At 67.1% G+C, this 56,136-nt stretch carries 52 protein-coding genes and 1 riboswitch (1 of these 53 only partly in view); of the genes, 28 read left to right on the top strand and 24 right to left on the bottom strand.

Annotated features, from left to right (window positions below; translation table 11 throughout):
• The 4 genes from RBT54_RS08690 to RBT54_RS08675 form a co-directional block, all read left to right on the top strand.
• A protein-coding gene (locus RBT54_RS08690; RefSeq protein ID WP_320366202.1) for an ABC transporter ATP-binding protein crosses the window boundary here: on the top strand, window positions 1-367 show its 3' portion. Its footprint begins 356 nt before the window's first position; the window shows 367 of its 723 coding nt (coding positions 357-723); the start codon falls outside the window, past its left edge; its stop codon occupies window positions 365-367.
• Window positions 368-424: 57 nt separating this feature from the next.
• Window positions 425-1,639: an ABC transporter substrate-binding protein gene (locus RBT54_RS08685; protein ID WP_320366200.1), complete on the top strand. Its 1,215-nt coding sequence runs from the start codon at window positions 425-427 to the stop codon at window positions 1,637-1,639.
• 71 nt (window positions 1,640-1,710) lie between these two features.
• The gene (locus tag RBT54_RS08680; RefSeq protein WP_320366198.1) at window positions 1,711-2,592 is read left to right on the top strand and encodes a branched-chain amino acid ABC transporter permease; all 882 of its coding nucleotides are present in this window, start codon (window positions 1,711-1,713) and stop codon (window positions 2,590-2,592) included.
• Between the two features lie 23 nt (window positions 2,593-2,615).
• Entirely contained in the window at window positions 2,616-3,569 is a 954-nt protein-coding gene (locus RBT54_RS08675; RefSeq protein ID WP_320366195.1) for a branched-chain amino acid ABC transporter permease, read from the top strand.
• Here RBT54_RS08675 and RBT54_RS08670 read toward each other — a convergent pair.
• Window positions 3,534-5,036, bottom strand: a complete 1,503-nt coding sequence (locus tag RBT54_RS08670; protein ID WP_320366193.1) for a chloride channel protein — start codon at window positions 5,034-5,036, stop codon at window positions 3,534-3,536. The genes RBT54_RS08675 and RBT54_RS08670 overlap by 36 nt on opposite strands.
• Before the next feature lie 184 nt (window positions 5,037-5,220).
• On the opposite strand from RBT54_RS08670, the gene RBT54_RS08665 reads away from it, so the two are divergent.
• Complete coding sequence (locus RBT54_RS08665; RefSeq protein WP_320366191.1) at window positions 5,221-5,724, top strand: MarR family winged helix-turn-helix transcriptional regulator; 504 nt, start codon at window positions 5,221-5,223, stop codon at window positions 5,722-5,724.
• A 151-nt stretch (window positions 5,725-5,875) separates the two neighbouring features.
• On the opposite strand, the gene RBT54_RS08660 is transcribed toward RBT54_RS08665, so the two are convergent.
• Genes RBT54_RS08660 through RBT54_RS08650 form a run of 3 tightly spaced genes read right to left on the bottom strand, consistent with a single transcriptional unit; the run spans window position 5,876 to window position 9,324 of the window.
• A complete protein-coding gene (locus RBT54_RS08660; RefSeq protein WP_320366189.1) occupies window positions 5,876-7,054 on the bottom strand; it encodes a vWA domain-containing protein in 1,179 nt (392 codons plus the stop codon).
• A 16-nt stretch (window positions 7,055-7,070) separates the two neighbouring features.
• Window positions 7,071-8,459, bottom strand: coding sequence for an EAL and HDOD domain-containing protein (locus tag RBT54_RS08655; RefSeq protein ID WP_320366187.1), 1,389 nt, complete (start codon window positions 8,457-8,459; stop codon window positions 7,071-7,073).
• Between the two features lie 13 nt (window positions 8,460-8,472).
• Window positions 8,473-9,324, bottom strand: coding sequence for a MoxR family ATPase (locus tag RBT54_RS08650; protein WP_320366185.1), 852 nt, complete (start codon window positions 9,322-9,324; stop codon window positions 8,473-8,475).
• A gap of 89 nt (window positions 9,325-9,413) precedes the next feature.
• Here RBT54_RS08650 and RBT54_RS08645 point away from each other — a divergent pair, with 89 nt between their 5' ends.
• Complete coding sequence (locus RBT54_RS08645; RefSeq protein WP_320366183.1) at window positions 9,414-10,475, top strand: RNA methyltransferase; 1,062 nt, start codon at window positions 9,414-9,416, stop codon at window positions 10,473-10,475.
• A gap of 85 nt (window positions 10,476-10,560) precedes the next feature.
• On the opposite strand, the gene RBT54_RS08640 is transcribed toward RBT54_RS08645, so the two are convergent.
• A complete protein-coding gene (locus RBT54_RS08640) occupies window positions 10,561-11,037 on the bottom strand; it encodes a DUF411 domain-containing protein (RefSeq protein WP_320366181.1) in 477 nt (158 codons plus the stop codon).
• A 206-nt stretch (window positions 11,038-11,243) separates the two neighbouring features.
• On the opposite strand from RBT54_RS08640, the gene RBT54_RS08635 reads away from it, so the two are divergent.
• The 3 genes from RBT54_RS08635 to hflX all read left to right on the top strand — a co-directional run bounded on the left by RBT54_RS08635 (window position 11,244) and on the right by hflX (window position 15,642).
• The gene (locus RBT54_RS08635; RefSeq protein WP_320366179.1) at window positions 11,244-13,766 is read left to right on the top strand and encodes a heavy metal translocating P-type ATPase; all 2,523 of its coding nucleotides are present in this window, start codon (window positions 11,244-11,246) and stop codon (window positions 13,764-13,766) included.
• A gap of 17 nt (window positions 13,767-13,783) precedes the next feature.
• Complete coding sequence (gene cueR, locus RBT54_RS08630) at window positions 13,784-14,182, top strand: Cu(I)-responsive transcriptional regulator (protein WP_320366321.1); 399 nt, start codon at window positions 13,784-13,786, stop codon at window positions 14,180-14,182.
• Between the two features lie 116 nt (window positions 14,183-14,298).
• A complete protein-coding gene (gene hflX, locus RBT54_RS08625; RefSeq protein WP_320366177.1) occupies window positions 14,299-15,642 on the top strand; it encodes a GTPase HflX in 1,344 nt (447 codons plus the stop codon).
• Window positions 15,643-15,718: 76 nt separating this feature from the next.
• Here hflX and RBT54_RS08620 read toward each other — a convergent pair whose 3' ends face one another.
• The 10 genes from RBT54_RS08620 to RBT54_RS08575 form a co-directional block, all read right to left on the bottom strand.
• Window positions 15,719-16,846: an aminotransferase class V-fold PLP-dependent enzyme gene (locus tag RBT54_RS08620; protein WP_320366175.1), complete on the bottom strand. Its 1,128-nt coding sequence runs from the start codon at window positions 16,844-16,846 to the stop codon at window positions 15,719-15,721.
• 139 nt (window positions 16,847-16,985) lie between these two features.
• Window positions 16,986-17,420, bottom strand: coding sequence for a DUF1841 family protein (locus tag RBT54_RS08615; RefSeq protein ID WP_320366173.1), 435 nt, complete (start codon window positions 17,418-17,420; stop codon window positions 16,986-16,988).
• A gap of 54 nt (window positions 17,421-17,474) precedes the next feature.
• Window positions 17,475-18,107 (bottom strand): endonuclease III, encoded by a 633-nt coding sequence (nth, locus tag RBT54_RS08610; protein ID WP_320366319.1) that lies wholly within the window; start codon window positions 18,105-18,107, stop codon window positions 17,475-17,477.
• A 15-nt stretch (window positions 18,108-18,122) separates the two neighbouring features.
• Window positions 18,123-18,842 carry an electron transport complex subunit E gene (locus RBT54_RS08605; protein WP_320366171.1) on the bottom strand — a complete coding sequence of 240 codons (720 nt, stop codon included), beginning with the start codon at window positions 18,840-18,842 and terminating at the stop codon, window positions 18,123-18,125.
• Complete coding sequence (gene rsxG / locus RBT54_RS08600; RefSeq protein WP_320366169.1) at window positions 18,839-19,513, bottom strand: electron transport complex subunit RsxG; 675 nt, start codon at window positions 19,511-19,513, stop codon at window positions 18,839-18,841. The genes RBT54_RS08605 and rsxG overlap by 4 nt, the downstream gene beginning before the upstream one ends.
• Window positions 19,510-20,520 (bottom strand): RnfABCDGE type electron transport complex subunit D, encoded by a 1,011-nt coding sequence (locus RBT54_RS08595; RefSeq protein WP_320366167.1) that lies wholly within the window; start codon window positions 20,518-20,520, stop codon window positions 19,510-19,512. Before RBT54_RS08595 ends, rsxG begins: the two co-directional genes overlap by 4 nt.
• Before the next feature lie 7 nt (window positions 20,521-20,527).
• On the bottom strand, window positions 20,528-22,261 hold the full coding sequence (gene rsxC / locus RBT54_RS08590) for an electron transport complex subunit RsxC (RefSeq protein WP_320366165.1): 1,734 nt from the start codon (window positions 22,259-22,261) through the stop codon (window positions 20,528-20,530).
• The gene (gene rsxB / locus RBT54_RS08585; RefSeq protein WP_320366163.1) at window positions 22,258-22,809 is read right to left on the bottom strand and encodes an electron transport complex subunit RsxB; all 552 of its coding nucleotides are present in this window, start codon (window positions 22,807-22,809) and stop codon (window positions 22,258-22,260) included. The genes rsxC and rsxB overlap by 4 nt, the downstream gene beginning before the upstream one ends.
• Window positions 22,810-22,822: 13 nt before the next feature.
• A complete protein-coding gene (rsxA, locus tag RBT54_RS08580; RefSeq protein WP_320366161.1) occupies window positions 22,823-23,407 on the bottom strand; it encodes an electron transport complex subunit RsxA in 585 nt (194 codons plus the stop codon).
• 135 nt (window positions 23,408-23,542) lie between these two features.
• Window positions 23,543-24,091 carry an NUDIX hydrolase gene (locus RBT54_RS08575; RefSeq protein ID WP_320366159.1) on the bottom strand — a complete coding sequence of 183 codons (549 nt, stop codon included), beginning with the start codon at window positions 24,089-24,091 and terminating at the stop codon, window positions 23,543-23,545.
• A 143-nt stretch (window positions 24,092-24,234) separates the two neighbouring features.
• Between RBT54_RS08575 and RBT54_RS08570 the strand changes: the two genes are divergently transcribed.
• From RBT54_RS08570 to RBT54_RS08525, 10 genes are all read left to right on the top strand, one after another.
• On the top strand, window positions 24,235-26,175 hold the full coding sequence (locus RBT54_RS08570) for a diguanylate cyclase (RefSeq protein ID WP_320366156.1): 1,941 nt from the start codon (window positions 24,235-24,237) through the stop codon (window positions 26,173-26,175).
• Between the two features lie 138 nt (window positions 26,176-26,313).
• Window positions 26,314-26,631: a flagellar transcriptional regulator FlhD gene (gene flhD / locus RBT54_RS08565; RefSeq protein WP_320366154.1), complete on the top strand. Its 318-nt coding sequence runs from the start codon at window positions 26,314-26,316 to the stop codon at window positions 26,629-26,631.
• 10 nt (window positions 26,632-26,641) lie between these two features.
• Window positions 26,642-27,208, top strand: coding sequence for a flagellar transcriptional regulator FlhC (gene flhC, locus RBT54_RS08560; RefSeq protein ID WP_320366151.1), 567 nt, complete (start codon window positions 26,642-26,644; stop codon window positions 27,206-27,208).
• 234 nt (window positions 27,209-27,442) lie between these two features.
• The gene (gene motA / locus RBT54_RS08555) at window positions 27,443-28,297 is read left to right on the top strand and encodes a flagellar motor stator protein MotA (RefSeq protein ID WP_320366149.1); all 855 of its coding nucleotides are present in this window, start codon (window positions 27,443-27,445) and stop codon (window positions 28,295-28,297) included.
• A gap of 76 nt (window positions 28,298-28,373) precedes the next feature.
• Window positions 28,374-29,393 carry a flagellar motor protein MotB gene (gene motB, locus RBT54_RS08550; protein ID WP_320366146.1) on the top strand — a complete coding sequence of 340 codons (1,020 nt, stop codon included), beginning with the start codon at window positions 28,374-28,376 and terminating at the stop codon, window positions 29,391-29,393.
• Window positions 29,394-29,487: 94 nt separating this feature from the next.
• Window positions 29,488-30,456 carry a chemotaxis protein gene (locus RBT54_RS08545; RefSeq protein ID WP_320366144.1) on the top strand — a complete coding sequence of 323 codons (969 nt, stop codon included), beginning with the start codon at window positions 29,488-29,490 and terminating at the stop codon, window positions 30,454-30,456.
• 9 nt (window positions 30,457-30,465) lie between these two features.
• Window positions 30,466-31,425, top strand: coding sequence for a chemotaxis protein (locus RBT54_RS08540; RefSeq protein ID WP_320366142.1), 960 nt, complete (start codon window positions 30,466-30,468; stop codon window positions 31,423-31,425).
• Window positions 31,426-31,457: 32 nt separating this feature from the next.
• Window positions 31,458-31,856, top strand: coding sequence for a chemotaxis response regulator CheY (gene cheY, locus RBT54_RS08535; RefSeq protein WP_320366141.1), 399 nt, complete (start codon window positions 31,458-31,460; stop codon window positions 31,854-31,856).
• A gap of 25 nt (window positions 31,857-31,881) precedes the next feature.
• A complete protein-coding gene (cheZ, locus tag RBT54_RS08530) occupies window positions 31,882-32,742 on the top strand; it encodes a protein phosphatase CheZ (protein WP_320366139.1) in 861 nt (286 codons plus the stop codon).
• A 48-nt stretch (window positions 32,743-32,790) separates the two neighbouring features.
• The gene (locus tag RBT54_RS08525) at window positions 32,791-34,731 is read left to right on the top strand and encodes a chemotaxis protein CheA (protein ID WP_320366137.1); all 1,941 of its coding nucleotides are present in this window, start codon (window positions 32,791-32,793) and stop codon (window positions 34,729-34,731) included.
• Window positions 34,732-34,782: 51 nt separating this feature from the next.
• On the opposite strand, the gene tal is transcribed toward RBT54_RS08525, so the two are convergent.
• The 4 genes from tal to xseA all read right to left on the bottom strand — a co-directional run bounded on the left by tal (window position 34,783) and on the right by xseA (window position 38,931).
• Window positions 34,783-35,859 carry a transaldolase gene (gene tal, locus RBT54_RS08520; protein WP_320366135.1) on the bottom strand — a complete coding sequence of 359 codons (1,077 nt, stop codon included), beginning with the start codon at window positions 35,857-35,859 and terminating at the stop codon, window positions 34,783-34,785.
• A 4-nt stretch (window positions 35,860-35,863) separates the two neighbouring features.
• On the bottom strand, window positions 35,864-36,760 hold the full coding sequence (locus RBT54_RS08515) for a pseudouridine synthase (RefSeq protein ID WP_320366133.1): 897 nt from the start codon (window positions 36,758-36,760) through the stop codon (window positions 35,864-35,866).
• 116 nt (window positions 36,761-36,876) lie between these two features.
• Window positions 36,877-37,461 (bottom strand): superoxide dismutase, encoded by a 585-nt coding sequence (locus tag RBT54_RS08510; RefSeq protein WP_320366131.1) that lies wholly within the window; start codon window positions 37,459-37,461, stop codon window positions 36,877-36,879.
• A 165-nt stretch (window positions 37,462-37,626) separates the two neighbouring features.
• Window positions 37,627-38,931: an exodeoxyribonuclease VII large subunit gene (gene xseA / locus RBT54_RS08505; protein ID WP_320366318.1), complete on the bottom strand. Its 1,305-nt coding sequence runs from the start codon at window positions 38,929-38,931 to the stop codon at window positions 37,627-37,629.
• A 427-nt stretch (window positions 38,932-39,358) separates the two neighbouring features.
• Between xseA and RBT54_RS08500 the strand changes: the two genes are divergently transcribed.
• The 8 genes from RBT54_RS08500 to RBT54_RS08465 all read left to right on the top strand — a co-directional run bounded on the left by RBT54_RS08500 (window position 39,359) and on the right by RBT54_RS08465 (window position 45,959).
• Complete coding sequence (locus tag RBT54_RS08500; RefSeq protein WP_320366129.1) at window positions 39,359-39,967, top strand: MotA/TolQ/ExbB proton channel family protein; 609 nt, start codon at window positions 39,359-39,361, stop codon at window positions 39,965-39,967.
• 12 nt (window positions 39,968-39,979) lie between these two features.
• Complete coding sequence (locus tag RBT54_RS08495) at window positions 39,980-40,405, top strand: biopolymer transporter ExbD (protein ID WP_320366127.1); 426 nt, start codon at window positions 39,980-39,982, stop codon at window positions 40,403-40,405.
• A 31-nt stretch (window positions 40,406-40,436) separates the two neighbouring features.
• Entirely contained in the window at window positions 40,437-41,444 is a 1,008-nt protein-coding gene (gene lpxK / locus RBT54_RS08490; RefSeq protein ID WP_320366125.1) for a tetraacyldisaccharide 4'-kinase, read from the top strand.
• Complete coding sequence (locus RBT54_RS08485) at window positions 41,425-41,616, top strand: Trm112 family protein (protein ID WP_320366123.1); 192 nt, start codon at window positions 41,425-41,427, stop codon at window positions 41,614-41,616. Before lpxK ends, RBT54_RS08485 begins: the two co-directional genes overlap by 20 nt.
• 8 nt (window positions 41,617-41,624) lie before the next feature.
• Window positions 41,625-42,404 carry a 3-deoxy-manno-octulosonate cytidylyltransferase gene (kdsB, locus tag RBT54_RS08480; protein WP_320366316.1) on the top strand — a complete coding sequence of 260 codons (780 nt, stop codon included), beginning with the start codon at window positions 41,625-41,627 and terminating at the stop codon, window positions 42,402-42,404.
• Window positions 42,405-42,491: 87 nt separating this feature from the next.
• Window positions 42,492-43,145 (top strand): adenylate kinase, encoded by a 654-nt coding sequence (adk, locus tag RBT54_RS08475; RefSeq protein WP_320366121.1) that lies wholly within the window; start codon window positions 42,492-42,494, stop codon window positions 43,143-43,145.
• Window positions 43,146-43,290: 145 nt separating this feature from the next.
• Complete coding sequence (locus RBT54_RS08470; protein ID WP_320366119.1) at window positions 43,291-44,547, top strand: 6-phosphofructokinase; 1,257 nt, start codon at window positions 43,291-43,293, stop codon at window positions 44,545-44,547.
• A gap of 74 nt (window positions 44,548-44,621) precedes the next feature.
• Window positions 44,622-45,959 carry a DASS family sodium-coupled anion symporter gene (locus tag RBT54_RS08465; RefSeq protein ID WP_320366117.1) on the top strand — a complete coding sequence of 446 codons (1,338 nt, stop codon included), beginning with the start codon at window positions 44,622-44,624 and terminating at the stop codon, window positions 45,957-45,959.
• A 76-nt stretch (window positions 45,960-46,035) separates the two neighbouring features.
• On the opposite strand, the gene RBT54_RS08460 is transcribed toward RBT54_RS08465, so the two are convergent.
• Window positions 46,036-48,648, bottom strand: coding sequence for a glycosyltransferase family 2 protein (locus tag RBT54_RS08460; protein ID WP_320366115.1), 2,613 nt, complete (start codon window positions 48,646-48,648; stop codon window positions 46,036-46,038).
• Between the two features lie 304 nt (window positions 48,649-48,952).
• Here RBT54_RS08460 and RBT54_RS08455 point away from each other — a divergent pair, with 304 nt between their 5' ends.
• Window positions 48,953-49,387 (top strand): hypothetical protein, encoded by a 435-nt coding sequence (locus tag RBT54_RS08455; RefSeq protein WP_320366113.1) that lies wholly within the window; start codon window positions 48,953-48,955, stop codon window positions 49,385-49,387.
• Here RBT54_RS08455 and RBT54_RS08450 read toward each other — a convergent pair.
• The 4 genes from RBT54_RS08450 to gcvT form a co-directional block, all read right to left on the bottom strand.
• Entirely contained in the window at window positions 49,283-50,902 is a 1,620-nt protein-coding gene (locus RBT54_RS08450; protein ID WP_320366111.1) for a beta-1,6-glucan synthase, read from the bottom strand. The two genes, RBT54_RS08455 and RBT54_RS08450, sit on opposite strands and share 105 nt — an antisense overlap.
• Window positions 50,903-51,068: 166 nt before the next feature.
• Window positions 51,069-53,963, bottom strand: a complete 2,895-nt coding sequence (gene gcvP, locus RBT54_RS08445; protein ID WP_320366109.1) for an aminomethyl-transferring glycine dehydrogenase — start codon at window positions 53,961-53,963, stop codon at window positions 51,069-51,071.
• A 2-nt stretch (window positions 53,964-53,965) separates the two neighbouring features.
• Entirely contained in the window at window positions 53,966-54,352 is a 387-nt protein-coding gene (gene gcvH / locus RBT54_RS08440) for a glycine cleavage system protein GcvH (protein ID WP_320366107.1), read from the bottom strand.
• Between the two features lie 106 nt (window positions 54,353-54,458).
• Window positions 54,459-55,550: a glycine cleavage system aminomethyltransferase GcvT gene (gene gcvT / locus RBT54_RS08435; RefSeq protein ID WP_320366106.1), complete on the bottom strand. Its 1,092-nt coding sequence runs from the start codon at window positions 55,548-55,550 to the stop codon at window positions 54,459-54,461.
• A gap of 193 nt (window positions 55,551-55,743) precedes the next feature.
• Window positions 55,744-55,838, bottom strand: a riboswitch (glycine riboswitch).
• Window positions 55,839-56,136: the final 298 nt, after the last annotated feature.

Genomic DNA, 56,136 nt, shown 5'->3' with positions numbered 1-56,136 from the left:
GGTGGGTGAGATCTACGGCATGTTCCCCAACCTCTACGAGCGCCGCAGCAGTCCGGGCTCCAAGCTGTCGGGTGGCGAGCAGCAGATGCTGGCGATGGCGCGCGTGCTGCGCACCGGGGCCAAGTTGCTGCTGCTCGATGAGATCACCGAGGGCCTGGCGCCGGTGATCGTCAAGAAGCTCGGCGAGATCATCGTCGAACTGAAGTCGCGCGGTTTCACCATCGTGCTGGTGGAGCAGAACTTCCGTTTTGCCGCGCCGCTGGCCGACCGCCACTACGTGCTCGAGCACGGCGAGATCATCGCCACCATCAACGCCGACGAGTTGGCGGGGAAGATGGACTGGCTGCACCAGACGCTGGGGGTCTGAGCGGTACTGCCGCGCAGTTCCTGCGTAACAACCATACGAACGAGACGGAGACACACGATGCAGACGAAGAAACTTACCACCCTGGCCTGCGCGGCCGCTTTTGCCATGCTGTCGGGCGCGGCGAGCGCGCAGATCTCGGGCGACACGGTCAAGGTCGGTGTGCTCACCGACATGTCGGGTACCTACTCCGACCTCGCCGGCGCCGGCGCAGTGCTCGCCACCCAGATGGCGATCGAGGACTTCATCGCCGAAGCCAAGCCCGCGTTCAAGGTCGAGATGGTCTCCGCCGACCACCAGAACAAGGCCGACATTGCATCGAACAAGGCGCGCGAATGGTTCGAGCGCGAGGGCGTCGACACCGCCACCGAGCTCGTCACCACCTCGACCGCGCTCGCGGTGATGAAGGTCGCCAAGGAGATGAACCGCGTCGCGCTGATGAGCGGCCCGGCCTCGACCCCGATCACCAACGAGCAGTGCAACGACGTCACCGTGCACTACACCTACGACACCTATGCGCTCGCCAACGGCACCGCCAAGGCGGTGACCCAGCAGGGCGGCGACACCTGGTTCTTCCTGACCGCCGACTACGCCTTTGGTCAGTCGCTCGAGCGGGACTCCTCCGCAGTCGTCACGGCCAACGGCGGCAAGGTGCTGGGCTCGGTGCGCCACCCCTTCCCGGCCTCGGACTTCTCGTCCTTCCTGCTCCAGGCCCAGGCCTCGGGCGCCAAGATCATCGGCCTGGCCAACGCCGGCGCCGACACCACCAACGCGATCAAGCAGGCGGCCGAGTTCGGCATCACGCCCAAGCAGGCGCTCGCCGGTCTGCTGATGTTCATCTCTGACGTCCATTCGCTCGGGCTGCAGGCCACCCAGGGCATGTACCTGACCACCGGCTTCTACTGGGATCTCGACGACGAGACCCGTGCCTGGTCCAAGCGCTTCTTCGACAAGCACAAGCGCATGCCGACCATGGTGCAGGCTGGCCAGTATTCCTCGGTGCTGCATTACCTGCGTGCAGTGCAGGCGACCGGCACCGACGAGGCGGGCAAGGTCATGGCGCAGATGAAGGCCACGCCGATCAAGGACTTCTTCGGCAAGAACGGCCGCATCCGCGAGGACGGGCGCATGGTGCACGACATGTACCTGGCACAGGTGAAGACGCCCGCCGAGTCCAAGTACCCGTGGGACTACTACGACATCCGCCAGACGATTCCCGCGGAAGAGGCCTTCCAGCCGCTGGCGCAGTCGAAGTGCCCGCTGGTCAAGAAGTAAGCTGATCGCGGGGTCTCCCGCACTTCACGACGCACCGGGGCGGCGCGCCCGCTCCGGTGCGGGAGTCGCACATGGAAATTTTCGGCGTTCCGAGCGCACTGCTCGGCAGCCAGTTGCTGGTCGGCCTGATCAACGGTTCGTTCTACGCGATCCTGAGCCTGGGCCTGGCCATCATCTTCGGCCTGCTCAACATCATCAACTTCACCCACGGCGCCCAGTACATGATGGGCGCCTTCGTGGCGTGGATCGCGCTCAACAAGCTCGGCATCAACTACTGGGTCGCGTTGCTGTTCGCGCCGATCGTCGTCGGCGCGCTCGGTGTGCTGATCGAGCGCACGATGCTGCGCAAGCTCTACAAGCTCGACCATCTTTACGGACTCTTGCTCACCTTCGGTCTCGCGCTGATCTTCGAGGGCATCTTCCGCGACCAGTACGGCATCTCCGGTCAGTCCTACCCGGTGCCCGAACTGCTGCAGGGCGGGGTGAACCTCGGTTTCATGTTCCTGCCGATCTATCGCGGCTGGGTGGTGGTGGCCGCGCTGACGGTGTGCTTCGCGACCTGGTTCATCATCGAGAAGACCAAGCTTGGCGCATACCTGCGCGCCGGCACCGAGAACCCGCAGATGGTGCAGGCGCTCGGCATCAACGTGCCGCTGCTGATCACCTTCACCTACGGCTTCGGTGTGGCGCTGGCGGCCTTCGCCGGGGTGCTCGCCGCGCCGATCTACCAGGTCAGCCCGCTGATGGGCTCGAACCTGATCATCGTCGTGTTCGCGGTGGTGGTGATCGGCGGCATGGGCTCGATCATGGGCTCCATCATCACCGGCCTCGGTCTCGGGCTCGTCGAGGGCCTGACCCGGGTGTTCTATCCCGAGGCTTCGGCCGTGGTGGTGTTCGTGATCATGGTGATCGTGCTGCTGGTGCGACCGGCCGGCCTGTTCGGCAAGGCTTGAGCGCGGCGAAAGGAATCAGACTGATGAACAACCCGAATTCGATGTTTGCGCGCGCCATCCCGATCCTGTTCGGCGCGCTGTTCCTGATCGGGCTGGTGGCGCCGTTCGCGGTGTACCCCACCTTCCTGATGAAGATCCTGTGCTTCGGGCTGTTCGCGTGCGCGTTCAACCTGCTGCTCGGTTTCGCCGGGCTGTTGTCCTTCGGGCACGCTGCCTTTCTCGGTAGCGCCGGCTACGTGTGCGGCATGCTGGTGCGCGACGTGGGCGTGACGCCCGAAGTCGGCATCATCGGCGGCACGCTCGCCGCCGGCGCGCTCGGCTGGCTGTTCGGCGTGCTGGCGATCCGCCGCACCGGGATCTACTTCGCGATGATCACGCTGGCGCTGTCGCAGATGGTGTATTTCGTCGTGCTGCAGTGGAAGGCGACCGGCGGCGAAGATGGCCTGCAGGGTGTGCCGCGCGGACACCTGTTCGGGGTGATCGACCTGTCGAACAACATCGCGATGTACTACCTGGTGTTCGCGGTGTTCTGCATCGGCTTCTTCATCATCTACCGCGCAATCAACTCTCCCTTCGGCCAGATCCTCAAGGCGATCCGCGAGAACGAGCCGCGTGCGATGTCCCTAGGCTACGACGTCGCCAAGTTCAAGCTCCTCGCCTTCGTACTCTCGGCCGCGCTCGCCGGCATGGCGGGGGCGACCAAGACCCTGGTGTTCCAGCTCGCCTCGCTCACCGATGTGCACTGGCACATGTCGGGCGAGGTGGTGCTCATGACCCTGCTGGGTGGCCTGGGCACCGTGCTGGGACCGCTGGTCGGTGCCGCCACCATCGTCTCGCTGCAGACCGAGCTCGCCGATAGTGTCGGCTCCTGGGTCACGGTGATCATGGGGGTGATCTTCGTGGTCTGCGTGTTGTTGTTCCGCCGCGGTATCGTCGGCGAGCTACTGGCGCTGATCCAGCGCGCCGGCATCCGCTGAGGGGGCGGCTGCGGGGGCGCCCTCGGCTGCCCCCGCAGTCGTCGCCGCCGCCGCCGTTGGCTTGTCCGTAAGAGGATGCGCCGGCGGCGGATGTTTCTCGTGCGTCCGCTTTTCCGCGCGCCTCAGCCACCCGTACGCGAGTGCGTGGTACAGCGGCACGGGTGCCACCGAGCGCGACACGCCGTGCGCCACCACCGCGGTGGCCATCAGCGGCAACAGCATCTGGTGGTTGGCGGTCATCTCCATGACGATCACGAACGAGGTGATCGGCGTCTGCGTCATTGCCGCGAGGAAGGCCACCATGCCCAGCACCAGGATGGCCGGGTCCGGCTCGCCCGGCAGCAGGAGCGCGATGTCCGAGCCGAGGCCTGCGCCCACGGCCAGCGCCGGGGCGAAGATGCCGCCGGGAATCCGCGATACGAAGACGAGCCAGATCACCGCCAGCTTCATCAGCGTGAAGGCCACCGGCAGCGTGGCGCTGCCCTCGAGTGCGGCCTTGGATTCCGCATAGCCAGTGCCGTAGGTGAGTCCGCCGCTGGCAAGCCCGATGAGGGCGGTCAGCAGTCCGCACATTCCGGCGAAGGCAACCGGCTGGGTGCTTGCAATCACCCCGAGCCGGCCCGGCAGCCCACGCGACGAGGCCACCAGCACGCGGGTGAAGATCCCGCCCAGCAGCCCCCCGGCCACCCCGCACGCCAGCACCGGCCACACGCCGTCCGGCCAGCCGATGCTCGCCAGCGTGCGTCCGAAGTAGGTGTAGTTGCCGAGCACGGCGAGCGACATCAAGCCGGCGAAGATCACGGCGGTGAGCGTGGTGCTGTTGGCCTGGAAGGCGCGGTAGCGGCACATCTCCTCGATTGCGAACATGATGCCGCCGAGCGGGGTGTTGAAGGCCGCCGCAATGCCGGCGCCGCTGCCCGCGACGATCAGGTCCCGGCTCGAGGCGATGCGACGGTGGCGCTTGCGGCTGGAGAACATGTGCATCACCGAGGCGCCGATCTGCACTGAGGGACCTTCGCGGCCGACCGAGGCACCGCTCAGCAGGCCGCCCAGGGTGAGGAAGACCTTTGCCAGCGCGATGCGCAGCGACAGCAACTGCCGGCGCACGCGGCCGTCATCCGACATGGAGGCAGCAATCGCCTGCGGAATGCCGCTGCCTTCGGTGCCGGGGAAGAAGCGGCGCGAGATCCAGGCGAGCGCTGCGAAGCCGGTCGGCGCGATCAACAGGCTCAGCCAGGGATGTTCGCCAACCAGGCCCGCGTGGGTGGCAATCGCCAGCTCAGCGCCGATCGCAAATGCGATCGCGATCAGTCCCGCGAGCAATGCCGCGCCGACCAGTAACAGGCGCACGCGCCAGCGCCTCAGCGACAGCCAGGGCAGGGCGTAGCGTCGGCCTCCACGTATCAGGCGGGCGAGGTCCCAGCGTGGAGATCGGGCGTGCTTGTCTTCGGCGTTTGGTGCGCTCATCGCGGTCTCTGCTGCTGTGCGGCATGGGGCCATTCGCCTGCCGGCGACGGGCTCGGCGAGATTGGTTTTTTTGCCATGCTGCACATGCGAAAGGTAAACGATACAGCTACCATACGCTCCACAGCAGGTGTGATGTTTTTTTGACAATGATGCTTTGAGCAAATATAGTCCGAGCGAGATTCAGATGGCGGAAACGCAACAAAAAGTGAAGAAGCCGGCACTGCCGGCGAACCCCTTGTCGGTCCTGCAGCGGTTTCGAATCCTGATCCGGACGGCACAGCGCCACTCGCAGTGGATCGAACGTCAGAGCGGAGTGACCGGCGCCCAGTTGTGGGCTTTGCAGGAGTTGCGTGAAGCAGACGGCCTGCGTGTCGGCGAGTTGGCGAACCGGATGGCGCTCCACCAGTCGACGACGTCGAACATGGTCGACCGCCTGGAAAGCTCGGGTCTGGTACGCAAGGAGCGGACGAGCGCCGACCAGCGCGTCGTGCGGCTCTATCTGACGGACGACGGGTCTGCCCTGCTGGCTCGAGCGCCCTCTCCGGCGCGCGGCGTGCTGCCCGAGGCGCTGCGGATGATGGATGACGAGGGCCTGGCGAGCCTGCAGAGCGAACTCGACAAGCTGCTCCGCCAGATCAAGCATCTCGACGAAGGCTTCGGCATGCAGCCGCTGCCCTTCACTGAATGAAACACGGCCGGCCCCGGAGGCGGGCCGGTTCGATCGTGTTTCACACAGCGTTTCGACGCTTGTGCGGACAGCAGCTTGAGCGGCCGATGGGCCGCTCTTTTTTGTCCGAACTCCGGACCCCGAGCCCCGCCTGGGCCGCAGTCCCGTGGTCTCAGTGTCTGCGCGACAGCGTCTGCATGGCACGCGCAAGGCCGTCCAGTGTCAGGGGGTACATGCGCTCGCCAACAATCTGCTGGATGAGCTCGATGGATTTTCGGTAGGGCCACAGGCGCTCGGGTTCCGGATTGAGCCACGCCGCAGCCGGGTACGCATCGAGCAGGCGGCGCAGCCAGGTGGCGCCGGCCTCGGCGTTCATGTGCTCGACCGAGCCGTGCGGATGCAGGATCTCGTAGGGGCTCATGGTCGCATCGCCGACGAAGATCAGCTTGTAATCCGGCCCATACTTGTGGATGACGTCGAGCAGCGCCGTGCGCTCGCTGTGGCGACGGCGGTTGTCGCGCCACACGCCCTCATATACGCAGTTGTGGAAATAGAAGTATTCGAGGTGCTTGAACTCCAGCCGGCAGGCGGAGAACAGCTCCTCGCACACCTTGATGTGGTCGTCCATCGAGCCGCCGACATCCAGGAACAGCAGCACCTTGACCGCGTTGTGGCGTTCCGGCCGCATCAGCAGGTCGAGCCAGCCGGCGTTGCGCGCGGTGGCGGCAATGGTGCCGTCGAGGTCGAGCTCTTCGGCGGCGCCCTGGCGCGCGAAGCGGCGCAGGCGGCGCAGGGCCACCTTGATGTTGCGCGTCCCGAGCTCGACCGAGTCGTCGAGGTTGCGGAACTCGCGCTTGTCCCAAACCTTCACCGCCGTGCGGTTGCCGGCCGAGTCGCCACCGACGCGGATGCCCTCCGGGTGGGTGCCGTTGTTGCCGAAGGGCGAGCTGCCGCCGGTGCCGATCCATTTGTTGCCGCCCTGGTGGCGGCCCTTCTGCTCCTCGAGGCGCTTGCGGAAAGTCTCCATCAGCTTGTCCCACCCGAGCTTCTCGAGCTTGGCGCGCTCCTCGGGCGACAGATGCTTCTTCGCCATCGCCCGCAGCCAGTCCTCAGGCAGGTCGACGTCCAGCCCGGGGAGCGTGGTGACGCCCTTGAAGTATTCGCCGAAGGCCTGGTCGAAACGATCGTAGAGCGACTCGTCCTTGATCAGGCAGGTGCGCGCGAAGAAATAGAACTCGTCGATCGAAGGCCCGCACACATGGTCGCGCAGGCCCTCGAGCACGGTCAGGAATTCGCGCGTCGACACGGGCAGCTTGCGCGCCCTCAGGTGCAGAAAGAAATCGATCAACATCGCGTCACGTGTCCGCCTAGTCCTGAATCTGGATCGCCCACGACAGTGCCTGCATGTGGCACTGCGAAGCCTGTTCCGGGGTGATGCCGCAGCGCTCGGCGGCGTCGCGCAGGTGTTCGCTGTCGCTGCGCTCGCAGGCAACCGCAAGTGCAAGCAGCGGTTGCAGCGGGCCGCTGTTGCCACGCAGGGCCGCGTCGATGTCTGCGCCCAGGGCCAGTGGCGCAAGCGCCTTCTCCATCGGCACTTGCAGGATCACGTCCACCAGCGACAGCAGGCCGACCAGGAACAGGGCTTCGCGCTCGGCCACCGGGTGCGTCCCGCCCAGCAGTTCCATCATGCGCCCGCGCACGAGCGCGGTTTCGAGCGCCGCGCCGCCGCGTTCGCCATTGGAGCCGGCGCTGCACACGAGCAGGATCAGCCAGCGCTGTAGTTTCTCCCGCCCAAGCAGGGTGAGTGCGTGTTCGATTGACGAAACAGATTGCGGCAATGCGTTGGCCGCCGAGTTGATGTAACGCAGCAGGCGCAGCGACAAGGCGGCGTCCTGCTTGAGCAGATCGGCCAGTTCGTGGGTGCTTGCATCCGCACGCAGGCGGGCGAGCAGGGTGCCGATACGGGCGGTGTTGGGCGGGAGTTCGCGCTCTTGCCAGTTCTCGCGGCTGGTGGCGAAAGGCCCCTGGAAAAGCGTGGCCCCGAGCTTGCAGCAGAAGCGGAATTCCTCGATCGACGGTAACCCGCGAACGACCAGGCGCGCATTGCGGGCAATCTCGAGCGCGATGTTGCTCAGTTGCAGGCCGCGCCGGGCGTCCAGCCCCTGGGCGTGGACGACGATGAAATCGGCCTGCGGCAGCAGGTGAGCAAATTCGGTCATCACCGTTGGATCGGGCAGGCCGATGCGCAAACCCCGCTGACGGAGTTGTTCCACGGTGCGGCGCAGCGCATCCGGTTCGGGTGCGCCGGGGTCGGCGTGAAGCGTCGGTATCAGGACCACGCTTTGTGCAGGCAGGTTCGCAAGGCTGGGGTCGGCGAAGAACGAGTCCGGCACGTCGATGAACGCAATCCGATGGCCGAGCAACTCGCCGATGTCCGCCTGGGCCAGGCTGCGTATCAGGACCTCGGCGTACAGGTGATGGACCCGCCGCGTGCTGTGCCGGATCCGTGCGCGAGCGCCTTCCTGGAGCATGAACTGGTAGCCCGCGATGCGCTGGTTGCGGCCCAGGACCGCTTCCCGGCACAGGAAGGTGGCCTGCTCGCCCGTGGGCGATGCAGCGCGCTGCTCCGCCCGCAGTGGCGCGTCGCGGTTGAGCTTGCGAATGCCCGGATCGTCCCGCCTCGGCCTTGCCGGCGACGTCGGTGTCGCGGGCGCGGGGCGCCGGCCGAACAGCCAGCCCAGGAGTGCCTTCAGCATGCGGGGCGGCCCCTCAGCGGTTGTTCCGCGCCATGAATACCAGACGCTCGAACAGATGGACGTCCTGCTCGTTCTTCAACAGGGCGCCGTGCAGCGGTGGAATCACTGCCTTGCCATCCTTGCCTTGCAGCGCCTCGGGCGGGATGTCCTCGGCGACCAGCAGCTTGAGCCAGTCGATGAGCTCGGACGTGGAGGGCTTCTTCTTCAGCCCGGGAATGTCGCGCAGGCCGAAGAAGACCTCGAGCGCCTGGGTCAGCAGCTCCTTCTTCAGCCCGGGGAAGTGCACATCCACGATGCGCTGCATGGTGTCGCGATCGGGGAAGCGGATGTAATGGAAGAAGCAGCGGCGCAGGAAGGCGTCGGGCAGCTCCTTCTCGTTGTTCGACGTGATGAACACGATCGGGCGGTGGCGGGCCTGGATGGTCTGCCGCGTCTCATAGACATGGAACTCCATGCGGTCGAGCTCGCGCAGCAGGTCGTTGGGGAATTCGATGTCGGCCTTGTCCACCTCGTCGATCAGCACCACGGTCGGTTGCTCGGCCTCGAAGGCCTGCCACAGCACCCCCTTGACGATGTAGTTGCCGATGTCCTTGACGCGATCGTCGCCGAGCTGCGAGTCGCGCAGGCGGGACACCGCGTCGTACTCGTACAGACCCTGCTGCGCCTTGGTGGTGGACTTGATGTGCCACTGCAGTAGCGGCAGCCCGAGCGCAGCGGCGACTTCCTCGGCGAGCATGGTCTTGCCGGTGCCGGGTTCGCCCTTGATCAGCAGTGGGCGCTGCAGGCGAATCGCGGCGTTGACCGCGAGCATCAGGTCAGGGGTGGTGACATAGTCTTGCGAACCTTCGAAGCGCAATGCGGACATGCGGTCTTCCTCGTATCGGACGGCATCGAGTATAAGGCCGTGGCCGTGCGCCGTGATTCGCGGCGGACGAGGTGCTAGCATCGCGCGCCATGAACATCGACGCCATCCGCCAGCGCCTGCGCGCGCTCGGCGCCCGCCCCAGCCACGAGGCCCGGCTGCTGCGCGCGTGGCTGCAGGGCCTGGCGCTGGACGCCGGTCCGCGTACCGAATCGAACCGCCTGCCCAAGGCCCTGCAGGCCGCGCTGCCCGAACTCGAGTCCGAGCTGCGTGCGCTGGCGCGCGTGCGCTCCGAACACCCGGGCGAGGACGGCATCCGCCTGCTGGTGGAACTCGTGGACGAACAGACGGTGGAGAGCGTGCTGCTGCCGCGCGACGGGTTGTGCGTGTCCACCCAGCTCGGCTGCGCGGTGGGCTGCGTGTTCTGCATGACCGGCAAGGACGGCCTGCTGCGCCAGCTCGGCAGCGCCGAGATCGTCGCCCAGGTGGCGCTCGCGCGCAGGCTGCGCCGGGTGCACAAGGTGGTGTTCATGGGCATGGGTGAGCCGGCGCACAACCTCGACGCAGTGATCGAGGCGATCGAGCTGCTCGGCACCGAAGGCGCCATCCCGCACAAGAACCTGGTGTTTTCCACCGTGGGCGATGCGCGCGTGTTCGAGCGTCTGCCGCAGATGCAGGTGAAGCCGGCGCTCGCGCTGTCGCTGCACACGACCCGCGCCGAACTGCGCGCGCAACTGCTGCCGCGCGCGCCGCGCATCGACCCGGCCGAACTGGTCGAGCTGGGTGAAACCTATGCGCGCGCCACCGGCTACCCGATCCAGTACCAGTGGACGCTGATCGAGGGCGTGAACGACGGCGCGGAGGAGCTCGAAGGCATCGTGCGCCTGCTCGCCGGCAAGTACGCGGTGATGAACATGATCCCCTTCAACACCGTGGATGGCCTCGATTTCCGCCGTCCGAGCGCCGAGCGCGCCGCGGAGATCGCGCGCACGCTGCATCGGCGCGGCATCCTGACCAAGCTGCGCCAGTCGGCCGGGCAGGACGTGGATGCCGGCTGCGGCCAGTTGCGTGCGCGCGAGAGCAAGGTGGTCTTCGTGCGTCGGGAAGAGAAGCGCGCGGCGCGCTCAGCCGGCATGCCCGCAATCGAGCGCTGAGCGTCGCGCTGCCCGCGCTCACCGGCTCGGGGCGGGATTCGTCAGCCGCGAGCCGGGTCAGTGACTTTGGGTCAGTGACTTTGGGTCAGTGACTGGCGAAGACGGCCGTCCTGCCTTGCGCGTCGAAGCTGACGACGTCGTAGCGGTCGGCCGGGTAGGGGCCTTCCATGCCGGGCGAGCCCATCGGCATGCCGGGGGCCGAGATGCCGGCGATGGCGGGCTTTTCGGTGAGCATGCGGCGCACGTCGGTCGCCGGTACGTGGCCCTCGACGACGTAGCCGCCGACCCTGGCGGTGTGGCAGGAGCCGAGCGCCTGCGGCACGCCGGCCTCGCCCTTGACCTGCCCCATCTCTGCGGTGGCGACTTCCTTGACCTTGAAGCCATGCTCGCGCATGTGCTCCGCCCATTTGCCGCAGCAGCCGCAGTTCGGGTCCTTGTACATGACGACCTCGTCGTCGGCGGCGACGGCGGTGGGGACGCCACCAAGGGTGGCCAGGCCGAGCAGCGCGCCGGCGACCAGCGTGCGCAGGGATTGGCGCTTCGATTGGGTGAGGATGTGCATGATGCCGACTCCGATGCGAATCTCAATGGCGGGAATTGTGCCTTGCCGCGCCGGGCTTGGCCGAAGCTGACAGGAATGTAATCGGCGTGTCAGCGTGGTGACGGGTTGGGCCTTGCTGTGCACCGGATGAAGTCCGAATTGCTTGACCTTCCCATGTTAGTAAGGTCTACAGTCGGATCATCACGACTCTCCCAGCAGGACACATCATGAACACGATCACTGCAAGCCCAGATGTGCGCACGCTCAACATCGCCGGCATGACCTGCGCCTCGTGCGTGGCCCACGTCGAGCGCGCCCTGATGAAGGTCGAGGGCGTACAGGCGGCGAGCGTCAACCTCGCCACCGCGACCGCGAGCGTGACCGCGCCCGCCGCGGTACCCCTGTCGGCGCTGATCGACGCGGTCGCCAAGGCGGGCTACGAGGTACGCCGCGACAGCCTCGAGCTCGACATCGAGGGCATGAGCTGCGCCGCCTGTGTGGGGCGCGTCGAGAAGGTGCTGCAGCGCGTGCCGGGCGTGGTGAGCGCGAACGTGAACCTCGCCGCGCGCCGCGCCCATGTGGAGCTCGCCGGCAGCGTGCCGACTGCGGCGCTGGTCGCGGCGGTGAAGAAGGCCGGCTTCGGCGCGACACCGGCGTCGGAGGTGAGCGAGGGCGCGCGCGAGGCCGATGCCGCGGCCGAGGAGACCGCGCTGCGGCGGGCGGTGTGGATCGCGGTGGCGCTGACGCTGCCGGTGTTCGTGCTCGAGATGGGTTCGCACCTGATCCCGGGCATGCACGACTGGGTGATGGCAACGATCGGCCATCGGACGAGCTGGCTGCTGCAGTTCGCGCTCACCAGCACGGTGATGTTCGGCCCCGGGCTGCGCTTCTTCCGCAAGGGCGTGCCTGCGCTGCTGCGCGGCGCGCCGGACATGAACGCGCTGGTCGCGATGGGCACTTCGGCGGCCTGGGGGTACTCGGTGGTGGCCTTGTTCGCGCCCGGACTGCTGCCGGCGGGCACGGTCAATGTGTATTTCGAGGCTGCGGCGGTGATCATCACCCTGATCCTGATCGGGCGCCTGCTCGAAGCGCGTGCGCGCGGCAAGACCAGCGACGCGATCCGCCGCCTGATGCGCATCCAGCCGCGCGTCGCGCGCGTGCGCCGCGGCGCCGAGGGGGACGCGGGGCTTGAGGGAGTCGAGATCCCGATCGGCGAGGTGGTGGCGGGCGACGTGGTCGAGGTGCGCCCGGGCGAGAAGGTGGCGGTCGATGGCGAGGTGGTCGAAGGTTCTTCGTTTGTCGATGAGTCGATGATCACCGGCGAGCCGGTGCCGGTGGAGAAGGGCGTCGGCGCCACCGTGGTCGGCGGCACGCTCAACACCCGCGGCGCCTTCGCCTTCCGCGCCACCCGCGTCGGCGCCGACACCGTGCTCGCGCAGATCGTGCGCATGGTCGAGACGGCGCAGGGCGCCAAGCTGCCGATCCAGGCGCTGGTCGACAAGGTGACGATGGTGTTCGTGCCGGTGGTGATGGGGGTGGCGGCGCTCACCTTCCTCGCCTGGCTGGTGTTCGGCGCGGCCTGGCTGGCGGAGGACGTGCCGGCGCTGAGCTTTGCGTTGGTCAATGCGGTGGCGGTGCTGATCGTCGCCTGCCCGTGCGCGATGGGGCTGGCGACGCCGACCTCGATCATGGTCGCCACCGGGCGCGCGGCGCAGATGGGGGTGCTGTTCCGCAAGGGCGACGCGCTGCAACTGCTGCGCGACGCCGAGGTGGTGGCGGTGGACAAGACCGGCACGCTCACCGTGGGCAAGCCGCAGCTCACCGACCTGGTGGTGGCGGAGGGCTTCGCGCGCGCCGAGGTGCTGGCGCTGGTGGCCGCGGTCGAGCGCCGCTCCGAGCATCCGATCGCCGAGGCGATCGCCGCCGCCGCGCGCGCCGAGGGGCTGGCGGTGGACGAGGCGGAAGGTTTCGAGGCCGACGCCGGCCATGGTGTGAGCGCGACGGTGGCGGGCCGGCGCGTGGAGGTCGGTGCCGACCGCCTGATGCGCCGGCTCGGCCTGGACGTGGGTGAGTTTGCCGCCACTGCCGCGCGCCTGGGTGACGAGGGCAAGTCGCCGCTCTACGCCGCGATCGACGGCCGCCTGGCGGCGATCATCGCCGTGGCCGATCCGCTCAAGCCGAGCTCGGCGGCGACGGTGAAGGCGCTGCACGCCCTGGGGCTGAAGGTGGCGATGATCACCGGTGACAACGAACGTACCGCGCGCGCGATCGCGCGCCAGGCGGGCATCGACGAGGTGATCGCGGAGGTGCTGCCCGATGGCAAGGTGGCGGCGCTGCGCCGGCTGGCGGAGGGCGCCGCAGGCAAGCGCCGCGTCGCCTTCGTCGGCGACGGCATCAACGATGCACCGGCGCTGGCCGAGGCCGACGTGGGCATCGCCATCGGCACCGGCACCGACGTGGCGATCGAGAGCGCCGACGTGGTGCTGATGTCGGGCGACCTGATGGGCGTGCCGCGCGCGATCGCGCTGTCGCGGGCGACGATGCGCAACATCCGCCAGAACCTGTTCTGGGCCTTCGCCTACAACAGCGCGCTGATCCCGCTCGCCGCGGGGGTGTTCTACCCGGCCTTCGGCGCGCTGCTGTCGCCGGTGTTCGCGGCCGCGGCGATGTCGATGTCGAGCGTGTTCGTGCTCGGCAATGCGCTGCGCCTGCGCCGCTTCGCCGCCGACGCGGTGCCGGCAACGGCCTGAAGGAGGCCGCGATCATGATGAACATCGGCAAGGCGGCCGCCGCCTCCGGCGTGTCGGCGAAGATGATCCGCTACTACGAGTCGATCAACCTGCTGGCGGCGGCGCGCCGCACCGACGCGGGCTACCGCGCCTACACCGACGAGGACGTGCATGTGCTGCGCTTCATCCGCCGCGCACGCGACCTTGGCTTTGCGCTGGCGGACATCGGCGAGCTGCTCGCGCTGTGGCATGACCAGGGCCGCGCGAGCGCGGATGTGAAGGGGATCGCGCTCGCGCATGTCGCGGCGCTCGAGCGCAAGATCGCGCAACTGCAGGGCATGGCGGATACGCTGCGCACGCTCGCCGCGCATTGCCACGGTGACGCGCGCCCGGATTGCCCCATCCTCACCGACCTCGATGCGGGTGGCGGGCGCTGACCGGCGGCGGGGAGGGCGAGGGGGCGAACGGGCGAAGGGACGAGGGGGCAATCGTCGCAGGGCAGGGGCGCGGCGAGGTACCATTCCACTTCCATCCCTTGATAGAAGCGCCCTGAATGCAAACAGACCTCGCCGACGAACCCCGCAAGGCCATCGTCGCCTCGGTGCAACGCCCCAACGTCAGCGATGCCGAGTTCGAAGCCTCGCTCGCCGAGCTGCGCGAGCTGGCGAAAACCCTCGGCTACCGGGTGGTTCACACCTTTACCCAGAAGCGCGCAGGTTTCGATACCACCGGCTATCTGGGGGTCGGCAAGCGCCAGGAGGTGCGTGAGTTCGTGGCCGCCCAGGCCGGCTTCGAGTCCGCGCCAACGGACACCGTGCCGCGCACCGGCGCGATCGAGGCGCTGCTGGTCGACCACGAGATCTCGCCCTCGCAGGCGCGCAATCTGGAGTTGGAGACCGGCTGCGAGGTGATGGACCGCACCATGGTCATCCTCGAGATCTTCCACCGCAACGCACGCTCGCGCGCGGCCAAGGCGCAGGTGGAAATCGCCCGCCTGGGTTACATGGCGCCGCGCCTGCGCGAAGCCGCCAAGCTCGCCGGACCGCAGGGGCGCCAGCGCAGTGGCGTGGGCGGTCGCGGTGCCGGCGAGTCGCACACCGAACTCGATCGCCGCAAGATCCGTGACCGCATCGCCGAGCTGCAACTGGAGATCGTCGCGATGGAGGCCGAACGCAAGACCCAGCGGGCGCGCCGCCAGGGTCGCCAGGCCCCGGCCAGCGTGGCCCTGGTCGGATACACCAATGCCGGCAAATCCACCTTGATGCGTGCGCTCACGGGCAGCGAGGTGCTGGTCGCCAACAAGCTCTTCGCCACGCTCGACACCACCGTGCGCACGCTTTACCCCGACAGCGTGCCGCGCGTGCTCGTCAGCGACACCGTCGGCTTCATCAAGAACCTGCCGCATGGTCTGGTGGCCTCGTTCAAATCCACCCTGGACGAAGCCCTGGACGCCGGCCTGCTGCTGCACGTCATCGACGCCAGCGATCCCGGTTTCGAGCGCCAGATCGAAGTCACCGACACGGTCCTGGCAGAAATCAGCGCCGACGAGGTGCCGCGCATCCGCGTCTTCAACAAGATCGACCACGTCGGCGACGCCGCGGCGCAGGCCGAGTGCGAGGCCGCGCTGCACGCCAAGTACCCCGGCTGCATCGTCATGAGCGCGCGTCGGCCGGACGAGGTGGCCAGCCTGCGGCAGACGATCGTCGCGTTCTTCCAGCAGGATCTGATCGAGGCGGAGCTGTTGCTGCCGTGGTCGGCGCAGCAGTTGCGCAAGGAGATCTACGCCAATTGCGAGGTGCTGGAGGAGAGGGCGGAGGATGAGGGGGCGGTTTTCAGGTTGCGCGGCGAGCCCGACACCGTCGAGCGACTGCGCGCGCAAATTGCCCTGGCGCGCTGAAAAGCAAACGCCACCGAAAGGGTGGCGTTTGCGTGTGGGGTGATGGGGCGCGTGAGCGCCGGTGGGACGAGTTGGATCAGCCGACCTGGTCGAGCGCCTTTTCCAGTGTGGCGACGGTGCGCGCGACGTTGTGCAGCTTGTCCAGGCCGAACAGACCGACGCGGAAAGCCTTGTAGTCGGGGCGCTCGTCGCAGGCCAGCGGCACGCCGGCGGCGACCTGCAGGCCGGCAGCGGAGAACTTGGCGCCGGTCTTGATGCCGTCGTCGGTGGTGAAGCTCACCACCACGCCCGGGGCCTGGAAGCCCGCCGCGGCCACGCTCGGGAAGCCGCGCGCCTCGAGCAGCGCACGCACGCCAGCGCCGAGTTCCACCTGCTCCGCCTTCACTTTCTCGAAGCCGTATGCCTCGGTCTCGCGCATCACGTTGCGCAGCGTGACCAGGCCGTCGGTGGGCATGGTGGCGTGGTAGGCGTGGGCGCCGCCCTCGTAGGTCTCCATGATCTGCAGCCACTTCTTGAGGTCGCAGGCGAAGCTGGTGCTGGTGGTGCCCTCGATGCGATCGCGCGCGGCCGCGCTCATCATCACCATTGCGCAGCACGGCGAGGCGCTCCAGCCTTTCTGCGGTGCGCTCACCAGCACGTCGACGCCGGTGGCGTCCATGTCCACCCAGATCGTGCCCGAGGCAATGCAGTCGAGCACGAACAGGCCGCCGACCGCGTGGGTGGCATCGGCCACCGCGCGCAGGTAGTCGTCGGGCAGCATCATGCCGGCCGAGGTCTCGACGTGGGGCGCGAACACCACGTCGGGGCGGTGCTGGTGGATCGCGGCGACGACCTCGTCGATCGGCGCCGGGATGAAGGGCGCCTGCGCTTCGGCGCGCACCTGGCGGGCCTTGAGCACCACGGATTCGGCGGGGATGTTGCCCATCTCGAAGATCTGCGTCCACCGGTAGCTGAACCAGCCGTTGCGGATCACCAGGGTCTTCTTGCCGGTGGCGAACTGGCGGGCGACCGCCTCCATGCCGAAGGTGCCGCTGCCGGGGACGATGGCGACCGCGTGGGCGTGATAGACCTTCTTCAGCGTGGCGGACAGTTCGCGCATGACGCCCTGGAAGGCTTGCGACATGTGGTTGAGCGAGCGGTCGGTATAGACCACGGAGTACTCGAGCAGGCCATCGGGGTCGACGTTGGGGAGCAGGCCGGGCATGGAAACCTCCAGAGAAAAAACGGGCGTCAGCGACGCGGAATCGGGGAAGGCGGGCGGGTGCGGTGGGCGAACGCCGGACCATTTGCCCGAAAACGTTCATTCTAACGGCTCGCCGCAGCACGGGCGAGCCGCGCGCCGCTCACACCGCCAGCCCGCCGCGCTTGCGCAGGGCGCCGACATAGGCGGCGCCGTCGGGCGGGGTGCCGTTGCGCTGGGCGTTGAAGAGCATCTCGCCGAGGCATTCGAGCGCATCGTGCATCGCGTCGTGACGGTCGCCGCGACGGGCGCAGGCGGCCTCGAAGGCGGCGCGCACGCCCGGCGGCTGGTCGATCGAGAGCTGCTCCTCGATCGCCAGGTGCAGTGACAGGTGCAGGAAGGGGTTGATCTGGCCGGACTCGGGCGGGAAGTCGCGGTCGATCGCCTCCGGGTCCTCGACAATCGCGTGGTATTCGGGGTGCTGGGTGATGATGTCGGCGGCGATGGTCTCCATCGGCGTCAGCACTTCCTTTGCGGTGTACTTGCGCCAGGTGTCGATGAAGAAGCTGCGCACCTGGTCGCGGCTGGGGTTGAACATGGGGTTCCTCTCGGTTGGGCGCGTGCAGCGGGTGGCTTGCCGCGAGCGCCGGGTTCAGTCCGTCTTGTCGCGGAACAGGCACAGGTCGCGCACGCTGCACTGGCCGCACTTGGGGCTGCGCGCGGTGCAGATGTAGCGGCCGTGCAGGATCAGCCAGTGGTGTGCGTCGAGCAGGTAGTCCTTCGGTACGCGGCGCGTCAGTGCCTTCTCGACCGCGATCACGTCCTTGCCGGGCGCGAGTCCGGTGCGGTTGGCGAGGCGGAAGATGTGGGTGTCCACCGCCATCACCGGCTGGCGGAAGACCGTATTGAGTACTACGTTGGCCGTTTTGCGGCCCACGCCGGGCAGGGCCTCCAGGGCCTCGCGCTGCGCCGGTACTTCGCCGCCGTGGCGTTCGAGCAGCAGGCGCGACAAGGCCAGCGTGTTCTTCGCCTTGTTGCGGAACAGGCCGATGGTCTTGATATGTTCGGCGATCCCCGCTTCGCCGAGCGCCACCATGGCCTCGGGAGTGGGTGCGTCGGCGAACAGCTTGCGCGTGGCGATGTTGACACTGCGGTCGGTGGCCTGCGCCGACAGCACCACTGCGACCAGCAACTGGTAGGGCGAGGCGTATTCGAGCTCGGTCTGCGGGTTCGGGTTGGCGTCGTGCAGGCGGCGGAAGAACTCGCGGATCGCCTCGCGCTTCATCGATGCCATCGGCACTCAGCTCGCTGCGGCAGGTTCGGTGCCGCCTTGCTCTCCGGCCCCTCTCGCGGCCATGGCCGGCGGCAGCTGGCGACGCGCGCGTGCCGCAAGGCGTACGTTGATGGCGTTGAAGGCCGCGATCAGCATGCCGAGCGCGAAGAAGGCGCCGGGCGGCAGGATCGCGACCAGAAAGCCGGCGTAGTCGTCACCAAACACGGTGATTGCCGATGCGCCCGGAATGATCATCTCGATACCGGCAAACAGCGTGCCGGCGCCGATCAGCTCACGCATCGCGCCGAGCAGGCCGAGCACCCACACCAGGCCGAGGCCCATCATGATGCCGTCGATGGTGGATGTCAGCGGATCGTTCTTCGCCGCGTAGGCTTCCACGCGCGCCAGCACGATGCAGTTGGTGACGATCAGCGGGATGAAGATGCCGAGTACAAGGTAGAGATCATGGAAGAAGGCGTTGAAGGTCAGGTCGACCACCGTCACCAGCGCGGCGATGATCAGGATGAAGACCGGGATGCGGATCTCGTAGGGGATGAAGTTGCGCAGGGCCGATACCGCGAGGTTGGCCACCGCCATCACCACGATGGTGGCCAGGCCGAGGCTCACGGCATTTACCATGCTGGTGCTGATGGCGAGGATGGGACACAGGCCCAGCAACTGCGCCAGGCCCGGGTTCTGCTTCCACAGGCCGTTCCAGGAAATGTCGCGGAATTGTTGTGGGCTCATGATTCGTCTCCCAGCAGGGCGCCCGCAGGTGCGGTGAAGAGCGCGTCGAGGCGGCCGGTGGCAAAGGCGGTGATGCGGCCGACGGCGCGGGTCACCGCACGGGCGCTGATGGTGGCGCCGGCGCGGTAGTCGAAGCTGCCGCCGTCCTTGCGCACGGTCCATTCGACGGTGTTCACACCGGTCCAGGTGGCTCCGGTGAACTGGCCGATCCAGGGTTCGTCCTTGCGTCGATCCTTTTTCGGGTCGATGTAGTCGCCAAGGCCGGGGGTTTCCTTGTGTGTGGTTACACGCACGCCCGACAGACGGCCGTCCCTGCCGATCGCCACAACCAGTTCGATGCGACCGGCATAGCCGTCGATTGCGGCGCCCTCGATGACCACCGCCACCGGTTCGCCACCCTTGCGTGCCCGCCAGACGCGGGCGGCGCCGTCCATGCCGAGCGCTGCAGTGGGGCCGACCCGGATTGTGTCGGCGAGCAGGTTGTTGTCGTAGCTTGTCGGCGGCAGCACTTCGTTGATCAGACGCTGTTGCGCTTCCTGTTTCGAGGCCTCGATCGCCGGCCGGGTGACGCTGTAAGTGGAGGCCATCAGCGCGGTGAACACCAGCGTGAACAGCACCATGATGGAGCCGGTGCGCAGCGACGTGCGGGTGGCGGAGTAGCGTGCGCTCACTTGTCGCCTCCTGCTGCTTCGCGACGGCCGAAGACGCGCGGCTGGGTCTTCATGTCGAGCAGCGGCACACAGATGTTCATCAGCAGCACGGCGAACGCGATGCCGTCGGGGAAGGCGCCGAAGCTGCGGATCAGCCAGACGAGGAGGCCGATGCCGGCGGCGTACAGCAGCTTTCCGCGCGGCGTGGTGGCGCCCGACACCGGATCGGTGACGATGAAGAAGGCGGCGAGCATGGCGCCGCCGCTGGCGAGGTGGAACAGGGGCGAGGCGTAGTGCGTCGGGTCGATGAGCCAGAACACGATGGCGGTGCCGCCGAGTGCGGCAATGAAGGCCACCGGCATGTGCCAGGTGATGATGCCCGTGGCCAGCAGGAACAGACCGCCGATCGCATAGCCCGCCGCCACCCACTCCCAGCCACGACTGCCGAAGACGCCGAAGGCCGCGCCCTGGGAGACGGATTCGACACTGGCGCCCGAAGCACGCAGGCCGGTGCGCAGGCTGTCGAGCGCCGTGGCGCCAGTGATCGCGTCGAGGTCACGCGCGCCACCGAGGATGAGCGCGAGCTGGGCGTCGGGGCCGGTGGTCAGCGCCGGCCACTGCGACATCAAGGCGGGGAAGGCGACGATCATCGTGCAATACGCCACCATCGCCGGGTTGAAGGGATTCTGCCCGAGCCCGCCGTACAGGTGCTTGACCGCGAGGATGGCCACCAGCACCGCGCAGGTGGTCAGCCACCAGGGCACGATCGCGGGCAGGCTCAGCGCCACCAGCCAGGCGGTGAGCACGGCGGAGAGGTCGGTCACCGCGACCCCGATCGGGCGCTGGCGCAGGCGCATGACCAGGGCTTCGGCAAGCACCGCGACCACGGTGGCGATCAGCAGATTGACGAGGATGGCGGCGCCCGCCTGCCACACGTAGGCCGCAATGCCGGGCAGCAGCGCGATCAGCACGAGGCCCATGGTGCGCTGCACGCTGACCGGTTTGCGAACGTAGGGGGAATGGATCATGGCGGGCTCAGGGGCGAGGCTCGGCGCCGGCCGTGGGCGCGGCGCCGGTCTGCTCGGTGGTCGGCTCGACGGTGAGCTCAATGGTCGGCGCAGCAGTCGCCGTCGCCCCATCGAGCGCCCGGCGACGGGCCTCGATCGCGGCGATCTCGGCCTGTGTCTCGGGGCTCAGGTTGTCGGTGTTCTGCACCTGGACCGCGGCCTTCTGGGCTTTGGCCCGCGCCATTGCGGCGGCGATCAAGGCCTTCTTGGGGTCTTCGGCCGCAGCGGCGTCGGCGGCGGGTGCATCGCCGGACGCGCTCTCGGCCAGCTTGGCGCGCGTCTCGGCCGCCTTGGCAGCGAGCTTGGCGGCCTTCTCCGCCTTCTCGCGTTCCTGGCGGAAGTTGCGGAATTCGAAGCGTTCGCGGGCCTGGTCCGCCGCGCTTTTGTCGCGCTCTCGCGCCCAGATCTCGCTCTTGGAAAAGCGGAAGTAGTCGACCAGCGGAATGTGCGACGGGCACACGTAGCTGCAGCAACCACATTCGATGCAGTCGAACAGGTGGTATTCCTGCGCCTTGCCGAAGTTCTTCGAACGGCTGAACCAGTACAGCTCGAAGGGCTGCAGGTCTGCGGGGCAGGCCTTCGCGCATTCGGTGCAGCGGATGCAGGGCTGCTCGGGCGGGGCGGGCGGGAACAGCTTCGGTGAAGCGGAAATCAGGCAGTTGCTGCCCTTGACGATCGGGACGTCGAGCCGCGGCAGCGCGAACCCCATCATCGGACCGCCGAGAATGGTGCGGTCGGTGTCGGCGCGCGGGTGGGCGAGCGGCAGCAGGTCCTGCATCGGTGTGCCGATCAGTACTTCCCAGTTGCCGGCGTTGTCGACGTTGCCGGTGAGCGTGACGATGCGGCTGATCAGCGGTTCGCCATGCGCGAACGCGCGATACACCGCATATGCAGTACCGACGTTGAAGCACTGCACGCCGTAATCGCCGCCGAGCTTGCCGTATGCAATCTCGATGCCGGTGAGCACGCGGATGAGCTGCTTCTCGCCGCCGGCCGGGTACAGCGCTGGCACGGCCACCACGCTCACGTCGTATCCCGAGGCCGCAGCCGCTTCCTTCATCGCCGCGATCGCTTCAGGCTTGTTGTCCTCGATGCCGATCAGCAGCTCGCGCGCGCCGATGAGTTCGCGCAGGATGTGCGCGCCTGCCAGGATGTCGGCCGCGCGCTCGCGCATGAGGCGGTCGTCACAGGTGATCCATGGCTCGCATTCGGCGCCGTTGAGGATCAGCGTCTCGATGCCGCTGCCCTTGCCGAGTTTGACGTGGCTGGGGAAGGTGGCGCCTCCCAGGCCGACGATGCCGCAGTCACGCAGCCAGGCCAGCGCTTCCTCGCGGCTGGCGGTGTGGTGATCGAAAGGTGCGTGCTCGATCCAGCGTTCCTCGCCATCCGGCTCGATGACCACGCACTCGGTGTCGAGCCCGGAGGGGTGCGCCATCGGATGACGGGCGATGTCGACCACCGTGCCCGAGGTGGGCGCATGCACGGCGGTGCCGAGAAAGCCTTCGGGCTCGCCGATGCGTTGGCCCTTCAACACCTTCTGTCCGACTTCGACCATGCAACTGGCTGCAGCACGCGGACTCTGGCGCAGCGGCACGACCAGACGGGCGGGCAGCGGGGCGCGCTGGATGGCGGGGCCGGAGGACTCGTTCTTGTGGGCGTCGGGCTTGATGCCGCCGTGGAACTTGAACAGTCGCCCGATCATGCTGCCTTCCTGATTTCGACCACCGGGTATTTCCATTTCCAGGTCTGCACGTTCTCGGCCACCGGGACCATGCTGATGCAGTCGACCGGGCAGGGCGCAATGCACAATTCGCAGCCCGTGCACAGCGGCTCTACCACGGTGTGCATCTGCTTGGCGGCACCGACGATGGCATCGACCGGACAGGCCTGGATGCAAAGCGTGCACCCGATGCAGGTCTGCTCGTCGATGACCGCCACCGACTTGGGCTTCTCGACGCCGTGCTCTTCCGAGAGCGGCTTGAATTCGCGGCCGAGCAGGTCGGCGAGCTTGCGGATGCCTTCCTCGCCGCCTGGCGGGCACTGGTTGATCTCGGCTTCGCCGTTGGCGATGGCTTCGGCGTAGGGCTTGCAGCCGGGGAACCCGCACTGGCCGCACTGCGTCTGCGGCAGGATGGCGTCGATCTTCTCGACCAGCGGGTCGCCTTCGACCTTGAAGCGGATCGCGGCGTAGCCGAGCGTGAGGCCGAGCACGATGGCGATGCCGGTCATCACGAGGATTGCAGTGAGCATGCGGGCGGCGGCCTTATTGGAAGCGGTCGAGACCGGCGAAGCCCATGAAGGCGAGGCTCATGTATCCGGCGGTGATCATCGCGATCGCCGTGCCCTTGAACGGCAGCGGCACGTCGGCGCCGTCGAGACGCTCACGGATGCCGGCGAACAGCACCAGCGCCAGTGTGAAGCCGACCGAGGAGCCGAAGCCGAACAGCAGCGACTCGAGCAGGTTGTGCTTCATGCCCACATTGAGCAGCGGTACCCCGAGCACCGCGCAGTTGGTGGTGATCAGCGGCAGGTAGATGCCCAGCACCTGATGCAGCAGCGGGCTCGTCTTCTGGATGATGAGTTCGGTGAGCTGGACGATCGCCGCGATGACGACGATGAACGACAGCGTGCGCAGATAGGCGAGATCGAGCGCTTGCAGCAGGTAGTGGTCGATCAGGTAACTGGTGCCGGAGCCGACGGTGAGCACGAACGTGGTCGCCGCACCCATGCCGATTGCGGTCTCGAGCTTCTTCGACACCCCCATGAACGGGCACAGCCCGAGGATGCGGACGAGGACGACGTTGTTCACCAGAACGGCGCCGATGACGACAAAGATGTAGCTGGTCATGATCCGCGCACGGAAGGGAATAGGCTGGATTATCCTCCGCCGTCAATGGGGGCTCAACCCTGATGCGCTAATAGGTTTATCAGCGCATTTGGTGCGCTGCACCCGAGCCCCCGTCTGGCGGCGAACGACGGCTGTTCATCGCCACTCGGGCGGCGGCGGTGCAAGGCTCGCGGTGTGCACGCCCCAATGTCCGCTGCGGCGGTCGTCGAAGAAGTGGCGCAGGCTGATCGCGATCGAGCGGAAGGCGATCTGCTCCCAGGGAATTTCGTGTTCGGCGAACAGCGCCACGTCGAGGGACTCCTCGCCCGCGCGGAAGTCGAGGTCGAGCAGGCGCGCGCGATAGACGATATGGACCTGGCTGATGTGGGGCACGTCGATCAGCGTATATAAATCGCCCACCTCGATGCGGGCGCAGGCTTCTTCGAGCGTCTCGCGCGCGGCGGCCTGGGCGGTGGTTTCGTCGTTCTCCATGAAGCCGGCCGGCAGCGTCCACATGCCGTGGCGCGGTTCGATGGCGCGCCGGCAGAGCAACACCTTGTCTTCCCACACCGGCAGGGCGCCGACGACGACCTTGGGGTTCTGGTAGTGGATGGTGCCGCAGTGTTCACACACATGACGTGGGAGTGTGTCACCGGGCGGGATGCGAAAGGCGACGGTGGCGCCGCAGCTCGAGCAGTATTTCATGATGGCCGGCGTGAGGTTTTCGTCGATTCTAGCCCGCTTTCGCTTGCACGGTCCGGGGGTGGCGCTAAAGAATCCGAGTGCTGAGTCGTGGGTGGGCGACGGCCCGGTACGTGTGCGCGTGACAAGACAAGAGTGGGGAAGGGATGCCGGGACCGATCGACATGAAGCGCTACACGCAACTGAAGGCTGCGGGTGAGCTGCCTTCTCCACGCGGCGTGGCGATCGCGATCATTCGCCTGACCCAGGCGAGCGATGTGTCACTGGCCGAGATCGGGCGCGTGATCAAGGGTGATCCGGCCTTCGTCGGGCGCTTGGTCAAGGCCGCCAACGGACTCGTCGCCGAGAACCGGCGCGCGGTGGTTTCGGTGCAGGAGGCGCTGATGGTGCTGGGCCTGCCGGCGGTGCGCACCCTCGCGCTCGGGTTTTCGCTGCTTTCGGCGTATCGCAAGGGTGCCTGCGCGGGCTTCGATTACCAGCGCTTCTGGTCGTCCTCGCTGCTGATGGCGCTGTCCATGCAGGCGCTGGCGCAGCGCGTACGCGTGGTGCCTGCGGACGAGGCGTTCAGCCTTGGGTTGCTCGCGCGGGTCGGCGAACTGGCGTTGGCGACGCTGTACCCGGATGCGTTTTCGCGCCTCCTCGCCGACATCCAGCGCAATCCTCAGCTCCATCAGGTCGTCCTCGAGGATCAGGCGTTTGCGATGAACCATCGCGAACTCGGCGCCGCCATGCTCTCCGACTGGGGTGTGCCCGATGCGCTGGTGCAGTCGGTGCGCTTTCACGAGCAGCCCGAACTCGCCGGCTATGCCGAGGATTCGCGCGGCGCGGGGCTCGTGCAGTGCCTGGTGCTGGCGCGTGCCATCGCGCAGTTGTGCCTCGCGCCCGAAGGTGAGCACGTGCGGCTGATGCCGCAGATGCTGCGCCTGTCGAGCCGTCTCGGCCTCAGCCGGGGCGAGTTCGTCGCCCTTTGCGAACGCGTCGGACGCGACTGGGGCGAGTGGGGCAAGCTGCTGCAGATCCGGACCGAAAATGCACCCAGCTTCGTGGATCTTTCGGCCAAGGCGACCGAGGAGGGCGCGGTCGACCGCAGCGTGACGGAGGCGGCGGCCGCTGACAGCGCCCCGGCAACGAAGCGGGCCTTGCTGGTGACACGGCAAGTATCCGACCGCAGCGTGCTGCGCGCGGCGCTCGAGGCCGAGGGCGTCACCGTGTTCGAGGCCGCTGCGGATGGTGAAGCTACGCTGGAAATGGCGATCGACGTTCAGCCACAGATCCTTCTGATCGAATGGGTTGCTGACGGTGAGCGCCTGATTCGCGCATTGCGAGACATCCGTCTGGGGCGTGGAATCTACATTCTTACCCTCGTTTCGGGCGAGAACGATGCCTTGCTGCTGACGGCGGCAGAGGCCGGTGCAGACGATTTCATCGTCCAGCCGGTGCGCCGCGCCGCACTGACGCTGCGCGTGCGGGCTTGCCTGCGCACGCTCACGCTGCAGGGCGAACTCGAGCGCGAGCGCGACGAATTGCGCAACTTTGCCGCCGAACTGTCCATCGCCAACCGCCGCCTCCACGAAGCGGCCCTCACCGATGCGCTCACCGGCCTGCCCAACCGGCGCCAGGCGATGGAGTCGATGCAGATGGAGTGGGCGGCGTCGGTTCGCCACCAACGCCCGCTCGCATTGATGATGGTCGATCTGGATGGCTTGAAGACGATCAACGACAGCCACGGCCACGACGTCGGCGACATCGCCCTGCGCCACTCGGCCGAGGCCCTGCGTCTGGCCGTGCGTGCGCAGGATCTCGTCTGCCGGACCGGCGGTGATGAGTTCCTCGTGCTCTGCCCGGATACGGATCTGGCCGCCGCAAGCGTCGTGGCTGAGCGCCTGCGTGCGGCGGTTCAGGCGCAGGCGGTGGAGACTGGCGGCCCACGTCTGTTCCTCACCGCCAGCGTGGGGGTATGCCTGCGCACGCCCGAGATGGAAAGTGTCGAGGCGCTCATGAAGGGCGCCGACGAAGGTCTCTATCTCGCCAAGCAGCGCGGGCGTGATCGCGTGGTGCTGGTGCAGGACGAGGTGGGCTGCGCGTGATGCGCGCAGAAGGCCGATGTTGCCGTGAGGCCACAGTGTTTTCCTCCGGAAAGGGCCCCGGCGTGACTTTGTAACTTGATGCTGCTGAGAAACTACTTTAACTTGAAGTCCGTTTGTCCCTGAACGGGATTGGAAACCATGGATCGACCCGACTTCCAGGCCGAAATCCGCGAACTGAACCTCGCCTATCTGATGCTCGCCCAGCAGATGCTGCGCAGCGACCGGGCGACGGCACTGTTCCGTCTCGGTATCGGCGACGAACTCGCCGACGTGATCGAATCCATGTCCGCAGCGAAGCTGGTGCGCATGGCGGGCAGCCAGATGCTCGTGCCGTGTTTTCGCTTCGACGATGCGCAACTGGCCCGGCTGATGGCGGGCGAGGGGCGCGATGCCGCCAGTGCTGGCCTGCACGCCGCGATACTTGCGGCGGGCAAGGCGGCCAGCGAGGCGGCCTGAGGAATCAAGAATGAAGAACAAGAGTGTGATCGAGGAAGCGGATGATGTCCGCCGGGCAGTCGAGATGGTGCAACTGGGCGCGCGCATGCAGATGCTCGAGGTCGAGACGCGCCTGAGCCGCGAGAAGCTGCTGAAAATCTACAAGGAGGTGCGCGGCGTTTCGCCGCCGAAGGGCATGCTGCCGTTTTCCACCGACTGGTTCATGACCTGGCAGCCCAATGTGCACTCCTCGCTGTTCATGGGCTTTCACCGCTTTTTTGCCATGCGAGCGGGGGTGCAGGGACTGAACGCGATCCTGAAGTCCTACCACCTGTATCTCGACCATATCGAAAGCGGGGCGATGGAGCCGGTGCTCAGCCTCACGCGGGCGTGGACCCTGGTCCGCTTCTTCGATGCCGACCTGCTTCAGCTCACTGCCTGCACCTGCTGCGGCGGGCAGTTCGTTGCCCACGCCCACGATCCGGTCCATGGCTACGTGTGCGGCCTGTGCAACATGCCCTCGCGCGCGGGTTCGTCGCGCAAGAAGGCCGGTACGCGGCGCGCGGTGTCGCGTACCCGTCAGCCCGCGACCGTCTGAGTAGCTGCTTCGTCGCGGCGCATGGCCGCGACCGCCAACATGGGCCGCACTGGTGACAGGCGGCCCATGTTCGTTGCGGGGTGTCGATTCCTGATGGTGCGCGGGCTTGCCGTGCGTGCATTTCGCACGGTCGGCGCCAGGCAGTCGTTCAAGTTCTCTTTGTCGTTGTCGTTAGACCCGACAGATGCCGAGCCGTCCAACCGGGCGCCGCGGCCGATTCCTGTGGAGTGAGCGGTGTTCCTGATCATTGGCTACGTCATCATCCTTCTCGCCTCGCTCGGCACCTACGCCGTGCACGGCAGCCTGGCGGCATTGTGGGTACCCATGGAGTACCTCGCGATCTTCGGTTTGATGATCGGCGGCTTCATCGCCGGCAACGGACCCAAGGCGATCAAGGGCACGCTGGGCTCGCTGTCATTGGCGGTGAAGGGCTCGAAATACAACAAGGCGCTCTACGTCGATCTGCTCGCCCTGATGTTCGAGATCCTCGCCAAGGTCCGCAAGGAGGGGCTGATGTCGATCGAGAACGATATCGAGAACCCCGACTCCAGCCCTCTCTTCTCGAAGTACCCGAGCGTGGCTGCCGACCACCACGCAGTCGAATTCATGACCGACTACCTGCGCATGATGGTGGGCGGGAACCTGAACGCCTTCGAGATCGAGAACCTCATGGACATGGAGATCGAGACCCATCACCAGGAAGCGCACCAGGCGCCGCACGTGGTTTCCAAGGTGGCCGACGCGCTGCCGGCGTTCGGTATCGTGGTGGCGGTGATGGGCGTGGTGAACGTGATGGGCTCGGTCGGCCAGCCGCCGGCGGTGCTCGGCAAGATGATCGGTGGCGCGCTGGTCGGCACCTTCCTCGGCATCCTGGTCTCGTACGGCTTCGTCGCACCGATCGCCAGTCAGCTCGAGCAGAAGGTCGAGGAGAGCGGCAAGATCTACCAGGTCATCAAGGTCGTGCTGCTGGCGAGCATGAACGGCTATGCGCCGCAGGTTGCGGTGGAATTCGGCCGCAAGGTGCTTTACTCGACCGATCGCCCGGGCTTTACCGAGCTCGAGCAGGAAATCAAGAGCCGCAAGGGCTGAGCCGAATGCCTGTCTCTGGCCTCACTTCCGTCCATATCTCGCCTGAGCACGACGCCGGCCTTCCGGGGAGCGCGCGATGAGCGACGACACCCAGCAGCCAATCGTCGTCAAACGCATCAAGAAGGGCGGCGGCGGTCATCACGGCGGCGCCTGGAAGATCGCCTACGCCGACTTCGTGACCGCGATGATGGCCTTCTTCCTGCTAATGTGGCTGCTCGGCTCGACGGCGCAAGGCGACCTCGAAGGGATCGCCGACTACTTCCAGAACCCGCTCAAGCTGGCGATGCAGGGTGGCGAGGGCACTGGCGATAGCTCCAGCATCATCAAGGGCGGCGGCGAGGACCTGTCGCGCAAGGTCGGCCAGGTGCGGCGTGGCGATACGCCGAGCACGCGCGCGATCAACCTCGACGCGGCGCCGACACGCAAGAAGACCGAGGAGCAGGCCGCCATCGAGGCCGCCGAGCGACGGGAACGCAGCCGGCTGATCGACCTCAAGGGCAAGCTCGAGGCGATCATCGAGGCCAACCCGACGCTGCGCCAGTTCAAGAATCAGATCCTGCTCGACATCATCAACGAGGGCTTGCGCATCCAGCTCATCGATGCGCAGAACCGACCGATGTTCACGTCGTCCAGCGCCGATCTGCGGCCCTATACCCGTGAACTGCTGCGCGAGATCGCGCGCGCGCTCAACGACGTCGACAACCGCATCAGCATGTCGGGGCACACCGATTCGGCCCAGTACGGCGGCGGTGAACGCGGCTTCTCGAACTGGGAGCTGTCGTCCAACCGGGCCAACGCCGCCCGCCGTGAGCTGGTCGCCGGCGGGCTCGAGGGCGGCAAGATGGTGCGCGTGGTCGGGCTGGCCGACACGATTCACCTTGTTCCCGACGATCCGCTCGATCCGGCCAATCGGCGGATCAGCATCATCGTGCTCAACAAGGCCGCGGAGAACGCGATGCGCGGACAGGCGCAGCCGGGCGGTAATCAGGTGGTGCCCGCGGGCGAGGGGCAGGGTTTCGGCGGTGGCGACCTCGGGGCGGGTGCGTTGCCGGCCTTCGGTCTGCCGCAGGGGCCGGCAGTGGCGCCCCCGCGTTGAGTCCCGATCCTCAAGTCGGGGCGAATCCCGCCGATATTCAACTGAACGCGCAGCGCGCCGCTTGCGCGCGCAACCGACCGCAAGGCCGAAAAACATGTCCGAACTGCTGAAGAACATCGACGCCCGCACCCGGCTCGCGGGCACGAACAAGCTCGAGATCCTGCTATTCACGCTGGGTGTGGATGCGCGCACAGGTCGCCGGGAGACCTTCGGCATCAACGTCTTCAAGGTGCGCGAGGTCATGCGCACGCCGGCGATCACCGCTGCGCCCGACATGCCGGACGCGGTGCAGGGCATGGTCAGCCTGCGTGGCGCGCTGGTGCCGGTGGTGGACCTGGGCACCTACGTCGGCGTGGGTGCCGATGCCCGGCGCGAGATCATGATCGTCACCGAATACAACGGTCATACCCAGGGCTTCCTGGTCGAAGGCGTCGACACCATCCTGCGCCTGGACTGGTCGCAGATGCGCGTGCCGCCCGAGATGCTGACAGCCCGCCTTGGCGGTCTGGTCACCGCGGTCACCGAACTGGGAGACGGTCGCCTGGTGATGATGCTGGACGTCGAGCGTGTGCTGTCGGAGACCTCACGCTACGACGACGAATTCCTGTTCCGCGACATCGAGCCCGTTCCGGGGGGCGACGAACATGTGGTGTTTTTCGCCGACGATTCCTCGGTGGCGCGTAAGCAGATCTCCCAGACGCTCGACGCGATGAACGTACGTCATGTGGGCGCGGTCAATGGCCGTCAGGCCTGGGACGAATTGCGCCGCATCGCCACCCATGCCGAGGCCTGCGGGCGCAAGGTCAGCGATTTCGTCAGCCTGGTGCTGACCGACGTCGAGATGCCGGAAATGGACGGCTACATGCTGACGCGCCAGATCAAGGCCGACCGCCGCTTCGCCGGCGTGCCGGTGATCATGCATTCGTCGCTGTCGGGCATGTCGAATCAGCAGCTCGGGATGTCGGTGGGTGTCGACGAGTACGTGCCCAAGTTCGAGCCGCAGCGTCTGTCGCAGACCCTGGCGCGCCTGTTGAGTGTCGACAACGACACCGCCGGGCGTTGAGGAAAGACCATGCAAAGCAGTCAATACGAAGAAAGCGCGCTGTTCGATGCAGTCGATGGGCGGGCGACGCTGGCAGGCTCCAATCGCATGGAGATCCTGCTCTTTTCGCTCGGCACCGGCGAGCACTTCGGCATCAACGTGTTCAAGGTGCGCGAGGTCTCGAAGACGCCATTCATCACGCGCACGCCCAACATGCCGGCCGGGGTCGAGGGCCTGATCTCACTGCGCGGCAACGTCATTCCGGTGCTGTCGCTCGGCCGCATCGTCGGCCTGACGCCGCCGGATGCGCCGCTCGGGGGCGCGATGATGGTCACCGAGTACAGCAAGCGCACGCTCGGCTTCCTGGTGTCGTCGGTCGACCGCATCGTGCGCGTGGATTGGGAACGTGTGCGCGCGCCGGAAAACGTCTCGTCCGGTACGCATGGCTTCATCACCGCGATCACCGAACTGCCCGACGGGCGGCTGGTGTCGATCCTCGACGTGGAGACCGTGCTCGCCAACACCTTCGGCGACACGGTTGTCGGCAACATCGCGCCGATCGGCAATGGTCACGAGGTGAATGTGTTCTTCGTCGATGACTCGGCGGTGGCGCGGCGCAAGATCAGCGAAGTCCTGGACCGCCTCGGCGTGCGCCACAAGAATGCGCAGAACGGGCTCGAGGCCTGGAATCGCCTCGAGAGCCTCGCCAGTCACGCCGAGCAGACCGGCCGTCTGCTGGTGGACGAGATCGACATGATCATGGTCGACGCCGAGATGCCCGAGATGGATGGCTACGTACTCACCCGCAACATCAAGGCCGATCCGCGCTTCACGGGGATTCCGGTCGTCATGCATTCCTCGCTGTCCTCTGAGGCCAACCGGGCGATGGGCAAGCACGTCGGTGTCGATGCCTACGTGGCAAAATTCGACGCCGAAGTCCTTGCCGACACCATCCGCCCGATGTTGCAGCGTGGCCGTCGTGCCCCCTGAGCGCCTGAGGCAGAGAAACACGGAGAACAATTATGGCCGACCCCAAAACCCGATTCCTGGTCGTTGACGACTTCTCGACCATGCGGCGCATCGTGCGCAACCTGCTCAAGGAGCTCGGCTTCAGCAACGTCGACGAGGCCGAGGACGGCGCGGTGGCGCTGCAGAAGCTCAACAGCGCGCCCTTCGACTTCGTCGTCACCGACTGGAACATGCCGAACATGGATGGCCTTGCGCTGTTGCAGGCCATCCGCCGCAGCCCCCAGCTCAAGCACCTGCCGGTGCTGATGATCACGGCCGAGGCGAAGAAGGAGAACATCATCGCCGCGGCCCAGGCCGGCGCGAGCGGCTATGTGGTCAAGCCCTTCACCGCCGCGACCCTTGCGGAAAAGCTGGAAAAGATTTTCGAGAAGATGGGCCGCGCGTCGTCTTGAGCGCGCCGGAACACGGAGCAGGAACATGAGCAAGAGGCCGAAATTCGATGAAGCCGGCGACTCGGACGAGTTGCAGGCGCTGTTCGACAGCATTGCCGCCGACCCGGTGGGCGGCGCCGACAGCCTGAATCCTTCGCGGGCCGCGGCGCCCGTGTTGCCGATCGACGACAGCGGCGATACTGACGAGTTGCAGGCGCTGTTCGACGCCGTCTCCGAGCAGTCCGGCCAGGTCGGCGCCCAGCCGACTTCTTCGGCGGCAGAGCCCGCTGCGGCCGCGCCTGAAGCCGATGCGGTGTTCAACCGCCTGGGGCAACTCACGCGCCAGGTGCACGACAGCCTGCGCGAACTCGGTCTCGAGGGTGCGCTGAAGGAGGCTGCAGAGGCCATACCCGATGCGCGCCAGCGTCTCGGCTACATCGCCCAGACCACCGAGCAGGCCGCGAGCCGGGTGCTGAACGCCACCGATGTGGCACGCCCGATCCAGAACGATCTCGCTGGTGGTGCCGAGGCGTTGTCGGCGCGCTGGGACGAACTCTATGCAGGCAGATTGTCGCCCGAGGCCTTCCGCGAGCTCAGTGCCGACACCCGCAGCTTTCTCGGTGCGGTAGCCGATGGCACGCGTGTCACCAGCGCACAGTTGCACGAGATCATGATGGCGCAGGACTTCCAGGATCTGACCGGGCAGGTGATCAAGCGCGTCGTCGATCTCGCACATCTGCTCGAGACACAACTACTTCAGGTGCTGCTCGAGGCTGCGCCGCCACAGGTCCGCAGCGAACGCCATTCCGGCCTGCTCAACGGGCCGGTGATCAATCCCGAAGGTCGCACCGATGTGCTGAGCAGCCAGGCGCAGGTCGACGACCTGCTCGAGAGCCTCGGTTTCTGACGGGCCGCCACCGGGCGCAGCCCGGGACAATCTGGAGCAATCAGCGTCATGAGTGATTTTGCGGGCATGGAAGACCTGCTGCAGGACTTCCTCGTCGAGGCGGGGGACCTGCTGTCAGGGGTCGACAACAAGCTGGTCGATCTGGAGCGTTCGCCGGATGATCGCGGCCTGCTCAACGATATCTTCCGCGGCTTCCACACCATCAAGGGGGGCGCGGGCTTTCTCAATGCCTCGGCGCTGGTGACCCTGTGCCACCTGACCGAGAGCCTGTTCGACAAGCTGCGCAACGGTGAACTCGGGGTCACGCCCGAGCGCATGGACGTCATCCTCGCGGCCACAGGGTCGGTACGCGAAATGTTCACTGAGCTCGAGCGCGGTGTGCAGCCCGAACCGGCCGCTGCCGCGCTGCTCGAGAGCCTGCGTGCCGCAGTGAGTGGCGAGGTCGCGGCGCCTGCCGCTGCAACGTCGGCCTCAACTGCGACCCCGACCCCGACCGCGGTGAGCGTGCCGCGACCGGGCGAACCCGACTGGGATGCGCTTTACACCGCGGTAACCGGCACGACCGTCGTGGGCGGAACGCAGGCGGCGCCGGCGCCCGCACGGTCGCCATCCTCGATCGCCGTCGCTGAGGAAAAGCCGGCACTGCCCGCTGCTGCCACTGCCGAGACCGCGCCGCGCATCACCAACGACCCCATCGTGCGTGCGGCGATCGGTCGCCGAGAAACCGACCTGCCCGGTGGCAACGGCCCGAGCGGCCGGCGCGAAAGCGAGCGCCAGCGCGACAACTCGATCCGCGTCGATACCGCGCGGCTCGACCAGGTGCTCAACCTCTCGGGCGAGATCGGCCTCACCAAGAACCGGCTCAATGCCCTGCGCAGCGACATCCTGAGCGGGCGCAACGACTCCGAGACCCTGCACGCGCTCGACATCGCCGTCAGCCAGCTCGACCTGCTCGTCTCCGACCTGCAGAACGCGGTGATGAAGACGCGGATGCAGCCGATCGGGCGGCTGTTCCAGAAATACCCGCGCATCGCGCGCGATCTGGCGCGCAGCCTGGGCAAGGACGTCGAACTGCAGCTGGTCGGCGAGGAAACCGAGATCGACAAGACGATGATCGAGGACCTGTCCGACCCGATCATCCACCTCATCCGCAACGCGGTCGATCACGGCGTGGAAGACACGCCCGCCCGCGCAGCTGCGGGCAAGCCGGCGAAGTCGGTGCTGCGCCTGGAGGCGCGCCAGGAGGGCGACCATATCGTCATCCTGGTGGCGGACGACGGGCGCGGCATGGACGCTGAACGCCTGCGCGCCAAGGCGCTCGCCAAGGGCCTCATCACCGATGAGGAGGCGAGCACGATGGACGACCGCCAGAGCTACAACCTCATCTTCGCGCCCGGCTTCTCGATGGCGGAGAAAGTGTCGGACGTGTCCGGCCGCGGTGTCGGCATGGATGTGGTGCGCACCAACATCCAGAAGCTCAACGGCACGATCGAGATCCGTTCACAGCTCGGCAAGGGCACGACGCTGGTCATCAACCTGCCGCTGACGCTGGCGATCCTGCCGGTGCTGCTGGTGCGCCTGGGCGAACAGCCCTTCGCCGTGCCGCTGTCGATGGTGCGCGAGATCCTGCCGATCGATCCGGCCGGGATCCAGGACGTCGGCGGCAAGGCGACGATGGTGGTGCGCGGCGAGGTGCTGCCGATCGTGCCGCTGACGACGCTGCTCGGCTGGCCGCGCGAATGCGTGCCGCAGTACGGCGTGCTGATGCAGGCCGCGGAGTGGTCCTTCATCCTCGCGATCGACAGCTTTGCCGGGCGCGAGGATGCGGTGATCAAGTCGCTCGACGACTTCCGCCCCAAGGGGGTGGCGGGGGTGACCACGCTGTCCAACGGCCAGATCGTGCTGATCCTCGACATGAAGGAGCTGCTCGACGGCGCCGGCGAGCGGCGCGGCGTGTCGCGCGCGGCGCTGATCGCGGCCGTGGACTGAGGTCTTGAACCGGGCCGGCGCGCGGCCTGGCCGGCGCGTCCCGGGCCGGCTTCAGGCGGTGAGTGTGAGCAACCCGGCGAAGGCCTGCTCGAACTGGGCGAGCCCTTCCTGCTGCAGGCGTTCGCCGACCGCGACCATGTCGATGCCCGCCGCGGCCAGCGCGACGAACTGCTGCGCCGCCTGTTCCACGTCTTCTTCGAGTGTGGAGGCGACCTTGCCATGGTCGCGCAGCGCATCCAGGGTGGCATCCGGCAGCGTGTTGACGGTCTCGGCGCCGATCAGTGGCTCCACGTACAGCAGGTCGCTGTAGGCCGGATTCTTGGTGCCGGTGCTCGCCCACAGCATGTACTGCGGGCGTGCCCCTGCCGCGCGCAGGGCTTCGAAGGCCGGGCCCTGGAAGCGTTCGAGATAAGCCTGGTAGGCGAGGCGCGCCATCGCCACCGCGGTCTGGCCGCGCAGCGCGAGCTGATCGCCGCCCTTGGCTTCGAGCAGTGCGTCCACCAGCGTGTCGACGCGCGACAGGAACAGGCTCGCCACCGACATCACCTTCGACACGTCGCCGCCGGCGGCCTGCAGCCGTTCCAGGCCGCGGACGTAGGCACTGGCGACGCCTTCGACGTGCGCGAGCGAGAACATCAGGGTCACGTTGACGCTGACGCCGGCGCCGATCAGGCGCTCGATCGCGTCGAGACCCGCTGCCGTGGCGGGCACCTTGATCAGCAGGTTGGGACGATCGACCGCCGCCTTCAGGCGCAGGCCGGCGGCCACCGTGCCGTCGGCGTCGTGGGCGAGCGCAGGCGACACCTCCAGGCTCACGTAACCCGCATTGCCGCCGCTGTCGCGGTAGAGCGGCGCGAGCAGGTCGCAGGCGCGCTGCACGTCCGGGATGACCAGCGCTTCGTAGCGCGCCTCTGCACTCAGCGGCTGGCGCTTGAGCGCCGCGAGATCGTCCTCGTAGTAGCGTCCGCCCGCGATCGCCTTGTGGAAGATCGCCGGGTTTGTGGTCACGCCGGCCACGCAGTCGTCGGCGATGAAGCGCGCGAGGTGGCCGTCGTTGAGCAGGGTGCGGGAGAGGTTGTCGAGCCAGATCTGCTGGCCGTGCTGGCGTACCTGGAGCAGCGGATTCATCGTTCTACCTCGAGAGTTGAGTCGGGTCGTTCGCAGCATCGGGGCTGCAAAGTACGGGGAAGGGCGATTGTGCCCCGAAAGCGCCCGGCTGTGCCGCTGCGCTTTCGAGCATCTCCTCCCAGCCGAGCGCGCGCGCCACAGTCGCAAAATCCTCTGCGGGCGGCGCGATGATCTCGAGCGCTGCATTCGTCACCGGATGGGCGAGTGCCAGGCGGGTGCAGGTCAGCAGCAGGCGGTGGCAGCCGAACAGTTGCTGGAAAAGACGGTTGTGGCGGCCCTTGCCGTAGGTCGCGTCGCCGATGATCGGGTGTGCGATGTGCTTGAGATGGCGGCGCAACTGATGGCGGCGGCCAGTCTCGGGGAAGAGTTCGACCAGTGCGTAACGGGTTGTGGGGTAGCGGTCGACCGCATGCGGCAACTCGACGGTGGCGAGGCGGCGGAACTGGGTGCGGGCGGGTTGGGCGGCGGGTTCGTCGCGGTCGGCGGCGTGGCGGTGCATGGGTTCGTCCGCATCCACGTCCTCGGGCAGCGCATCCCGTGCGCCCGCGCCGCGTCCGTGCCGGATCTCGATCGGGTCGAGCCGCCGCACCAGGGGATGGTCGATGACGCCGCGCTCCACGGGATGGCCGCGCACCACCGCGAGATAGCGCTTGTCCACTGCCTGCGACTCGAAGCGGCCTGCGAGGATGGGCGCCACCTCACGGTCGAGCCCGAACAGCAGCACGCCGGAAGTGCCGCGATCGAGGCGGTGGGCGGGAAACACGCGGCGGCCGATCTGGTCGCGCAGCAACTGCACCGCGAAGCGCTCTTCGTGCGCGGCGATCGGGCTACGATGGACCAGCAGGCCCGAGGGCTTGTGGATCGCGACCAGCCACTCGTCGCGGTAGAGGATGTCGAGCATGCGTCGCCCCGGGTGCGGTCTCCCTGGCGCGGACCCTGCGCCAGGCCAGAAAACGCGAAAGCGACCACGCGGGTCGCTTTCGCAGTGATGGCGCCGGCCAGCGCCAGCGCAGGAGATCAGGCGAAATTCTTCGCCGCGAAGTCCCAGTTCACCAGCTTGTCGAGGAAGGTGGCGACGAAGTCCGGACGACGGTTGCGGTAGTCGATGTAGTAGGCGTGTTCCCACACGTCGATACAGAGCAGCGCGGTGTCGCCGGTGGTCAGCGGGGTGCCGGCAGCGCCCATGTTGACGATGTCGACCGAGCCGTCGCCCTTCTTGACCAGCCAGGTCCAGGCCGAACCGAAGTTTCCGACCGCGGAGGCCTGGAAGGCCTTCTTGAAGTCGTCGTAGGAGCCCCACTTGGCCTTGATCGCGTCGGCCAGCGCACCGCTGGGCTCGCCGCCACCGTTGGGCTTCATGCAGTTCCAGAAGAAGGTGTGGTTCCAGACCTGGGCGGAGTTGTTATACACGCCGCCGGCCGGTGCCTTCTTGACGATGGCTTCGAGGTCGAGGTTCTCGTACTCGGTGCCCTTGATCAGGTTGTTCAGGTTGGTGACGTAGGCCTGATGGTGCTTGCCGTGGTGGAACTCCAGCGTTTCGGCTGAGATGTGCGGGGCCAGTGCGTCCTTGGCGTAGGGCAGGGCGGGCAGGGTATGTTCCATGCGGTTTCTCCTTTGTCGTTCGATTTGGCTGTCTGCGGGGATGGGTCGTATCTAAAGCTAGACTATTTTAGTCCGGATTAGGTTCCCCGGCAATGTTGCGCCCCGCATGTTAAGCCCATACGGCGCGTTTTCGGAACAAGGGCGGCAACACAAGGGCGGACCCGCTCAGCCCTTGTGTTGGCCGACCACCCGCGTGTCGAGGCTGCCGTCTGCGAGCTGGATGCTTACCGCGGCCCCAGCCGGAACGCTCCCGGCGCTACGCAGCACGCTGCCGTGGGCGTCGCGGGCGATCGCGTAGCCACGTGCCAGCACGGCCCCCGGCGCCAGGTGCTCGAGGTGGGCGGAGAGGGTCTCCAGCCGGGTATGTCGGTGCCCAAGCAAGGCCGCAGTGGCACGCTGCAGCCGTTGCGCCAGCATGTCGAGCCCGGCGTGCTGGGTTTCGGGTCGCGGCGCGGCGGCCGTGAGGCGAAGGCGGGCCTGCGCGCAGCGCTGGGCGGCGCGTTCGAGCCTTCGTTCCATCGCCCGCCGCAGGCGCTCGCCCTGGTGTTCGAGGCGGGTGGCCTCCTGACGCAGGCGCTCGCGCGGATGCAGGAGGCGCAGGCCGGCACGGTCCACTCGCTGGGCCAGGCCCTCGAGGCGGCGATCGAGGGCGCGCTGCAGGCGCGGCTGCAGCGCGCCCAGTTCGCTGCGCGCCGCATGCCAGCCGGCGCTGGCGAGCTCTGCCGCGCCGGTGGGGGTGGGCGCACGCAGATCGGCCGCAAAGTCGGCGATGGTGAAATCGGTCTCGTGACCGACACCGCACACGACGGGTAGCGGACAGGCGCGCAGCGCACGGGCGAGCGCTTCGTCGTTGAACGACCACAGGTCCTCGATGCTGCCGCCGCCACGGACCAGCAGCAGCAGGTCGACGCCGTCCTGCGCGGCACGACGTCCTGCATCGTGCACCGCGGCGACCAGGCGGGCGGCAGCTTCGGCACCCTGGACGGGTGCGGGGTAGAGCACGACCGGCAGGTGCGGCGCGCGCCGGCGCAGGGTGACGAGCACGTCGCGCAGCGCGGCGGCCTGCAGCGAGGTGACGATCCCCACCGCGCGCGGAAAGCGTGGCAGGGGACGGCGCCTGTCAGGGTCGAACAGGCCTTCGGCGGCGAGCTTGGCCTTGAGCCGGTTGAAGGCCTCGAACAGGTTGCCGATGCCCGCGGGTCTCAGGGCTTCGACGTTGAGCTGATAGTCGCCGCGCGCCTCGTACAGCGTGACCAGGGCGCGCGCCTCGACGCGCATGCCGTTCTCGGGCCGGAAGGCCAGCAACTGCGCGCGGTTGCGCCACATCGCACAGCGCACCTGGGCATTGGCATCCTTGAGGGTGAAATAGACGTGCCCGGAACTCGCGCGCGTGAGGTTCGAGATCTCGCCGCCGACCCAAAGCAGCGGGAGCGCCGCCTCGAGCGCTTCGCGCGCCATGCGGTTGAGCATCGAGACGCTAAGTACCGGAGTCGACAAGGATCCTGCGGCGCTGTCGAGGTCTTCGGCGTGCTGAAATGGCTTGAAAGGCATGATCGGATTGTAGCGGAATCCACAGCTGCTCGACCCTGTCAAGGGTCTTCACGCAAGTCATTGATGGAAAAGGGGTTGTTTCGCAAGTCATTGATTATTAGAGGATTTAAATGTTGCACAATTTTGCATCGGAGTGTCCGAGGGCGCGCCGTGACGGGCCTTGCGGGCAACATCCCGAAGCTGTCCACAAACTTATCCACAGGTTCTGTGGATTGCTGCCCGGAACCCTTGGTCGGCGTGCGCTTCCATCCGGGCTGCAGGTGAATGCTCACGGCGACGACCGTGCGGCTTGCCGGCGCCACGGTGCGGCGCTAGAGTCTCGCCTTTCCCCGCAAGAGGTTTGCGCGTGTTCGCGATCATTCAGGCCGTTGGTTGGCCGATCTGGCCCCTGATCCTGGCGTCGGTCATCGCGGTCGCGCTGATCATCGAGCGCTCGATCACCCTGCGCCGTGCCCGCATCGTGCCGCCCGGCCTGCTCGAAAACGTGCTCGCCGACCTTCGCGAAGGTGGCGTGTCGGCGCAGATGATCGAGCGCGTGGCGGCTCACTCTCCGCTCGGTCGTGTGCTCGCCGCAGGCCTGCGCAATGTGAGCAGCGCACGCGAGGTGATGAAGGAGTCCATCGAGGAAACCGGTCGCGCAGTGGTCCACGAACTCGAGCGCTTCCTCACCACGCTCGGGACGATCGCGGCCATCAGCCCGCTGATGGGGCTGCTCGGCACCATCATCGGCATGATCGACATCTTCGCCTCGCAGGGCGTGAGTGGTGCCAATCCGGCGCAGCTGGCGCAGGGCATCTCCATCGCGCTCTACACGACCGGCCTGGGCCTCATCATCGCGATCCCGGCGATGATCTTCTGGCGCCACTTCCGCGCGCTGATCGACAGCTTCGTGATCGATATGGAGCAGCAGGCGATCAAGCTGGTCGAGGTCGCCCACGGCGAACGACGTGCCTGAGGCGCCGAAACGATGAACTTCCGCCGCGGCAGCCGTAGCGCGGAGCCGGAGATCAATCTGATCCCGCTCATCGACGTCGTGCTGGTGATCATCATCTTCCTGATGCTGACGACCACCTTCTCCAAGGTGTCGGGGCTGGAGATCAACCTGCCGACCGCGGAGTCCGAAGGCGTCGAGTCGGTCGCCGAGGAAATCGTCGTCGCGGTGACCGCGGCGGGCGAGGTGCTGGTCAACCGTCAGCCGGTCGGCGAACGCAGCATCGAAGCGATTGCCGCCGCGCTCGGCAAGGCGGTGCCGGGGCAGTCTTCCGAGCCGCCGGTGGTCGTCATCAACGCCGACGCCAAAGCCGCGCACCAGAGCGTGGTCGATGTGATGCAGGCGGCGCAACGCGCCGGGCTGCCACACATCACCTTCGCCACCCAGGCGCCGGCGCAGTGACGCCCTGCAGATTCATCCCCAAGTTCTGAGCATGGCAGTCCAGGCTCCGGCCTTCTGGCAAGGGCGCGGCACGATCGCCCGGCTTCTGCGCCCGCTTTCCTGGCTGTTCGGTGCCCTCGCTGCGCGGCGGCGGGCCGCAATCCAGCCGCAGCGCCTCCCGGTGCCGGTGATCGTGGTCGGCAACATCGCGGTCGGCGGCAGCGGCAAGACGCCCGTGGTCGACTGGCTCGCGGCGCTGTTGCGTGCGGCCGGCCATCGGCCGGGCATCGTCAGCCGCGGGCATGGCGGGCGCATCAGCGCCGGGGGCGGCGTGGCCGTGGTGCCGGCCGACGGCGACCCGGACCACTATGGCGACGAGCCGGTGCTGCTGGCGCGACTCACCGGCTGCCCGCTCGCGATCGGACGCGACCGCCCGGCTGCCGCGCGCGAACTCCTGCGCCTGCATCCGGATTGCGACGTCCTCATCGCGGACGACGGCATGCAGCACTACAAGCTGGCGCGCGACCTCGAGATCGTGGTCGTGGACGAGCGCACCCTCGGCAACCGGCTGCTGCTGCCCGCGGGGCCGCTGCGCGAGCCGCTTGCGCGCCTCGCCGAAGTCGACCTGATCCTTGCCCACGGACCGCTCTCGCCCGCACTGCGCGCCGCGGCGGCCAGCGTGCCGGTGTTTCCGATGCAGTTGCAGGGCGGCGACCTGCGCGCGCTCACTGACCCGGCGCACACCCGGCCCGCAGCCGATTTTCGCGGGAAGCGGGTGCATGCGGTGGCCGGCATCGGCCGCCCGCAGCGCTTCTTCGAGCAGTTGGCGGGCGAGGGCATCGAAGTCGTGCCGCATCCGTTTCCTGATCACCATCGCTTCGTCGCCGGTGATCTCGACTTTGGCGAAGCGCTTCCGATCCTGATGACGGCCAAGGATGCGGTAAAATGCGCGGCTTTCGCGCCCGATGACTGCTGGGAATACCCGGTGCGGGCGCAGATCGATTCCGGCGCCGCCGAACGCATCCTGGAGAAACTCGAAGATGGACGCACGACTGCTTGAAATTCTCGTCTGCCCGCTGTGCAAGGGGCCGCTCGACTACCTGAAGGACAAGCAGGAACTGGTGTGCAAGGCCGACCGCCTGGCGTATCCGATCCGCGACGGCATCCCGGTGATGCTGGACGAGGAGGCGCGCACCATGAGCGCCGAAGAAGTCGACGCGCTGCGCAAGTGAGCCGCGCCATGGCCGCCGCGGCGCCCTTCCGCATCGTCATTCCGGCGCGCTACGCGTCCACCCGCCTGCCTGCCAAACCGCTCGCCGACATCTGCGGCAAGCCGATGATCGTGCGCGTGCTCGAGCGTGTGCAGGGCGCCGGTGCGCTCGAGACTCTGGTGGCCACTGATCACGTCGGGGTGCGCGACGCGGTCGCGGCCGCCGGCGGCGCGGTGGTGATGACCCGCGCCGACCATCCGAGCGGCACCGACCGCCTCGCCGAGGTCGCCGCGCTGCGCGGCTGGGCCGACGACGACATCGTGGTCAACGTGCAGGGCGATGAGCCCTTGATCGACCCGGCGATCATTACTGCCGTGGCCGAGGTGCTGGCGCAGGACGCGGGGGCGGCGATCGCCACCGCAGCCCACGCCATCCACGACCCGGCGGAGGTCTTCAATCCCAATGTGGTCAAGGTGGTTTGTGATTCGACCGGGCGGGCACAGTATTTTTCGCGGGCGCCCATTCCGTGGGCGCGCGACGCCTGGAGCGAGGGCGCGCGCGCGCTGCCCGAGGGCCTGCCGGTGCTGCGTCACGTCGGCCTCTACGCCTACCGCGTCGGCTTCCTGCGCGACTACGCTGGCCTCGCGCCTTCGCCGCTTGAGTACTGGGAGGCACTCGAGCAGTTGCGTGCGCTGTGGCACGGCTACCGCATCCGCGTGCTCGAACTGGATCGGGCGCCGGCGGCGGGTGTCGATACCGCGCAGGATCTCGAGCGCATGCGCGCGCTGTTTGCCGCCGGCGGGGTTTGACCACCCGGCGTGCGTCGGTTAAGTTTCGGCTGTTTATTCAATAAGGAAACGGCCATGCGCGATGGCCGGCCATTCACGGGAGGGAGTATGCGACTGATTCTTTTGGGACCGCCGGGCGCCGGCAAGGGTACGCAAGCCAACTTCATCAAGGAGAAGTTCGGCATTCCGCAGATCTCCACCGGCGACATGCTGCGCGCCGCGGTGAAGGCGGGCACCCCGCTGGGCCTCGAGGCCAAGAAGGTCATGGATGCCGGCGGCCTCGTGTCCGACGACATCATCATCGGCCTGGTCAAGGACCGCCTGCAGCAGGACGACTGCAAGTCGGGCTACATGTTCGACGGCTTCCCGCGCACCCTTCCGCAGGCCGACGCGATGAAGGACGCCGGCGTACCGATCGACTTCGTGCTCGAGATCGACGTGCCTGACGCCGAGATTGTCGAACGCATGAGCGGCCGCCGCGCCCACCTCGCCTCCGGTCGCACCTATCACGTCAAGTACAACCCGCCCAAGGTCGAGGGCAAGGACGACGTCACCGGCGAAGACCTGGTGCAGCGTGACGACGACAAGGAAGAAACCGTCAAGAAGCGCCTCGACGTCTACCACTCGCAGACCAAGCCGCTGGTCGAGTACTACAGCAAGTGGGCGGCTTCGGGCGACGCCAAGGCGCCCAAGGTGCGCAAGATCGCCGGCCTGGGCGCGGTGGATGAGATCACCGCGCGTGCTTTCGAAGCGCTGAAGTAAGCAGCATCACAATGTCTCCGGGGTGTCCTCGCATGCGCCCCGAGCATGCCGGCGCGGCCGCTTTCCCGAAGAGGGGCGGCCGCGCCTGCTTTTTGGTCGTACGCCTTGGCCGGCTTGGCCAGAGCGCTCGCAGGAAACATCAGTCATGAGCTACGACACCCTCCTTTATGCGCACTCCGGTGGCGTGACCGCCGTGATCAACGCCACGGCAGCCGCCGTGATCACTGCAGCGCGGGAGCAGGTGGAGCGCGTCGGCAGGATCCTGGCCGCACATCGCGGCATCGGCGGGGTGTTACGCGAGGACCTGATCGACACGGCTGCGTTCGATGCCGTCGCCCTGGAACGGCTGGCGCGCACGCCGGGCGGCGCTTTCGGTTCCTGCCGCTTCGACCTGCCGCGTGACGATGGCGGCGCGGTGATGGACCGCCTGTTCGCCGTGTTCGATGCCCATCGCGTCGGCTGGCTGCTCTACAACGGCGGCAACGGTTCGATGGATGCCGTCGCGCGTCTGCAGGCCGAGGCCCGCCGGCGCGCTCATCCGCTGCAGTGCATCGGTGTGCCCAAGACGGTGGACAACGACATCGTCGGCACCGACTGCTGCCCGGGCTTCGGGTCGGCGGCGAAGTACCTGGCGACCTCGATGCTGGAGGCGGGGCTCGACATCGCCTCTATGGTTGGGGCCAAGGGCAGCGTGTTCGTCATGGAGGTGATGGGGCGCAACACCGGCTGGCTGGCTGCGTCGACGGCGCTGGCGGCGCGGGGCGATCCCGATTGCCCCCCGCACATCGTGCTCGTGCCCGAAGTCGCCTTCGATGAGGACGCCTTCCTCGCGCGCGTGCAGGCGGTCACAGAGCGGCTCGGCTACTGCGCGATCACCGTGTCCGAAGGTATCCACCGCGCCGATGGCAGCCTGATCCTCGAAAAGTCCAGGGACCCACGCGGTTACGTTCAGCTCGGCGGCGCCGGTTCGGCGGTGGCGCGCATGATTCACACGCGACTTGGTTACAAGCATCACTGGGCGATTCCGGACTACATGCAGCGTGCCGGGGCGCACTTGCTGTCAGCGACCGACCACGAGCAGGCGCTGGCGGTCGGGCGCGCTGCGGTCGAGTACGCGATGGAGGGGCGTGGCGGGGCGATGCCGGCGATCCGACGGCTGCAGGATGCGCCCTACCGCTGGGATGTGGTACCGGTCGACACCGCACCGATTGCGAACCTCGAGCGCTCGCTGCCTGCCGAGTTTGTCGCTGCCGACGGCCTGCACGTGACGCCGGCGGCCTGTGACTACATCCGTCCGCTGATCGCGGGTGAATTCGCCCAGCCTACGGTGGACGGCCTGCCGGACTACCGCGACTTCGTCCTGCCGCGGGTGGACCGGCGCTTGCCTGCCTGGCGAACATGACGGGTGGCCGATGGCCGTGAGCCCCTCCGCGTGCGGTGGTGGCCGACACCGTGGCCTTGTAGAGGAGTACGAAGGTGACGCGCAACTTCAAACTGGTCATTGCCGTGCTGCTGTTCGCCGGGCTGAACCTGTGGCTTGGCGCCACCCTTGGAGCGGCAGGCGCTGGACTGGCGCTGGTCGCCACGATTGCCTGGCTGTGGCTGACCGAAGCGCTGCATGTCAGCGTCACAGCGCTGCTGGTGCCACTGCTGGCTGCGCTGAGCGGGGCGCTGGCCTTCGACGACGCCTTGCTGCAGTTCGCCGATCCGGTGATCTTCCTCTTTCTCGGTGGCTTCGCGCTTGCCGCAGGCCTGCAGCGCCAGGGTCTTGACCGCTGGATGGCGGGCCAGGTCATGCGGCGCGCAGGCGCGCATTTCGGGCGGTCGGTGCGGTGGCTGTTCTGGCTCACTGCCTTCCTGTCGATGTGGATCAGCAACACGGCGACGACCGCAATGATGCTGCCACTTGCGCTCGGCCTGCTCGCGCCGCTCGCGATCGAGGATTACCGTCGCACCTGGATGTATGTGCTGCTCGGGGTGGCGTTTTCGGCCAACATAGGCGGTATCGGTACGCTTGTGGGCAGCCCGCCGAATGCGATTGCAGCCTCGAACGTGGGCTTGAGCTTCGCTGATTGGCTCTTGTGGGGATTGCCGCTGGTTCTGGTGCTGATGCCGTTGATGGAACTCGCGCTGCGCTGGGCGCTCAAGCCCGCGCTCGAGGTCAAGGTGACGCCGCCCCCGCCGCAGGCCGGGTGGACGGCCGCGCAGCAGCAGATGCTGGGCGTGTTCGGGCTTACCGTGTCGCTGTGGGTGTTCGGTGCCCCGATCGCGGCCGGGGCCGGGCTGGGTCGTGGCTACGATGCGGCGGTGGCCGTATTTGCCCTGGTTTTGCTTCATGGCCTGAAGTTGGCGAGCTGGCAAGACATCGAGCGCAGCACGGAGTGGGGCGTGCTCTTGCTCTTTGGCGGGGGGCTCACGCTGAGCAAGGCGCTCGCGGACAGCGGGGCTGCGAACTGGCTGGCGGCGCAGCTCGGTGGCCCGCTCGCGCAGATGCCGGTGCTGCTGTGCGTGGCGCTGATGGTGCTGTTCGCGCTGCTGCTGACCGAGGTCACCAGCAATACAGCGAGCGCGGCCCTGCTGGTGCCATTGTTCCTGGGGCTCGCACCGCATGTCGACCGCGTGCCGCTTGCGGTGCTGGTGGCGGTGGGTACGTCCTGCGCCTTCCTGCTGCCGGTGGCGACGCCGCCCAACGCGATCGTGTTCGGCAGTGGGCACGTGCCGCAGCGGGTGATGATCTCTGCAGGTACGCGCGTGACCTTGGTGGTCTATCCGGCTTTGGTGGCCATTGCCGCACTCGCGCTGGCCCTGTACTGAACCACCCGCATGCCGTTCCTGCGCTGCGCCGGCGCTCCGGGCGTGCGAGAACCGGCAGGCGCGGGCGAGGGGCAGGTCACGCTTTGCCCGGCAGCGCACACGCGGGCACCGTCTCCTTGCGTTCGGGCATGTAGGCCGCGACCTGGCACAGGATGGAGGCCAGATAGGGGATGCATTGCAGGCACAGGATGCCCACCCAAAGCTGCGTCTCCAGATTGGCCGCGCCGCGTTGTGCAACCAGTGTCGCCGCCCCCATCAGCAGCGCGACCAGCAGCCCGATCTCCTCGCGGATCGGGTTGAAGAAGGCGAGTGCGCCGCCGCCATGCCAGCCCTTGGGCGTGACCACGAACACGCCCTTCTTCTTCACCAGCCCGGCGAACACGCCGCGCGCGATCGCATGGGCCAGACCCACCGACAGGATCGACGCGCCCAGAATGTCCTTCCACGGGCAGTCCATGGTGCGGCGGTAAAGGATCGGGCCGAGCGCAGCCTTGAAGATCATGAAGCCGAAGATCGGCAGCGCGAGCGACACCACCGGCAGGCCGAAGGCTTTCGGGAAGAGCAGGATGCCCAGCGTCCATGCCAGGCTGCCGAAGGCGAAAACGAGCTGCAGGGCGTCCCCCAGCCAGGCGAACCACCCGGTGAGGAAGTGGTAGCGCTGTGCGAGGTTCAGGCTGCTGCGTCCGATCATCTGCGGCAGGTGCGCCTTGAGGATCTGCATCGCACCGAAGGCCCAGCGGAAACGCTGGCTCTTGATTGCGGAGAAGCCCGAGGGCGTGAGGCCGCGGCCCAGGATGTGGTCGATGTAGCGGGTGTCGTAGCCCTTCTCGATCAGGCGCAGGCCGAGTTCGGTGTCCTCGCAGATGCACCATTCCGACCACCCTCCCACCTCTTCGAGCGCGAGGCGGCGCACCAGGGTCATGGTGCCGTGCTGGATCAGCGCGTTGCGCTCATTGCGGTGGTGCATGCCGATGCGGAAGAAGCCGTCGAACTCCCAGTTGCACATGCGCTTGAACGGTTGGGTCTCCCAGTCGCGGTGCGCCTGCGGCGCCTGCACCACGGCGACGTCGGGCTGGTCGAAGTGCGGGATCAGACAGGCCAGCCAGTCGGGATCGACCACATAGTCGGCATCGACCACGCCCACCACCTCTGCGCGCGGGTCGGTGACCTTGAGGCCGTAATTGAGCGCGCCGGCCTTGAAACCCGGCCAGTTGGCGAGGTGGAAGAAGCGGAAGCGCGGGCCGAGCTCGGCGCAGCGGCGCTCGAGCGGCTTCCACAGCGCCTCGTCGCGGGTGTTGTTGTCGAGCACGAGGACTTCAAAGTTCTCGTAGTTCATCCTTGCCAGGCTATCGATGGTGGCGATGACCATCTCGGGCGGCTCGGAGTAGCAGGCCAGGTGAATCGACACGAAGGGTTGCTGCTCGGGCGCGTGCGGCGGCAGCGGCATGAAGCGGCGCTGCCACTTTTTCTTGAACAGCACTTCGCCGAACTCGAAGCCGTGTGACAGCAGCACGGCTGCGGTCATGCAGGTGGCGCTGATCAGCAGCACGAGACCGATCAGGTCGCGCTGCGTGAGGTAGTACTCGACCGGCACATTGATGCCGATAATCAGCGTCGATACGCAAGCCTGGATCAGCGCGGCGAGGAAGAAGCGACCGAAGACGCTCCAGCCGGGCAGGAAGAAGGCGGCGAGCATCATCGGGACGAAGGCGAGCGCAGCGGCGTTGCTTGCCTTCTGCGACCAGTGCGGGTCGCGCTCGACGACGCCCTCGAGGGCGTACTTCGGCTCGCGGTCGGCGTTGTACATGCCCCAGTAAGGGCCGGCCCAGCCTTCCACGTCGACCTTCCACGGCTGGTCGATCGCTTCCATCAGGAAATAGTCGATGCGTGCGGTGCGCGGATGGGCGAGGAATTCGCGGACGAAGCGCGCCTGGTTGTCGAGCGAGGGGATGGCGGCGTCGATGGTCGGGCCGCGGCTCGGCCAGCCGATTTCGCCAACCACGATCTTCTTGCGCGGATGCGCGCGCGCGACTTCGTCGTAGCGCTGGAAGGCGTATTCGACCGCCTTATCTACCGGCAGACCCTCATGATAGGGCAGCAGGTGCACGGTGATGTAGTCCACATGCTTGGCGAGTTCGGGGTAGCGCAGCCATACGTGCCAGGGCTCGGCGGTGGACACCGGTTTGCGGATCGCCTTCCGGACGCGGTCGAGGTAGCCGATCATCTCGGCGATGGTGAGGTCGCCGCGCAGGATCGCTTCGTTGCCCACCATCACGCGTTCGATGTGGCGCATGCGGCGGGCAACGTCAATCAGGGTCTCGATTTCACGCTCGTTGGTTTCCATGTTGGCGTCGAGCCAGGCCCCTGCGGTGACCAGCATGTCGCGCTGGCCTGCGAGGTCGAGCAGGTCGGGCATGTCGGTGACGCCGTAAGTGCGCAGACCATCGGAGCGGCGCCCGAGCAGGTCGAGGTCGGTGGCGAGTTCCTGGCGCGTGGGGTAGGTGCCCTTGAGTGGGCTCTGGTCGCGCTGGAAGCCGTTGTAGGCGAAGCCCTTGATGCTCTGGTTGGTGCCGATGAATTCAGCGCTGCGGTTGAGTTGCTGCCAGATCCAGTATTGTGCGAACGCGACGGCGGCGGCGATCATGACCGCGATGGCGACGCGAGCAGCAAAAGAGGCGGCTTTTTTCATCTTGTTTCCAGTGCGTTGCCTTGATCGGGCAGCGCGCAAGCGTTACGGGTGCCTTATGGGCAGGTAGGGCGAAGTATCGATCGTGGCCGCGGCCTGCTGGCGCCTTGGATGCTGCGCCGCGCAAACCACCGCTTCGGCTGGGCTGTGACAGAATGTGCGCGCGTCGCCATGACGATCGGACGAGCGCCGTCGGGGCGCATTTTATGCACGATTTCAGCTGCTTACGAGCGAGCGTCGGTGCCAATTTGCAACAGTTTTGCAAGCAGCCGACTGTGCGCTGATTTTGAAGGGAAAGGATCTGACGATGCGAATTAATTTGTTAAAACATGGCGTCGCGGCACCGCTGCTTGCCGGCGCTCTGGTCGCCACGATCGCCTTGTGGTTCCGATATGGGTTGCTCGAGGCGGGCTTGCTGCCGCGCGATTGCGCGCTTGCGGACGCATCGGGTGCGGCCTGCGTGTTCAAGGAGGCGCTGGTGCAGAGCTTCCTGCACCAGCGCCTGGGCTGGGTCAGCCTTGCGACCGGCGTCTTGGCTTTCGCGCTCTCATGCAGCCGGCTGGCCTGGGTCGGCTGGCTCACCGGCGTTGCCGGACTGGTGCTGTACAGCTTCGACCCGGCTGCGGTGGGCGGGTTGCTAGCGCTGCTCGTCCTGGTGGGTACGGACGAACAGGGGCGGAAGTGCGAGAGCGAGTCCGACCACCAGCCAGGCGATCGCTTGCGCGTTGGCGGGCTCGGTTGACCAGCGTGCGATGACGCCGACGGCGATGACCGCGGCACAGGTGCGCTCGCGTCGCGTGGTGCCGTTGCGCCACCAGCCGGTGACGCCGAAGACCACGGCGGGTACCAGGTAGAGCAGGGTTGGGAAGTCGCGGTAGCGCGGGTCGACCCAAAGCAGCAAGGCTGCCACCGCCGCGGCGAATAGCAGCAGGCCGCGCAACATGCCGAGCGAGGCTGCCTTGGATCGAAGGCGTTCCGTCTGCCACAGGGTCCGACCAGCCATCCCGCTGGCCGGAATGGATTCGCCGTACCAGCGCGCCAGTGTCAGTGGGAGCAGACCGGCGAGGGCGCCGACGCCGCCGAGGAGGATCCACTCCAGCGCGTCACGGTATGCCACGTGGGCGTGCTCCCAATGCAATACGGCGACCACGCCGCCGAGTGCGCCGGTGGCAGTGAGCGCCCCCACGCGCAGGCAGTGGGTGCGCCGGCCCGTGGCCGCAAGCAGCAATGTCAGCACACCACCGATGAGGGCGCCGCCGATCGGGCCAAAGAGGCTGTCGCGTTCGGCAACCGGGCCTGCGAGCGGGAACTTCGCGGTGAGGTTCGCGGCCTCGAGCATCCCCCAGTAGCCACCGACCGTGCCTTCGAGCTTGCGCTTCCACGGCTGATCGATGGCCTCGATCAGGTTGTAGTCCCAGCCCTCGGCATGGGCGCGGTGGACGAACTCTCGCACGTAGCGCGCCTGGTTCACCCGAGAAGGGGTGGATTCCTCGCGCTGGCGCCCGGCGCTCGGCCATCCGGTTTCCCCGATCAGGATGTGCTTGCCGGTGAAGTGCTCGCCAACGTGGCGCCGTGTTTCTGCGACGTGCGCGAGCGCGAGTTCGATGTCCACCGGCTCATCCTCCCAGAAGGGCAGGATATGTACGGTTACGAAATCGACTTCGGCAGCGAGGCCGTCATGGCGGGTCCAGAATTCCCAGACATCGGCATAGGTGACCGGCACTTTTGCCTGCGCCTTGGCATGGCGAATGAGTTCGCGCATCTCATCCTCGGTGCGCTCGCGGCGTAGCAACACCTCGTTGCCGACGATGAGTGCGCGCACAACGTCGGTGTTGGCATTGGCCAGCGCGATGGCGTGCTCGAGTTCGCGCGCGTTGCGCGACTTCTCGTAGCCGATCCAGGCGCCGAGCAGCACCTTCATGCCGAGCGGACGGGCAAGCTCGGGAACCTGATCGAGGCCCTGGTCGACCGAGTAGAGGCGCACGCAGTCGGTGATCTTCGACAGGGCGGCGAGGTCGGCGGCGATCTGCTCGCGATCGATCCGGGTGTCGATCTCGAGGGGCGTCTGCCCAGGGCGGTGATAGGGCGCGTAAGAGACGCACTTGAGCTTTTCGCCGGCAGCGAGATGCAGGTCGTGCATCTCGACCGGGCGCGTGCGCGACCACAGGATCGCGGACAGCAACAGGAGCACGCTCAGGCTGACGAGCAGCAGCGTGAGCCAGAGGGTCTTGCGGTCGGTGCGTGGGGGGATGATCACCTGGGTGGTTTCCGTCTGGGGCTGGAAAAGTTCAGTGGGCAGACGATTCGTCTGACCGGGCGTGCGGCGAGCCTTGCGCCACGGGAGCGAAAAAAAGCCACGCCCGAAGGCGTGGCTTCTTGCCGGGGCGGCCGGATTCTACCAGCGCGCTGGCTGCGCGGTCGGCTTACTCGGCGTAGTCGCTCATCGGCACGCAGGCGCAGAACAGGTTGCGGTCGCCATATACGTCGTCGATGCGATTGACACTCGGCCAGAACTTGTTCTCCGCCACCCACGACAGCGGGAACACCGCCTGCTCGCGCGAATAGGGACGGCTCCAGTCGCCGAGGAAGTCGGCCTGCGTGTGCGGGGCATGCTTGAGCGGATTGTCCTCCGCACTCCAGGCGCCGGCCTCGATCTGGCGGATCTCTTCGCGGATCGCGATCATCGCGTCGACGAATCGATTCAGCTCGCCGAGGTCTTCCGACTCGGTCGGCTCGACCATGATCGTGCCCGGCACCGGGAAGGACATGGTCGGCGCATGAAAGCCGTAGTCCATCAGGCGCTTGGCGATGTCGACCTCGGAGATGCCGGTCGCGGCCTTGATCGGGCGGATGTCGAGGATGCACTCGTGGGCGACGCGGCCCTGGCTGCCGGTGTAGAGCACCGGGTAGTGGTCCGCGAGGCGCGCCGCGAGGTAGTTGGCGTTGAGGATCGCTACCTCGGTGGCTTGCTTGAGGCCGTCGCCACCCATCATCGCGATGTACATCCACGAGATCGGCAGGATGCTGGCCGAGCCGAACGGGGCTGCGGAAACCGCACCTTGCCCGAGGTTCGGGCGCTCGGCGCCGCCGGTCGGCTGGACCACGTGGTCGGCCATGAAGGGCGCAAGATGCGCTGCCAGACCGATCGGCCCCATGCCCGGGCCGCCGCCGCCGTGCGGGATGCAGAAGGTCTTGTGCAGGTTCATGTGCGACACGTCGGCGCCGATCGTCGCCGGCGAGGTCAGGCCGACCTGGGCGTTGAGGTTGGCGCCGTCCATGTAAACCTGGCCGCCGTGCTGGTGCACGATGTCGCACATCTCGCGGATCGATTCCTCGAACACGCCGTGCGTCGACGGGTAGGTGATCATCAGCGCAGCCAGCTCGGGCGCGTGCTTCCCGGCCTTTGCGCGCAGATCGGCGACGTCGACGTTGCCGTTGTCGTCGCACTCGACCACCACCACCTGCATGCCGCACATCTGCGCGGTCGCCGGGTTGGTGCCGTGGGCGGATTTCGGGATCAGGCACACCTTGCGGTGGGCCTCGCCACGGCTGGCGTGGTAGCGCGCGATCGCTACCAAGCCGGCGTATTCGCCCTGCGCGCCGGAGTTCGGCTGCATGCTGATCGCCGGGAAGCCGGTGACCGCGCGCAGGTAGTCGGCCAGGCCCTCGATCATCTCGAGGTAGCCGGCGGCCTGTGTGCGCGGCGCGAACGGGTGCATGTTGGCGAACTCGCGCCAGGTGATCGGGATCATCTCGCTGGTCGCGTTCAGCTTCATCGTGCACGAGCCGAGCGAGATCATCGAATGATCGAGCGCGAGGTCGCGATTTTGCAGCTTCTTGAGATAGCGCAGCATCTCATGCTCGGTGTGGTGCGTGTTGAACACAGGATGCGCGAGCACCGGGTCGGCACGCAGCAGCTCGGCCGGCAGTGCGCCGCCAGCGGCAGCGACGCGGGCGTCGAGTGCGCTGATGTCGGTGGAGGCGCCGAAGCAGCCCAGCACCGCGGCGACGTCGTCGCGGGTCGTAGTCTCATCAACCGAGAGGCCGAGCGTGGTGCCCGAGACGCAGCGCAGGTTGAAGCCGGCGTCTTCGGCGGCACGCAGTACGGACGGCGCGCGCGCGCCGACATCCACCTCGATGGTGTCGAAGAAGGGACGGTCGTGCACTCCGAGACCCGCTTCGCGCAGCCCGGCGGCGAGCACCGCAGCGAGGCGGTGAATGCGTGCGGCGATCGTGCGCAGGCCTTGCGGGCCGTGGTAGACCGCATAGAAGCCGGACATGTTGGCGAGCAGTACTTGCGAGGTGCAGATGTTCGAGTTCGCCTTCTCGCGGCGGATGTGCTGTTCGCGCGTCTGCAGCGTCATGCGCAGCGCGGTCTTGCCGCGCGCGTCCTTCGATACGCCGATGATGCGGCCGGGCATCGAGCGGACGTAGCTTTCGCGGGTAGCGAAGAACGCCGCGTGCGGGCCGCCAAAGCCCATCGGCACGCCGAAACGCTGAGCCGAGCCGAGCGCGATGTCGGCGCCCAGCGAACCGGGGCTCTTCAGCAGCACGAGCGCCATCAGGTCGGTGGCGACCGCGACCACGGTTCCCCTGGCTTTGAGCTCGGCAATCGGGGCGCTGAGGTCCACGACCTCGCCACGCGCGTTCGGATACTGCAGCAGGGCGCCGAAGCAGTCGTGGCTGCCAGCCTCGGCAGCCTTGCCATAGACGAGCTCGTAGCCGAAGTAGTGCGCGCGAGTGCGCACCACGTCGATGGTCTGCGCAAAGCAGGCCTCGTCGATGAAGAACACGTTCGATTTCGACTTCGAAACCCGGCGCGCCATCGTCATCGCCTCGGCGGAGGCGGTGGCTTCGTCGAGCAGCGAGGCGTTGGCGAGTTCGAGGCCGGTGAGGTCGATGACCATCTGCTGGTAATTGAGCAGCGCCTCGAGGCGGCCCTGGGAGATCTCGGCCTGGTAGGGCGTGTAGGCCGTGTACCAGCCCGGGTTCTCGAGCACGTTGCGCAGGATCACCGCAGGCGTATGGGTGCCGTAGTAGCCCTGGCCGATCAGGGACTTCTTGACCACGTTGCGGTCGGCGATGCTCTTGAGGCGGGCGAGTGCCTCGTGCTCGGGCATCGCTCTGGCGAGCGGCAGCGGCGCGGTGAGGCGGATGCCGGCCGGGACGGTCTGCGCAATCAGTCCATCGACGTCGGCCACGCCGATCGTGGCGCACATGCGCGCGATCTCGCCGGCGTTGGGGCCGAGGTGGCGATGGACGAAGGCGTCGCGCTGCTCGAGGCTGGCGAGCGGGGAGGAAAGCAGGGAGTCGCTCATGATCAGGCCTGGGCGATTTCCGCTTCGTAGGCCGCTGCGTCCATCAGCGCGCCGACCGCGCCGGCGTCGGCCGGCTTGAGCTTGAACAGCCAGTTGGCGTAAGCGTCGGCATTGATGCCCTCGGGGGCGTCGATGGCCTCCTGGTTTGCGGCGACGACTTCACCGGCGACCGGTGCATAGATGTCGGAGGCAGCCTTTACCGATTCGATCACCGCACAGGCCTCACTTGCGGCGAGTTGCCGGCCTGCTTCCGGCAGTTCGAGGAAGACGATATCGCCTAGGGCCTCTTGGGCATGGTCGGTGACGCCGATGGTCAGCGTGCCGTCGTCTTCGACGCGCACCCATTCATGGGACTTCGTGTACTTGAGGTTGCTGGGGACCTTGCTCATGGTGTTCTCCGATCGGGAAAGTGGGCGTGACAGGGGCTGTCCGGACTGCACGTTGCGGTGGTGCGCCCGGAAACTACCGGCCTTTTCGGGCCGGCAAGGGGGTGGTTCAGACGAGGGCCTTGCCGTTGCGCACGAAGGGTAGCTTCACGGTGCGCGCCTTCAGGCGTTTGCCCCGGATGTCGACCTCGACGGTCTCGCCGGGCTGGGTGGCAATCGGCAGGCGGCCGAAGGCGATCGATTTCTCGAGGCTGGGCGAAAAGCTGCCGCTGGTGGTCTCTCCCTCGCCGTTGGCGGTGAAGACTTTCATGTGGGCGCGCAGCACACCCTTGTCTTCGAGGATCAGGCCGAGCAGGCGCTGGCTTGCGGGGTTTGCCTGCAGGGCGGCGCGGCCGACGAAGTTACGCGCCTCATCCTTCATGTCCACCGTCCAGGACAGACCGGCGTCCAGCGGCGAGACCTCGTCGTCCATGTCCTGGCCGTAGAGATTCATGCCGGCTTCAAGTCGCAGCGTGTCGCGCGCGCCCAGGCCGCACGGTTTGACGCCGGCGGCGGCGAGCGCATTCCACATCGCTTCGGCGCGGTTGGCGGGTACGGCGATTTCGAGACCGTCCTCGCCGGTGTAGCCGGTACGAGCGATCAGCAAGTCCCCAACGCGGGCGCCGACGAAGTGGGTGGGGATGCCGTTGGCGGTGGACAGTTCGGGCAATGCGGCGGTGGCGCGCTCGATCGCGCGCGGGCCCTGTACGGCGATCATCGCCAGGTCGCGGCGCTCCTGCAGTGTGACGTTGGCGCCGGTGGTGGCGATGCGCTGGCGCATCCAGGAGACGTCCTTGTCAGCGGTACCTGCATTGACCACGATGCGGTAGTCGGTATCGCCGAAGCGATAGACGATCAGGTCGTCGATCACGCCGCCGCGCTCGTTGAGCATGCAAGAGTAAAGGGCCTTGCCGCTGTCCTTGAGCTTGGCGACGTCGTTTGCGAGCAGCCCGCGCAGCCAGGACGTGGCGTCCGGGCCGGCAAGGTCGAGGGCGAGCATGTGGGACACGTCGAACATGCCGGCATCGCGACGCACCGCATGGTGTTCTTCGATCTGCGAACCGTAGTTGACCGGCATGTCCCAGCCGGCGAAGTCGACCATGCGCGCACCGGCGGCAACATGGGCGGCGTGGAGAGGGGTCTGCTTGGCGGCGATGGTCATCGCGGAGGCGCTCCGTAAAGGTGAACGAAAAAGGGCGGCCTCGGCATTTCGCCGGGCTCGCCCCATCTGTCCCTTGTACCTGAGAGATTTTCCGTCGTTGAAACCGTCTCTATCTAGTTTGGACGGCAGCCGACAGCGTGCCCCTTCGGTGGATACGCAAACGCGCTGCGTTCGTATCGCTCTCCAGACTTGTGCAACACGCGCGGTCCTTTTGCCTGAGCGGTTCCGGGGGTTGCGCCTTCGGCGACTCCATCAATATAGATGGAAGTTCTCTCCCGCGTGTCGCGCGGACGATAACATTGCCGAGCGGCTTGTCGCAACCCGCGTGAGGCTGACCTGTTCGCAAGAACCCAGGCTGCACTGGCCGCTGGGTGGTTACCCCGGAACTGGTGCGACGGAGCCTGTCGCGATCACGGGGAGCCCGGGCCTTTGGTGGCGCTAGGCATCGGGGCATTCCTCCATAAGAATCTTTTTTCTTATTTTTCTTGACGGTTTTTTTTGGGTGTCTATAATTCGGCCCTCTTCAGCGCTGCAGCGGTTTTCAAGGAAGTCGTGGCGGCGTTGGAGGTTGGGGTGAGGTGGGTGT

It is taken from the genome of Thauera sp. (assembly GCF_034003485.1).
Taxonomy (GTDB): domain Bacteria; phylum Pseudomonadota; class Gammaproteobacteria; order Burkholderiales; family Rhodocyclaceae; genus Thauera.
This window is presented reverse-complemented; position numbering and strand designations above follow the sequence as displayed.

Excerpts from the sequence above, each read along its gene's own strand:
- kdsB (WP_320366316.1), top strand. The coding sequence starts at position 41,625 with ATGGCCGCCGCGGCGCCCTTCCGCATCGTCATTCCGGCGCGCTACGCG.
- rsxA (WP_320366161.1), bottom strand. The coding sequence starts at position 23,407 with ATGACCAGCTACATCTTTGTCGTCATCGGCGCCGTTCTGGTGAACAAC.
- RBT54_RS08525 (WP_320366137.1), top strand. The coding sequence starts at position 32,791 with ATGAGTGATTTTGCGGGCATGGAAGACCTGCTGCAGGACTTCCTCGTC.
- lpxK (WP_320366125.1), top strand. The coding sequence starts at position 40,437 with ATGGCAGTCCAGGCTCCGGCCTTCTGGCAAGGGCGCGGCACGATCGCC.
- xseA (WP_320366318.1), bottom strand. The coding sequence starts at position 38,931 with ATGCTCAACCGCATGGCGCGCGAAGCGCTCGAGGCGGCGCTCCCGCTG.
- motB (WP_320366146.1), top strand. The coding sequence starts at position 28,374 with ATGAGCGACGACACCCAGCAGCCAATCGTCGTCAAACGCATCAAGAAG.
- RBT54_RS08620 (WP_320366175.1), bottom strand. The coding sequence starts at position 16,846 with ATGCCCGGCCTGCTCCCCAACGTCGACCCCGATGGCCTGCTCGAGTAC.
- RBT54_RS08545 (WP_320366144.1), top strand. The coding sequence starts at position 29,488 with ATGTCCGAACTGCTGAAGAACATCGACGCCCGCACCCGGCTCGCGGGC.
- flhD (WP_320366154.1), top strand. The coding sequence starts at position 26,314 with ATGGATCGACCCGACTTCCAGGCCGAAATCCGCGAACTGAACCTCGCC.
- RBT54_RS08680 (WP_320366198.1), top strand. The coding sequence starts at position 1,711 with ATGGAAATTTTCGGCGTTCCGAGCGCACTGCTCGGCAGCCAGTTGCTG.
- gcvH (WP_320366107.1), bottom strand. The coding sequence starts at position 54,352 with ATGAGCAAGGTCCCCAGCAACCTCAAGTACACGAAGTCCCATGAATGG.
- RBT54_RS08485 (WP_320366123.1), top strand. The coding sequence starts at position 41,425 with ATGGACGCACGACTGCTTGAAATTCTCGTCTGCCCGCTGTGCAAGGGG.
- RBT54_RS08495 (WP_320366127.1), top strand. The coding sequence starts at position 39,980 with ATGAACTTCCGCCGCGGCAGCCGTAGCGCGGAGCCGGAGATCAATCTG.
- rsxB (WP_320366163.1), bottom strand. The coding sequence starts at position 22,809 with ATGCTCACTGCAATCCTCGTGATGACCGGCATCGCCATCGTGCTCGGC.
- flhC (WP_320366151.1), top strand. The coding sequence starts at position 26,642 with ATGAAGAACAAGAGTGTGATCGAGGAAGCGGATGATGTCCGCCGGGCA.
- RBT54_RS08515 (WP_320366133.1), bottom strand. The coding sequence starts at position 36,760 with ATGCTCGACATCCTCTACCGCGACGAGTGGCTGGTCGCGATCCACAAG.
- RBT54_RS08605 (WP_320366171.1), bottom strand. The coding sequence starts at position 18,842 with ATGAGCCCACAACAATTCCGCGACATTTCCTGGAACGGCCTGTGGAAG.
- RBT54_RS08675 (WP_320366195.1), top strand. The coding sequence starts at position 2,616 with ATGAACAACCCGAATTCGATGTTTGCGCGCGCCATCCCGATCCTGTTC.
- RBT54_RS08455 (WP_320366113.1), top strand. The coding sequence starts at position 48,953 with ATGCGAATTAATTTGTTAAAACATGGCGTCGCGGCACCGCTGCTTGCC.
- RBT54_RS08665 (WP_320366191.1), top strand. The coding sequence starts at position 5,221 with ATGGCGGAAACGCAACAAAAAGTGAAGAAGCCGGCACTGCCGGCGAAC.
- cueR (WP_320366321.1), top strand. The coding sequence starts at position 13,784 with ATGAACATCGGCAAGGCGGCCGCCGCCTCCGGCGTGTCGGCGAAGATG.
- RBT54_RS08660 (WP_320366189.1), bottom strand. The coding sequence starts at position 7,054 with ATGTTGATCGATTTCTTTCTGCACCTGAGGGCGCGCAAGCTGCCCGTG.
- hflX (WP_320366177.1), top strand. The coding sequence starts at position 14,299 with ATGCAAACAGACCTCGCCGACGAACCCCGCAAGGCCATCGTCGCCTCG.
- RBT54_RS08595 (WP_320366167.1), bottom strand. The coding sequence starts at position 20,520 with ATGATCCATTCCCCCTACGTTCGCAAACCGGTCAGCGTGCAGCGCACC.
- RBT54_RS08670 (WP_320366193.1), bottom strand. The coding sequence starts at position 5,036 with ATGAGCGCACCAAACGCCGAAGACAAGCACGCCCGATCTCCACGCTGG.
- gcvP (WP_320366109.1), bottom strand. The coding sequence starts at position 53,963 with ATGAGCGACTCCCTGCTTTCCTCCCCGCTCGCCAGCCTCGAGCAGCGC.
- RBT54_RS08510 (WP_320366131.1), bottom strand. The coding sequence starts at position 37,461 with ATGGAACATACCCTGCCCGCCCTGCCCTACGCCAAGGACGCACTGGCC.
- cheY (WP_320366141.1), top strand. The coding sequence starts at position 31,458 with ATGGCCGACCCCAAAACCCGATTCCTGGTCGTTGACGACTTCTCGACC.
- RBT54_RS08460 (WP_320366115.1), bottom strand. The coding sequence starts at position 48,648 with ATGAAAAAAGCCGCCTCTTTTGCTGCTCGCGTCGCCATCGCGGTCATG.
- RBT54_RS08570 (WP_320366156.1), top strand. The coding sequence starts at position 24,235 with ATGCCGGGACCGATCGACATGAAGCGCTACACGCAACTGAAGGCTGCG.
- RBT54_RS08540 (WP_320366142.1), top strand. The coding sequence starts at position 30,466 with ATGCAAAGCAGTCAATACGAAGAAAGCGCGCTGTTCGATGCAGTCGAT.
- cheZ (WP_320366139.1), top strand. The coding sequence starts at position 31,882 with ATGAGCAAGAGGCCGAAATTCGATGAAGCCGGCGACTCGGACGAGTTG.
- RBT54_RS08685 (WP_320366200.1), top strand. The coding sequence starts at position 425 with ATGCAGACGAAGAAACTTACCACCCTGGCCTGCGCGGCCGCTTTTGCC.
- RBT54_RS08640 (WP_320366181.1), bottom strand. The coding sequence starts at position 11,037 with ATGCACATCCTCACCCAATCGAAGCGCCAATCCCTGCGCACGCTGGTC.
- rsxC (WP_320366165.1), bottom strand. The coding sequence starts at position 22,261 with ATGATCGGGCGACTGTTCAAGTTCCACGGCGGCATCAAGCCCGACGCC.
- tal (WP_320366135.1), bottom strand. The coding sequence starts at position 35,859 with ATGAATCCGCTGCTCCAGGTACGCCAGCACGGCCAGCAGATCTGGCTC.
- RBT54_RS08575 (WP_320366159.1), bottom strand. The coding sequence starts at position 24,091 with ATGAAATACTGCTCGAGCTGCGGCGCCACCGTCGCCTTTCGCATCCCG.
- RBT54_RS08470 (WP_320366119.1), top strand. The coding sequence starts at position 43,291 with ATGAGCTACGACACCCTCCTTTATGCGCACTCCGGTGGCGTGACCGCC.
- gcvT (WP_320366106.1), bottom strand. The coding sequence starts at position 55,550 with ATGACCATCGCCGCCAAGCAGACCCCTCTCCACGCCGCCCATGTTGCC.
- adk (WP_320366121.1), top strand. The coding sequence starts at position 42,492 with ATGCGACTGATTCTTTTGGGACCGCCGGGCGCCGGCAAGGGTACGCAA.
- RBT54_RS08655 (WP_320366187.1), bottom strand. The coding sequence starts at position 8,459 with ATGCTGAAGGCACTCCTGGGCTGGCTGTTCGGCCGGCGCCCCGCGCCC.
- nth (WP_320366319.1), bottom strand. The coding sequence starts at position 18,107 with ATGAAGCGCGAGGCGATCCGCGAGTTCTTCCGCCGCCTGCACGACGCC.
- RBT54_RS08650 (WP_320366185.1), bottom strand. The coding sequence starts at position 9,324 with ATGTCCGCATTGCGCTTCGAAGGTTCGCAAGACTATGTCACCACCCCT.
- RBT54_RS08635 (WP_320366179.1), top strand. The coding sequence starts at position 11,244 with ATGAACACGATCACTGCAAGCCCAGATGTGCGCACGCTCAACATCGCC.
- RBT54_RS08615 (WP_320366173.1), bottom strand. The coding sequence starts at position 17,420 with ATGTTCAACCCCAGCCGCGACCAGGTGCGCAGCTTCTTCATCGACACC.
- RBT54_RS08645 (WP_320366183.1), top strand. The coding sequence starts at position 9,414 with ATGAACATCGACGCCATCCGCCAGCGCCTGCGCGCGCTCGGCGCCCGC.